Below are 57,671 nucleotides of genomic sequence, written 5' to 3'. Positions count from 1 at the left end.
TGAAGACGATCCTGTAACGATGGAACATATCGGACGGTTCGCAATCAAATCTAACCTATTACCATTTACTATGAACAAAGAGCCAAATCAAGGCGGGTATATCAAAAACGGCCAAATGACTGTAGCGGTACGTGATGAGAGAATGGACATGAGCGTTTATGATTTCACCCAGAAAGGTAAGCACAATCAATACAATACCATGGCAGCAGGAATTGCGGGTTCCGTTCTCGGCATCCGGAAAGAGAAGATCAGGGAGGCTGTTCAGACTTTCGAAAGCCTGGAGCATCGTATGGAGTTTGTGAGCACCGTGCGCGGCGTTGATTTCGTCAACGACAGCAAGGCCACCAACGTGAATAGTACATGGTACGCCCTGGAGAGTATGGAGAAACCAACCATCCTCATTCTTGGCGGGGTAGATAAAGGCAATGATTACAGCAGCATGACAGATCTGGTTAAAGAGAAAGTGAAAGCGATCGTGGCCATGGGCACAGACAATCGCAAGATCCATGAAGCTTTCCAGAATGATGTGCCAGTGATCGTGAATACAGCCAATGCGCGTGAAGCCGTGCATGCAGCATTCCATCTCGCCAATAAAGGTGATGTGGTATTGCTCAGCCCCGCCTGCGCCAGCTTCGATCTTTTCAAGAATTATGAAGATCGCGGCAACCAGTTCAAGGATGCAGTTAGAGAGTTGTAATAATTAATGGTAATGAAAAATAGCGGTGATATCGGATTTGATGAGATAGCCAGCCCCGTGAAAATGGGGAACAGGCTTTGGTCCAGGACCAGGGGCGATAAAGTCATCTGGGCTGCGGTACTGCTATTGGCGCTGGTATCGGTACTGGTAGTGTACAGCTCCACCGGATTGCTGGCCTACAAAATGAACAAAGGGAATACAGAGATCTACCTGTTCAAGCAGATCGTGTTCATCGCAATTGGTTTGGCAGTGATCTATTTCTCGCACCTGGTGAACTACACGGTGTATGCGAGAGTGGCGCGGATCCTCTTCCTGATCTCGATACCATTACTGATCTACACTTTTTTCTTTGGGGTGCGATTGAATGAAGGTAGCCGCTGGATCAGGCTGCCGATCATCAACCTCACTTTCCAGACATCGGATCTTGCAAAACTCGCGCTGTTCATGTACCTCGGGCGGCTGCTGAGCAAGAAGCAGGATGTGATAAAAGATTTCAGAAAAGGTTTCATTCCCGTGATCACTCCGGTAGTGGTCATTTGTGCATTGATAGCACCGGCAAACCTTTCAACAGCCCTGCTGGTGGGCGCTACCAGCATGTTGCTGTTATTTATCGGAAGAGCAAGCGCCAAACATTTGTTGCTGACCATTGGCATTGCGGCAGTTCCGGTGATACTGCTCGTTACCATCGCTCTTTCTTATTACGATTCATCCGAAGGAAGATCGAAAGAATTGCCAGGAGTACTTTCCATTGGCCGTCTGCCAACCTGGATCAAGCGTGTGCAGAATTTCGTGCACAGCAATAAGGAGATCGATAAAGACGAGAACTACCAGGTGAACCAGGCCAAGATCGCCATCAGCAAAGGCGGTATGCTGGGACTGGGACCGGGTAACAGTGAAACGAGAAATTTTTTGCCACACCCTTATTCAGACTTCATCTATGCCATCATCATAGAAGAATATGGAATTGTGGGAGGTGCATTCATCATATTGATCTACCTGATCTTTTTGTTCAGGTGTATCAGGATCTTCAGGAAATGTCCATACGCATTTGGGGCATTCCTCGCATTGGGGCTGAGTTTTACGTTGGTGATACAGGCCCTGATCAATATGGCGGTAACAGTGAATCTCTTCCCGGTAACTGGGGTAACACTTCCGCTGGTGAGTATGGGAGGTAGTTCATTTCTTTTCACCTGTCTTGCCATCGGCATCATATTGAGTGTTGCAAGAAACGTAGAACAGTTGGAAGGAAAGGCGCCGGTACCTGAAGTAAATGCATAGAAATTATAATGAGCACAGGCAATATAAATAGCGGTATTAAGATCATCATTGCAGGTGGAGGCACCGGCGGACATATTTTTCCTGCCATCGCCATCGCCAATGCATTGAAGAAAGCGAATCCATCCATCGAGATCTTGTTCATCGGAGCAAAAGGAAAAATGGAAATGGAGAAAGTGCCGCAGGCTGGCTACAAGATAGAAGGGATTGATATTGCAGGGTTCAACAGAAGTTCTTTGTTAAAGAATATCGGGCTTCCGTTCAAGCTCATCAAGAGTTTTTTCCAGGTGAGAAGGATCGTGAAAGCATTTGCACCATCAGCCGTGGTGGGTGTAGGTGGTTATTCCACTTTTCCTGTTCTGAAATTGGCACAGGCAAAGGGGATCCCAACATTCATCCATGAGTCAAATTCGTTTGCAGGTAAGAGTAATATGATGCTGGGAAGGAATGCAACGAAAATATTTGTGGCGAGTGATGGCATGGAGAAATTCTTTCCGGCAGCAAAATTGCAGATCACCGGCAATCCTGTTCGTGAAGCAATTGTGCAGATGCATACAGACAGGCATACGGCAAGCATGAGCTTCGGTTTTGATCCGGCAAAACAAACTGTACTGGTAACCGGTGGAAGCCTTGGCGCCAAAGGCATCAACGAGGCCATCGATGCAGAACTGGAAGCATTTGCGCAGAACAATGTGCAACTGATCTGGCAGACCGGAAAGCCTTATGCAGCAAAGGCTGCAGCCCGCGTGAAAGGACAATCGAATGTGTGGACCGATGCCTTCATCACGAAAATGGAGAACGCGTATGCGGCTGCCGATATCGTGATCTCCCGTGCAGGGGCCATGGCCATCGCGGAATTATGTGTGGTGAAGAAACCTGTGATCTTTGTGCCATTTCCTTTTGCTGCCGAAGATCATCAGACCGTGAATGCACAGCACCTGGTGGAAAAACATGCAGGGATCATTATCAAAGACAGTGAAGCGAAAGAGAAATTAGTACCGGCAGTGATCGCTCTTTCAAAAAATAAAGAACAGCAGCGCGAGTTGCAGCAGAATATAGGACAACTGGCAGTAACCGACGCGGACACACAGATCGCATCGGCGATTTTAAAAGCAATCAAATAAGCAGCGGACAAACCGCCCAAAGGATATGGTTCAACTGGAAGACATCAAAAAGGTTTACTTCATCGGCATCGGTGGTATCGGAATGAGCGCCATTGCGCGCTATTTCAAATTCCACGGAAGGCAAGTGAGCGGCTACGATAAAACGGAGACCGTACTCACCAAACAGCTCGTGGCCGAGGATATACCTGTTCACTATGATGATAACCTGGAACTGGCGCCGAAAGATGCCGACCTGGTGGTGTATACGCCTGCCATTCCGAAAGATCACAGTGAACTGAATTTTTACCGTGATAATAAGTACGTGCTGATGAAGCGCAGTGAAGTGCTGGGTGTGATCACGGAAGGCTCTTTCAATATCTGCGTGGCCGGCACGCATGGGAAGACCACTATTTCCACTATGATCGCACACCTGCTGCGTCATACCGGTTATGGTTGCAATGCTTTCCTCGGTGGCGTGGCCGTGAACTACAACAGCAATTACTGGAGCGATAAACGTAATGTTTGTGTAGTGGAAGCCGACGAATACGACAGAAGCTTCCTTCGTCTCAGTCCTGATATCGCCGTGATCACCGCCATGGATGCGGACCATCTCGATATCTACGGAACACCTGAGGCCATGGAAGATGCCTATATCGATTTTTCAAGGAGAGTGAAGAAGGGAGGATGGATGATCAGTAAGCATGGACTGAAAAGAAGCGCTGCGCTGGAAAGCACGCACCAGCTGACTTACAGCCTGCTTGACCAGGGAGCAGATATACGCGCAGAGAATATCCGCATGGAGAATGGTTCCTATCATTTTAATGTGGTAACCCGCCTCTGGCATTTGAACGATATCACCCTGAACATGGGTGGACTTCATAATATCGAGAATGTGATCGCGGCCATCATGATCGGACATCATCTCGGCATTGCAGACGATAAGATCAAAGCAGCTGTTGCGGATTTCAAAGGAGTGAAGCGCCGTTTCGAGTACATGATCAAAACACCTTCACAGGTGTTTGTGGACGATTACGCGCATCACCCCGAAGAGCTCAGGGCATTGATCAGCGGGGCAAGAAAATTGTTCCCCGACAAAAAATGCACCGTGATCTTCCAGCCGCACCTGTTCACGCGTACGCGCGACTTTGCGAAGGAATTTGCCGAAAGTCTCGATCTGGCCGATGAAGTGGTGCTGCTGCCGGTTTACCCTGCCAGGGAATTACCGATCGAAGGCGTTACCAGCAACCTGATCCTTGACCAGATCACAATCACCAACAAGCAGGTCCTGGAAAAGGCGCAGGTCCTGGATTTCATCAAACAACAAAAAAAAGATAACTGGTTATTGATCACAGCCGGAGCAGGAGATATAGACACACTGCTGCAGCCCATCAAAACCATATTGGATAATTAAGGAATAACCGTAGCGATGGCTAAAGTGAACAAAAAGAAAATACTGCTTTTCCTGCTCTGGTCTGTGATCGGAACAGTAGTGGTAGTATTATCAGTGAAAGCCATGAGCATACAGAAGGAAAAGACCTGCAGCGGTTATACGATCCGGATAGTGGGTGGCGGAGACCATTTCTTTATAGATAAGAATGATGTACTCGCCATTCTCAATAATAACGGATCGAAGGTGATCAGGGGCCGTTCCCTCAAATCTTTCGATCTGCGCGCTATGGAAAACCAGATGGAGAACAATCCCTGGATCCGCGATGCGCAACTGTTCTTTGATAATAATGGACAATTGAATGTTTTGATCACAGAGGCCGAACCGATTGCCAGGATCTTCACCGTTACCGGCAATAGTTTTTATATAGACACAGCTATGAAGCGTTTGCCGCTCTCTGCAAAACTGTCTGCCAGGCTGCCTGTATTCACCGGCTTCCCTACAGACAAGACCCGCCTGAATACTGCAGACAGCACACTGATGGCGGATATTAGAACGATGAGCAGGTTCATGCAGAAAGAACCACTCTGGATGGCGCAGATTGCGCAGGTGGATATTACGCCCGACAGGAAATTTGAAATGATGCCAACTATCGGACGTCATGTGATCGAGTTCGGAAATGGACAGGACTTTGAAAAAAAATTCCGCAGACTGCTGATCTTCTACAAAGATGTACTCAGCAAAACCGGGATGGACACTTATAGCAGGATCAACGTACAGTTCAACAGACAGGTGATTGGAGTGAGGGGAGGAAGAACCGCAGTTGCACCCATACCCATCGCAAACACCGAAAAACCACCCATAGATTCCCGACCTGCCGCTAACCGGAAGAACCAGTCCGGAGCCAAGAAAAATCCACCTTCGAAAAGCCAGTCCTATGAAACCCCGACGAAACAGTTGAACAACAAGGCAGGTTCAACGGACACCAAACCCAAAGCTGTAATGCCAAAACGCAATTCCCATTAAATCAATAACAACACAACTAATCAAATAACAACAACTAAAAACAGGATAGATTATGAACAATGAGCAACAACCCATCATCGTCGGGCTGGACATCGGCACGACGAAGATTGCAGCGATTGCGGGTCGAAAGAACGAGTACGGGAAACTGGAGATCATTGGGTTTGGTCGCGCCAACTCCAACGGAGTGAAGCACGGTCAGGTTTTGAACATCGATGAAACCATCAAGGCCATCCGCATGGCGCTTGATAACTGCTATGCTTCCAATCCCAACCTGGAGATCAATGAAGTGTACGTAGGTATTGCCGGGCATCATATCAAGAGCCTGCAAACCCGCGGCGACATTGTACGCCAGCACACGGAAGAAGAGATCACTCACCGTGAGATCGACCAGCTCATCGCTGACCAGTACAAAACTTATATCCCTGCAGGTGATCAGATCATCGATGTGATCCCGCAGGAATTCACCGTTGACAACTTTCAGAACATCCCCAACCCGATCGGATATGGTGGTGTGAAGATCGGAGCCAACTTTCATATCATTACAGGTGATAAGAATGCCATCCGCAATATCAACCGCGCTGTTGAAAAAAGCGGACTGCATACAAAAGACCTGGTACTGCAACCGCTGGCCTCTGCTGCGGCCGTGATGGGACATGAAGACCTGGAAGCAGGTGTTGCCATTGTGGACATTGGTGGTGGTACTACTGACCTCGCCGTGTTCTATGAAGGTATCCTGAAACATACAGCGGTTATTCCTTTCGGTGGTGAGAATATCACCAATGATATCAAGACCGGCCTCGGCGTTTTAAAAACCCAGGCTGAACAAATGAAAGTGCAGTTTGGCTCGGCTCTTGCTAATGAAGCAAAAGCAAATGCCTTCATCACGATCCCTGGTCTGCGCGGCATGCCTGCCAAAGAGATCAGCGTGAAGAACCTGGCCAATATCATCCAGGCGCGCATGAATGAGATCATGGACTTTGTTACTTATCACCTGAAGCAGGTAGGGCTTGATAACCGTACACTGAATGGCGGTATCGTGCTCACCGGTGGTGGTGCGCAACTGCGTCACCTGATCCAGCTGACCGAATATGTAACAGGACTGAACTGCCGCATCGGTTTTCCAACGGAGCACCTGGCAGCAGGTCATATTGAAGAGTTGGCCAGACCAACTTATTCAACCTGTATCGGTCTTATCCTGAAAGGATACAGCGATTACGAGAACAACCGTAAACAGTTCGAGCATCAGTTCAGGAAGGTTGAGATTCCTGAAACACTGAAGAAGCCAGCTGTGATCGAAGATACAATTGAAGAAATTGCAGAACCGGAGCAATCCGAAAAAGTAAAGAATCGTAAGGGGATCAAAGATTTCTGGGGCAAATTCAAAGACGGCATCATTGATCTGTTCAAAGAAGAAGAGGACCACGCTCTCTAACCCTGAACCCATCGATCATTTACTAACCCATTATTAGAAACTGTCTCCGGATGGGCTTTCAGGTGAAGCGAGGCCTGGTGAGACAAAAAACGAAAGCTATGATTCATTTTGATTTACCGAAAGAGAAATCATCCATCATCAAAGTGATTGGTGTGGGTGGTGGCGGCAGCAATGCCGTTAATCATATGTTCGAGCAGCAGATTGAAGGAGTGAATTTCATCATCTGCAATACGGACGCACAGGCCATTGCGCAAAGCAAAGTGCCCAATAAAGTACAGCTCGGTCCCCACCTTACACAAGGTTTGGGCGCCGGCGCCAATCCGGATATTGGCCGTCAGGCCACCGAAGAGAGCCTGGAAGAGATCAAACGTATACTGGAAGTGAATACCAAGATGGCATTCATCACAGCCGGTATGGGCGGTGGCACCGGAACAGGCGGCGCTCCCATCATTTCAAAGATCTGTAAAGACCTTGGTATCCTCACTGTGGGGATCGTTACCACTCCTTTCACTTATGAAGGAAAGAAACGTCAGATCCAGTCTGAGGAAGGTATCAAGAGCCTGAAACAATATGTAGACACCCTGCTGGTGATCAGCAACGATAAGCTGCGTCATCAGTTCGGTAACCTGAAGATGAAAGAAGCATTTGCGAAAGCAGACAATGTACTGGCTACTGCTGCAAAATGTATCACCGATGTGATCAACAGCACCGGCCAGATCAACGTTGACTTTGCAGACGTTTGTACGGTTATGCGTAATGGTGGTGTTGCCATTCTCGGCAACGCGTCCTGCTCCGGTGAAGACCGTGCACAACGCGCCATCGAAGAAGCGCTCAACTCGCCACTGCTGAACGACAACGATATCAGCGGCGCCAAATGGATCCTCATCAATATCAACTCCGCCGAGAATGAGCATGAGTTCACGATGGATGAGGTTGACACTATCCAGAACCACCTGCTGAGCCAGGCCGGTGAAGGAACCGATGTGATCCTCGGTTTGGGTTATGATAATTCACTGGGAGACCAGATTGGTATCACGCTCATCGCAACCGGCTTTGAGTACAGTGATCCTTTTACCAGGAAAGCTGCGCAGCCAAAGAAAGAAGAGAAGATCCTCTTCAATCTCAGCCAGCAGCCTGAGCCTCCTGTTACGCCTGTTCCTCCTGTTACCAGTCAACAGCAGCAGCAACAACAGCCGCAAGCTTCCACCACCAGGCCATCGGTGATCATGCCGAAGAAAGAAGAGCCTCCTGTGCAGCCGCAGATGATTGCCGGGGAACCTCCTGCTATCAAAGAGGAGCTGCAACCGAAACTGGTTGACATGGATTCTCCTTCGGCCTCCACTCCGCTTGTGCTTTTTACGAGCGATGAGCCTGGGAAAAATACCGTGGATAAAAATGATGAGCCGGAAAGGATCGAATGGGTACTTTCGCAACCTTCCCAACCTGCTCCCCAATTGAACCAGCAGCAAGCTAGCAACGCTGCTGCGTCTCAGAGTACAGGCGGATTTCTCGCGCGACCATCCAATATTTATGCTGATTCCGCATTTGAAGATTCCAAACAAACTAAGCCTGTGAATGAACCCGTCCAGAACCAAGCCACTGTAAAGCCCGTCAGGGAGGAAGATCCCAATGACATGCAGCTGGTGTTCCGGGATGATATTCCAGCGGCGGATGTGCCTGGGGCCCACCAGACTCCACCAGTTGTTATGGCATCTTCTGTTGAGGAACCAGCGATGCTGGACGAAGCAGAGGAGCAAAAACGTCGCGCAGCCGAAAGGATTCAGAAGTTACGTAACCTGAGTTTCAATATCAACGGCGCTGACCCTAACAATGAGTTTGAAACTGTGCCGGCTTACATCCGCCGCAATCTTGAACTGTACAACACCATCAGCAGTGTTGAGAATTTCTACAGTAATTACGAAGTAAAAAATGATGAGAATAATAAAACCAGTATCTCTACCATCAATACATTCTTAGATGGCGAGAAACCGGATTGATCCATCGTTCATCTCTTTCCTGTATTAAGTCTATTAAAATACAGCGATTGTTGTTTTTAGTTGTTTCCCTCCTGATTCCTCGGGAGGGATTTTTTTTGACTAAATTTGTAAAGGCACATAAATCCCGATTATGCAAACTATTCTCATCACCGGAGGCACAGGCCTTGTAGGATCAGCACTTACAAAATTGCTGGTGAACAAAGGTTACCAGGTGATCATCCTCACCCGCAGGTCAAAGCCCGCCGAAGGCCCTGTGTCCTATGCCGAATGGGACCCTGCTGCCGGTACTATAGATGTCAAAGCTGTGCAGCAGGCTGATATGATCGTTCACCTGGCTGGCGCTAATGTGGGTGAGAAACGCTGGACAAAAAAGAGAAAACAGGAAATCCTGGACAGCCGTGTAAAGAGCGCCAACCTCATCGTTCAAACGCTGCAATCGAATCCCAATAAATGCCGCGCTGTGATCAGCGCATCCGCCATCGGCTGGTATGGCGATGATAAACTGCGTCCTGCCGGCAAAACCATGTTCACTGAAGAAGCGCCTGCAGATACAGAATATCTTGGCGCTACCTGCAGGGAGTGGGAAGAAAGCATCCAGCCAGTAACGGACATGGGTAAGCGCCTGGTGATCCTCCGTTCGGGCATTGTGCTCAGTAATCACAGCGGCGCCTTCCCCAGCTTCAAGAAGCCTGTGAAAATGGGATTCGCCGCCATTCTCGGCAATGGCAGACAGGTGATCAGTTGGGTCCACATAGAAGATGCTGCTAGACTATATCTCTATGCCATCGAGAACGAAAACCTCCAGGGCATCTACAATGCAGTAGCGCCGCAGCCTGCCACCAATGAAAACCTCACTATTACGCTTGCCCAAAAGATCAAAGGAAAATTCTTTATTTCTATCAATGTGCCTTCATTCCTCCTGAAGATCGTGCTCGGCGAAATGAGCGTGGAAGTGCTGAAAAGCGCCACTGTCAGCAGCGCTAAGATCAGCAAGGCCGGGTTTCAGTTTTTGTATCCTACGATCAATGTTGCAATAGATAGCCTCATAGGTATAAAAAATCCGGCTGCAAAACGAACCGGCGCGGGAGAATAAATATTTGACTGTAGTTGGTTGGGTTGGGGTTTGGTAATTCTATTGGACTGTTTCGCTTACGTTTTGAAGGCCGGAGTTTTTTACACCCTTCGGCTGATGGTGTCGCGGGTGCATCAGTGTTGATAGATAGGTAGCAAGGGCGACATTTCTTTTGTTTGGGTGCTTTTTGTTTGTGCAATTATTTCGGTTGTAGATTCTTTGCATTTGTTTCAAATGTTGAGATGATTGGACTGTTGTGTTTTAGATGAAGAACTGTTTCTGTAGTTTGAAAAAAATCAGGGAGTTCAATCGGCAGGTAATGCACACTGCTTTTAATTGGGGGTGATTTGAGTTGATTTTTATTTTTCTCTTTTACACGTCTGGATCGCAATGTGTGGACGGAGTGTTGAGTTACTGATTTCTGTTCTGCGAGTTGAAAACAATATTGCTTTTGTGAAATGCTATTGACGGTTGATGGAGTTTTAGTAATGTATTATATCCTCAACCAAAACTGTTGCAATATTATCGTGCTGGAGGCGAAGTGATATGATAAGCTGGTCCTGGAAACAAAAAGCGAAAAAGCCTGGCTCGGCACCACAGTCACATCCGACCAACCAAAGCCCAATACCACTACAAATGCGCTGGTTTGTTTCCTAACCAGCGTTCATATCCTTCGCCGACCCAAAGCCAAATAAAACTCAACCATGCTTTGAATGATATAAACTACTAAACTCCCCCACAACCGCAACTCCATTCTCATCAAACCCCAGTTTATTCAACTTCAGATCTGCAACATCGGAGAGTAACACCCTCCGCCATTGCGGGTCCAGCGTGCCCCCCTTCGCTCCGGGTGTTGCATTGGGGTCGTACTGGAACTGCGGGTCACAGATTGTGCCACGAGGGAACATGATGCCGGGTGTTCCCTTGCCGCGGATATCGAGGTGAGTAGGGTGTTCCAGTCCAAGCGTATGTCCATACTCGTGAGCAGCAGTGGTGGCGGTTTGCTTCAGGTTGGCGAGTTTGAAATAGCCTGTGTTACTGCCAAGGCCATCAACGAAGGAGATATCGAGATTGCTGAATTCTTCGATGCGGAAGAAGTTGAGACGGGGATTATCGTTGTACCAGACTGATTCCGGTGGGAGATCAGGTTGGTAACTACCTTCGATCTGGAAGCGAAGGAGGAAATCATGGTCCTTTATTTTGACGATGGCTTTCGGTTCGTTCCAGATAAAAGCGATATCATCTGCCATTTGCCGGGCAAGCGTTTGATCGGCGGCATCGCCATAGATGACGATGATGGAGTGGATGGTCAGCGTTGCGTTGAGTTGATCGAGTGTGGCTTCTCCCATATGCTGTGATTGTTGAATAAAGATAATAAAGAAGAAGGAGGAGGGACGCCAGGATGGAGGCTTTAGTGGTGCGCCAGGTGCCGGTTAGTTGCCTGTTTATTGCCTGATAGTTGCCTGTTGATTGCCTGATAGTTGCCTGTTGATTGCTGTGGAGGTGCTGTCGGAGGTATGCGGGAGGTATGGAAGAGGTATTGAGGAGTGCCGGGAAGGAACTGCCGGAAATAGAAAGGGGTTGTTCCGACTCAACAGAACAACCCCGTTTTCTCTCATGTGACCCGACCCCCGTGGGTCTTGAGTCTTTTACCGGGCTAACCCCTAGTTGCGAATGGGTTTGCCGCCCTTTAGTACGCTTTGAATTCTTTCGAGTGATTTCTTCTCGCCGCAAAGGCTGAGGAAGGCTTCCCTTTCGAGATCGAGCAGGTATTGCTCGCTGACCAGGGATTGCTCGCTCAGGTCGCCGCCGCACATTACGTAGGCCAGTTTTTTGGCTACGGTAACATCGTGGTCAGTTGCATAGCCTGCGCGCCACATGCCGTTGATACCGGCGTAGAGGGCGCCAAGCGCTGAGCGGCCTAATACTTTTACGTCGTTGCGGGCTACCGGCATGGTATAACCGCTATCATAGATCTCGATCACGCTTTTCTTTGCTTCTGCGATCCTTCTGCCCTGGTTCATTACAATCTCGTCATGACCTTTGCGCAGGATGCCCAGGCCATAAGCTTCAGCAGCGGATGTAGCCACTTTTGCCGTTGCGATGGTGAGGAACCTGTTCTTGAGGGTGATGCTGTCCGGTTCGTCTTCATGCATTTCATCTGCTGCACGCAGCGCGAATTCCTTGGTGCCGCCGCCGCCGGGAATGAGGCCCACGCCCAACTCCACCAGACCGATATAAGTTTCTGCAGCAGCACAAACTTTATCTGAATGCAGGCTCAGTTCGCAGGCGCCGCCAAGGGTGAGTGCATGTGGCGCCACCACAACAGGGATGGCGGAATAGCGTGCTCTCATCATCGTTTGCTGGAAGAGGCGGATGGCCACGTCCAGTTCGTCGTATTCCTGCTCTATGGCAAGCATGAAAATCATGCCAACATTTGCGCCGGCGCTGAAATTGGGGCCGTCATTCGCGATCACAAGACCTTTGTAGCCTGATTCTGCGAGCGCAATGGATTTCTGAATTCCTTCCAGTACTTCACCGCCAATACTGTTCATCTTGGTACTCCATTCCAGTCCGAGAACATTATCACCTAAATGGTAAGTTCGGCAGGAGCTGTTTTTCCAAACGGTCTGGTTCTCAAAGTTCTTCATCACCAGGAAGGCTTCGCCGCCGGGTAATGCTTTGTATGATTTGGTAGGGATATCGTAGTAGAGCCTGCGTCCGTTCTCCACTTTATAGAAGGAGCTGGCGCCGGAGGCGAGCATTTCATCAACCCAGGGAGCAACGGTATAACCGGCTTCTTTCATTTTCTTCACGCTGTTGGCCACGCCCAGTACGTCCCAGCTTTCGAAGGCTCCGATCTCCCAACCGAAACCAGCCATCATGGCGTCATCCACGCGATAGATATCATCACTGATCTCAGGAATGCGGTGTGAGATATAGGAAAACAGGCCGTAGTGAAAATGGCGGTAGAAATCACCGGCCTTATCCATTCCCGTTACGAGGGCTTTCAGCCTGGTTTTGAGATCGTCGATAGGTTTGGCCGCTTCCACCGTTGCGAACTTCGGTTTCTTGCGTGGCTCGTATTCGAAGGTGTCCAGATTGAGTGTGTAGATCTCTCTTTCACCATTGGGACCTTTCCTTTTGGAGAAGAAACCCTGTCCTGTTTTATCGCCAAGCCAGTTGTTGGCTACCATTTTATCCAGCCAGGCGGGAATGGTGAATGTGGCGCGTTGTTCATCATCCGGACAATTGTCTGCCACACCTTTGGCCACTTTCACCAGCGTATCGATACCCACTACATCAGCAGTTCTGAAGGTAGCGGATTTCGGGCGGCCGATGATGGGGCCGGTGAGGGCATCTATTTCATCGATGCTCAGCTTCATTTTTTCCACCAGTCCGAAGATGGCCATGATGCCATACACGCCGATCCGGTTGGCGATGAAGGCCGGCGTATCCTTGGCCAGTACAGTTGTTTTGCCGAGTTGCAGATCTCCATAATGTAAAAGGAAATCGATAACGGCAGGATCTGTATGGGGAGTGGGAATGATCTCGAGAAGGCGCAGGTAGCGCGGTGGATTGAAGAAGTGTGTGCCGCAGAAATGTTTCTTGAAATCTTCAGTTCTGCCTTCCGCCATCAGGTGAATGGGAATGCCTGAAGTGTTTGAAGTGATGAGGGTACCGGGTTTGCGGTATTTCTCCACTTCAGTAAAGATCTGCTGCTTGATGTCCAGGCGCTCCACCACTACTTCTATCACCCAGTCGTAGCCCCCGATATCCTTCATATTGTCTGTGAAGTTGCCGGTGCTGATGCGTTTGGCTACATCTTTGGTAAAAACGGGGGAAGGATTGCTTTTGAGTGCTGCCTGCAATGCGTCGTTCACCAATTTGTTCCTTTCGCCGGGTTTTGTACTTTCTTCTGCTCCTTTTGCCAACATATCTAACAAGAGTACCTGTAAGCCAGCGCCTGCAAAATGGCAGGCGATCCTCGATCCCATAACACCGCTCCCTAGTACTGCAACCTTTCTGATGATGCGATTGGACATAGCGAAAAAATTAGTTAGTTAAACAACTATTTCCATCGAAGATAGAACAAAAAACGATAAAGGGCTAGTGGCTGCTTGAAAAAAATTATTCAAAATATTGGATGGCAGGCAACTCATTTTTTTTGAGGGCCTTATGGTAACGTTTAAGGAGTTTGCGGTTTTTCTTTACGCCAACGCTGCTGGCCGCACCGCTGAGCGTCATCTTCACCCAGTAATTGAAAATGGACCTGTCTCGGAAACGGCGGAAGTATACGGTGCCTGTTCTTTTTTCATTATGTTTTCGCAGCACCAGGTGATTGGCAGCCCAGGTAATGAAGCGCGTTATGAAAGTCGTCTTTTCCTGAACTCCATTTTTCAGGAACTGTATATTGAGATTCCTGTATTGCATTTGCATTTCTCCAAGTGAAACATAATCGCGTCCTATGGCCCGGAGGATCATCGTATCCAGTTCACCGCTGCGCACTTTGATGCTGGCAAGTGGTTCGAGTATGGGATTGAGCATGGGAAGGTGCGCGGGGCTCATGTGCACGTCAAGGAGGAAGCCTTTGAGACTGTCTGTATAACTTTCGTCCATATTCAGTTTGATACCTATTTTATCCATGAACCTGGCGGTTGCCCGTAAACGCAAACTATCGGTGTGGCTCAGGTCAATATTCCTTACCGGGTAAATGGAAGCATCGATATGCGTGAAAAGCACAACGCCTGTTTGTTCTGTTTTGGCGCTGAGTTCAGAGTATTGTACTGTGAGATCATGTACCTGGATGGTATCGATGGAAAACAGGAATGGGATCTTCTGTACCAGCGCGGTGGGCAATGGTTTATAAATGCCATGCTGAAAGGGAGGGCGTTTATCGCGGAAGACATCGATACGGGGATGTTGAATGGAAATGGTTGAAATGAATAGCGTACTATCGTTGAAATACATCCTGGGTTCGATATTTTTTATTTGAATAGCGCCGGACTTCGCCTGGATATAATCGGTCTGGAATGGATGGGCTGCAATGTATTCTTCCCTGTCCGCAACAGGTGTGTAACTGAAAGAATCAAGCGATAGCTCTTTGTGTTCATTGCTATAGCGCAGGTTCTGCCAGGTGAGATGGTCCGTTTTACTTATTTGATAGCCGGTGAAATGATGTATGGACATGGCCGGACTGTTCCTGAAGAATTGCTCGGGCTCTTTCAGCCAGGCAGAATTGAAATGCAGGTTCTCCATGGAGAGCGAATCTGCATGTATTGAATTCCCTTTGTTCCTGCTTGTGCTCCCGAAATCGTGAATAGCTGCATGCTGTACCAGGGCAGTGGCTTTCATGGCTGAAGCCTGTTGAAGTAAAAGGTCTTTGAAATGAACGCTAAGGGCTCCCGCTGCGATCCGGCTACTGTCTTTCCCTGATTCATCGATATTGAACCGACTGCTTTCCCAATGAGCTGTGGCGGCCGTCAGCTGATTATGCGGTGAATGGTGAATGCGAATATCCGTCAACGTTAGTCTGTCGGCTGACCTGGCGGGCTGCAGCTGCATCAATGTAAAACCGGAATCTTTATTTTCTTTTAAGGTCACAGCCGGTCTCAGCAATTTGAGAGAGCTCATTTCCAGTTCCGGCCAGGGTTGGCTTTTATGGGATGTTTTCTGTGCGTGAGGGTAAACAATCATGTTCAATTCAGGCTCATTGATCACTACGTCGTTGATACGAAGCGGGCCTTTCGATGCTGTTTCGATGAATGGTGTGAATGAAACTGACTTTGCATTCAGAGAAATTGAATCCTTCTGCTGATGATGCTTTACCATTATGCCATCCAGGCTGGAAGCGCGGCCTTCATGGATATCATAGGCAGAAATGCCAATAGTGGTGCCTGGTTCCGAAAAAGCGAGCGGACCGCCTTTGAGGTGTACCTGGTTCAGCTGAACCGGAGCGTCCGCTTCTTTGATGATACTGCCAACAGAAGCCTGTCTGATAAGGGTTTTGAGCAATTGATGGCCCCGCTTGAAATTGATATTGGTATTGTTCAGCTGAATGCCGTTTACGAAAAACTTTAGCGGAAGAGTAGCAGCTGCGCTATCGTTCTTCGATGCCTTCATTTCGATATCTACATCGGCTTTCTTCCAGCTGATATGATCTATGCGGAGGAGGTGGATGCTGTCGTTAATCAACAGGTCCTGCAAAGCAAGGTCATCGGCAGAGAGACGAACCTGTTGTTCTTTGTGATGAAGATTGAATTTCCTGATCACCAGTGACCGGCTGCCTCCTTCAAAATAGGCGCGGTCCATATCGATGAGCAGGTGTTTGGTAGCGATATTGCCTTTGGAGAAAGCGAGGCTTTCAACGGAGCTTTCGATAAAGCCAGAACTGGTGGCGCTCAACAGGCGGTCTGTATTCACTGAACTGTTGACGTTATTCAGTACGATGCGTGTATTGCGGTTGAGTTTGAAATCCAGTTGTCCGTCAACCATGCTGATACGCCGCAGGTTGATGATGGTATCCAGCACGGTGAACAGCTCATAGATAGATCTCCGGTCTGTTGTGTCTTTCCAGGGCAGTTTTTCATATTGCAATACCGGTTGATGGAGTATTGCTTCGCGGGCAGCGATATGACGGTTGAAGAGCAGGGCCTGCCAGCTTAATCCTTTCAATTCAAATAACGGGATCTTGTAGTTTCTGATAGCGGGCACACGGGCGCCTGGTGTGGTGGTGATGGAAAAATTATCCAGGCGTACGGTATTGTTGGTGAAACGGATACTGTCGAATTGCAGGCGGTAGGCGCTGTCTTTTCCATAGCCATCGTAATTGCGGATGGCCATGAGGAACTGCTCGATGCTGATGGGCTTTTCGGCCCTGGTGTCCACTTTTACATTATACAGTTCGAAATTATTTCTGTTGCTTGAAAAAGTATTGGTCTGATGTCCTTTTGAGGTGGTCACATTCACGCTGGAATTCTTCACGCCGATATAGGCCAGCTGCATATCGCTGGCGATTCCACTGAGTACATGCTGGATATTGAGCGGCTTCTTGTTCTTCCTGCGGGGAGCAATACTGTCTTCTTCGATATTCAAACGGATATCGCTGTTCACCAGGTATACGGAGTCTGCACGGATAAGGCCTTGTCGGGATAACGCAAGGAAATCGACATTGGTGAGCATCATCGTATCCACAAACATTTTGAACACGGGTAATGTACAAGGATGCCGGTAAGCGGTAATGGTACAGCTATCCAGTTCCACCAGTCTGTTCCTGATATTGATGTTGAAATTCTTGTAAGCGATATGGTGATTGCCGTCCGGCAGCATGAATGATTGATGATCTGAACTCAGCACCACATTGTCGGAGAACAGGAATTTGTCGCGCTGTTTGTGGACTGAAGTGTCCACTTTGAAATTGTCTACATGGAAATGTAAACGCCCGATGGTGAGTGGTTGCAATTGGGGGGCGGTTTTATCCTGTAACGTGAACTTCGCGTTATCGATCTGGAATCGGCTGATCTCGAGCACCTGCAATGCTTTTTCGATGGACTCATAGATCTTGCCCATTTCTTCGGGAAGCGACATATGTCTTTGTTCACTTTTCTGCAAGCGGGTGATGGTGATATCGGGGGATTGCACCAGGATGGAATCGATGAGCAGTTGTTTGTCGAAGATGAGTGAGCGGACAGACCTTACCGTTAGATGCAGCTGACGGACCTGGAAATTGTATCCCATTTTTTCGCCTGTGGTGTCTGCTGTATAGAAACTGATATTCTGAATGGAGAGTTTCCTGCCATAGTTGTATTTGATCTTTCCGATCTCTACTTTCAACTTGCCATGACTTTGCAGGTAAACTACATCTTCGATGGCCCTTTCCGCATGATGGATGAACCACCAGTAGAAAAGGGCCAGCAAGATGATCAGGGAACCGATAATGATCCCTGTTATTTTGAGGAATTTCTTTCCCAGCTTAATAAAGGTCATGAATAGAATTCCGATTCATCAGTAATTTACTGATTTCTATCGAACTATCAGCTAACGCCTGAGCCGGGATCTACAACATTTTCAGGTTTTACGAAATGTAGTTTTCCTGCTGCGTCCTCAGCCATCAGGATCATGCCATTGCTCTCGATGCCTTTCATCTTGCGTGGAGCAAGATTGGCCACTACTACCACCTGTTTCCCAACAATGTCTTCCGGGTTGTAGTGAAGGGCTATACCGGATACGATTGTACGCTTTTCGAATCCGAGGTCCACTTCCAACTTTAACAGCTTATCTGCTTTTGCCACTTTCTCGGCAGAGAGGATGGTGCCTGTTCTGAGATCGATTTTGGCGAAGTCGTCGAACTGGATGGCAGGTTTTACTGATGCGACTGCAGGCGTAGTAGTTGCTGGAGCGGTAGTAGAAGTTGGTTTCACCATATTGGCGTGCAGTTTCTCAACCTGTGCTTTCACGATATCTTCTTCGATCTTGTTGAAAAGTAATTCAGGAGCGCGAAGCGAGTAACCTACACTCAGCAGTTTAGTTTTTCCTGCATTCTCCCATTCCAGCATTTTGTCTACCACTTTCATTTTGTGGATCATTTTCTGTGCGGTGAATGGCAGGAAGGGATTGATGAGGATGGCGAGATTGGCGGTCAGTTGCAGGCAGATATGCAGGCAGTTGTCTATATCTTTTTGCAGTGCCGGATTTTCGGCCAGTTTCTTTTCTACTTTCCAGGGTTCTTTGTTCTGCAGGTATTTATTGCCCTTGCTGCTCAGTTCGATCACTTCAGCAAGTGCATCCCTGAACCTGAATTGTTCCAGGTGGGCTTCCACTTTGCCTTTGGCGATCTCAAATTCGGCCAGCATGTTCTTGTCTTCTTCTGTAAGAATATCTGTATGTAATTGCGGCACTTTACCTCCGCAGAGTTTGTGCATGAGCACAAATGTGCGGTTCTCGAAGTTTCCGAAAGAAGCCACCAGCTCATTGTTCACCCTGTCGGCAAATTCTCTCCAGGTGAAGTCGTTGTCTTTTGTTTCCGGTGCATTGGCGCAGAGAACATAGCGCAGGAGGTCCTGCTGGTCCGGAAAATCTTTAACGTATTCATCGATCCAAACGGCCCAGTTGCGGGAGGTGGATACTTTTTCACCCTCGATGTTCAGGAATTCATTGGCCGGTACATTATCAGGCACAACAAATCCGCCGTGTGCCTTGAGCATACTGGGGAAGATGATGCAATGGAAAACGATATTGTCTTTACCAATGAAATGGATCAGTCTTGAATCCTCTTTGCACCAATAGTCTTCCCATTTATCGGTCAGTTCTTTGGTGGCGGAGATATAACCGATGGGGGCATCAAACCAAACGTAGAGTACCTTGCCTTCGGTGCCGGGTAGAGGCACTTTCACGCCCCAGTCGGAATCGCGGGTCATGGCGCGGCTTTGAAGGCCGTTCTCGATCCAGCTTTTGCATTGTCCGTATACATTATTCTTCCATTCTTTATGGCCATCCAGGATCCATTCCTTGAGCCATGGCTCATAGTTCTGTAAAGGGAAGTACCAGTGTTTGGTTTTTTTCTTTACAGGGATAGCGTCGCTGAGAGAACTGCGCGGGTTGATGAGTTGTTCGGGGCTGAGGCTGGTGCCGCAGCGTTCGCACTGGTCGCCGTAAGCGTTCTCGTTGCCGCAAACAGGGCAGGTGCCCATGATGTAGCGGTCGGCAAGGAAGAGGCCTGCTTTTTCATCGAAGAACTGTTCTGTTTCTTTCTCTTCGAATAGTTTTTCGTCGTACAGTTTTTTGAAGAATGCCTGTGCAGTCTCGTGGTGTACTTTATTGGAGGTGCGGCTGTAAATATCGAAGGAGATGCCCATCTTCTCAAAGCTTTCTTTGATGAGGGCATTATATTTATCAACTACCTGCTGTGGTGTAACACCTTCTTTCCTGGCGCGGAGGTTGATGGGTACGCCATGCTCATCCGATCCGCAAATGAATTTGATATCGGTTTTGCGGGCACGTTTGTAACGTACATAGATATCTGAAGGAAGGTAGCAGCCTGCAAGGTGACCAATATGCACGGGGCCGTTTGCGTAGGGCAGCGCTGCTGTAACTAAGTATCTTTTAAAATCTGTCATTTGTAGTATTGATCTTTAGGATCTGATTCATCAGACGTTGGCTGCAAAAATACCGGAATTGGGGGCAACGTCAAAATGCACGGATTCGATAACTTTAGGAGATGAACCGTAAACATTTCCTTCGTTCCCTTAGCCTGGCCGGCGCCGGCTTGCCGTTGATCCCGGCCATTCCGGCTCTTGCAGCAGTTGAGCAGACTGCATCATCCGGACTATTGCCTGCCATTCCTCCATATCTGAAACCCGGAGATACCATCGGCATTACCTGCCCGGCGGGATACATCACCCTCGATTCCATCAAACCTGCCATTCAGCAAATGGAAAGCTGGGGCTACAAAGTGCGTCCGGGCAAGACCGTAGGCATGCGGGATTTCACGTTCGGTGGGAGGGACCATGACCGGTCCTCGGATCTCCAGGAAATGATGGACGATCCCTCCATCAAAGCAATCATGTGTGCACGGGGGGGATACGGTATGGTGCGAATCATCGATCAGCTTGATTTTTCCTCATTTGTGCAACAACCCAAATGGATCATCGGGTTTAGCGATATTACCGTAATGCATTGCCATCTGAGCGCCAATTATCCTGTTGCCAGTATCCATTCCAAAATGTGCAACAGTTTTCCGGATGATTGGAGCAAGGCGGATCCGCTTCAGCAGAGCACTATCCTGAGCATTCGTCTTGCACTTTCGGGAGAGCGGATGGAATATAAGACACAGCCATCTGCATTCAATCGGATGGGCGTGGCAGAGGGATTATTGGTTGGCGGCAATCTCAAAACCATCGAGAGCATTGGAGGCAGTGCGTCCGGTATCAATACCAAAGGCAGGATACTGTTTGTGGAAGATACCGGTGAATACCTGTACAGTATCGACCGAATGTTCTGGAACCTGAAGCGGTCCGGTAATTTGTCAGACCTGGCCGCGCTGGTGGTAGGCGGTTTCAAAATAAAACCCGATGATCCGGGAGAGGAATTTGGCAGAACTGTGATCGATATTGTGATGGAGAAAGTGAAAGAATTCAGCTTTCCTGTTTGTTTTGATTTTCCTGTAGGGCATCAGAAGAATAATTTCGCCCTGAAATGTGGTGTGATGCATCAGTTGACAGTAGGAGCCGAAGGAGTGGAGCTGAAGGAGAAAAGATAAGACGATCAACAATAATATTTGAACCCTGCCGGATTCCGGCAGGTTTTTTTTCGAATAGATAGCAGGGTTAGAAAAATAGTTGAGCACCGATTAGTAAAATTTTCCTCGTTTCTTGTTATCAGGGGAAAACGTGTATGGGTTTTGAAAAAAAGCGGAGAAAAAAAAGTACGCGTTTTGAGAACTTTTTTGATAACTTTACAATTCGGTTGAATGAAGAAGGTTCATTTGGTGAAAGAAGAAACCTTGAAAAAATATGTGAAAGAGAGGAACGCATGCGGCCTATGATGAACTGTGTAAAAAGAATCTGCAGTATACTATTCAGGCATTTTAAAATTACTTTTATGGAAATAACGCTTCCTTTTAAAGTTATCAAAGATTACAAGCAGTACATAGAGTATTGCAATATACTGGAGCAATATACAGATATGAAAAATCATTCTGAAGCTCAGGAAGAAATTATTGAGCTGCTTACAGTGCTTATTGAGGCATATGACAGAGAGCAGGATGCTGAAGAAGATCAGGAGCCCATCGATCCTGTTTCATCCCTCAAATTTGTGATGGAACAGAACCGGTTGAAAGCTGCCGATCTGGCAAAAGAATTAGGAGTAAGCAAAAGCCTGGTATCGGATATCCTCCATTACCGTCGTGGTTTTTCCAAATCTTTCATCCGTAAACTGGGAATGCGTTTTAGTTTCAGGCAGGAGTTATGGAACAGGCCTTATAAACTCAACCCTCCGGCGAAGTCAACAAAAACTTCCAAATCAGCAAAGACCACCAAATCCGGTAAAGCATCCAAAACATCTTTTGTAAAATGATCAGAATACCATCGTACCTGCAGCCAGGAGATACTATCGGCATTGTTTGTCCGGCTGGTTTCATGGCAAAAGAAAAAGCGCAAACCTGTATCGAAGCATTACAGGAATGGGGGTACAAAGTGAAAGTTGGCAAAACCCTCGGCAGCGGTTCAGAGAATTATTTTTCAGGCACCGATAAGGAGCGCCTGCAGGACTTACAGCAAATGATGGATGATGATGCTGTTCAGGCTATCCTCTGTGGGAGGGGCGGTTATGGTGTGGGGAGGATCATTGACCAGATCAATTTCAAATCTTTCAGGAAGAAGCCCAAGTGGATCATCGGGTTCAGCGATATTACAGTTTTACATGCGCATATCTATTCAAATTATAAGATCGCCACTTTGCATGCGCCCATGGCGGCGGCCTTTAATGATGAAGGCTTCAGGAATGAGTATGTGCTGAGCCTCAAAAAAGCAATGGAAGGTAAAAAGGCTAAGTATTCCTGTGCACCGCACGAATTCAATCAAAAAGGTGAAGCCGTTGGAGAACTGGTGGGCGGTAACCTGGCCTTACTCGCGAATATCACCGGCACGCCTTCCCAATTGAAAACAAAAGGGCGCATACTTTTTATTGAAGATGTTGGGGAATACCTCTACAGTATCGACAGGATGCTCTATCAGCTCAAACGTAGCGGGCAATTGGAAAAGCTGGCAGGATTGATCCTTGGAGGTTTTACGGATATGAAGGACACGGAAAGGCCATTCGGGAAAACTTTGGACGAGATTATTCATGAATTGGTCAAAGAATATGACTACCCTGTTTGTTTTAATTTTCCGGTGAGCCATGGCAAAGAGAATTATGCGCTGAAAGTAGGTGTGGGGTATAAGTTGAAAGTGGGTACCAATAAAGTGACGCTGGAAGAATAGATTGAGGATATGGATCTACAACACAGGATTTGAAAATTTGGGATTAATGATACAAAAGTTAATAAATTTGGCGATAAATCAGATCGATTGATTTCATACGATCATAGCTAAAATCTATATTTATCGCATGACCTTTGTGCAACTGGAATACATAGTAGCCGTAGATACCTTCCGCCATTTTGCTTTAGCCGCCGAGCATTGTTTTGTTACCCAGCCTACGCTCAGTATGCAGATCCAGAAACTGGAGGAAGAGATGGGCATTAAAATATTCGACAGGAGCAAACAGCCCGTTGTGCCCACAGAGGCAGGAATGGAGATCATCGAGCAGGCGAGGAAAGTACTGGCAGAGCGGAACCTGATCACCGAGATTGTTCAGCACAAGCGCGGCATTCTTACCGGTGAATTGCGGATCGGCATCATCCCTACACTTGCACCCTACCTGCTGCCTTTGTTTGTTCCCGCTTTTAATAAGAAATATCCGCATGTGAAACTGATAGTGCAGGAGATGCGGACAGAATATATCATCAACCGGCTTCGCGAAGGCCGTATCGATACCGGCATCCTGGTAACGCCCCTCCAGGAGAAAGGCATCAAGGAACATGTTCTGTTCTACGAAGAATTCCTGGCCTATGTTTCGCCAAAGAATGCCGCTTTTAAAAAAACATATGTACTTCCGCAGGACATCGATCCCAACAAACTCTGGCTGATGGAAGAGGGCCATTGCTTCCGTTCACAGATCGTGAACCTGTGTGAGCTGCGCAAGGCAACGGAAATGGGTACCCAGTTTGAATATGAAGCCGGCAGTATCGAAACCCTGCGCCGTATGGTGGAGCTCAATGACGGCATTACCATTCTTCCTGAACTCACTACCATGGACATGGACCATAAAAAAATGCAGTTGGTCCGGCATTTCAAAAAGCCCGCTCCCATGCGGGAAGTAAGCGTGGTGGTACACAGGGATTTTGTAAAGAAAAGACTGATAGAAGTATTGAAAGACTCCATTATTTCCGCCATTCCCGACAAAGTCAGAAAGAACAAGAGCCTGAAAGTGGTGCCGGTATAAGATCAGTACTTCAGTAAGGAGTCCATTTTTTGCTGATAGATGGGGAACTCCGGCAGGTCGTTATGGCTGCCATCTTCAATAGTGATGAATTCATCTTTTTGTTTCAGGAAAGGTTTCAGTCTTGATGCATTCCTGTATGGTATCACTCCATCGGATGTGCCATGGAAGATGGAAACCGGGGCTGTTACTTCCTGCAGGTATTGCCAGGTGGGAATCTTGAATTTGATCATTCTTTCCATTGGATAGATGGGGATCCTTGAGCTGAGGATGCTGGGGAAATCATAGTAAGGCGTTTCCAGCACCAGCTTCCTGCAATCCCGTACTGATCCGAGTTGTGCAGCAATGCCAGAGCCCATGCTGCGCCCATACAAAACGATACTGTCGGGCTTGTAACGCGCACGCGCCAGCTTGTATAACAGTAATGCCCATTCGTATAATTTCGCTTCCGAAAAAGTGCCGGTACTTTTGCCGAATCCCGGGTAGTCGAGCATCCACACTTCATATCCGTTGCGTGTGAACACGGGTGCATTCTTCGCATACCATGAGATGTTCCTGCGGTTGCCATGGAAATACAGTACCACGCCTTTGGGAACAGAATCGGTAGTGGTGAACTGGATCACATTGATGTTCACACTGGCAGAATACGGGAGGTTCACTTCACGATAAGGAATCTTGAAATCATATTTATGCGATTTGTCTACTGCTACCGGACGGAACATGATATAGTCCTGCAATCCATAGATCGCGATGCCAATGATGCAATACACCAGCAGCAAAATCTTCATCCACCTGATGATCTTCTTTTTGTTCATACGAATGCCTGCAAGTTAGCAAGGCTGTAGTTAATCCTTGAGAATATCGCGGATAAAATTATGGTACTCGGGAAAATTAGAAAGGTTGTTGTGGCCGCCGCCATGGATGCGGATCAGCGTGATCATATCGGGGTTGATGGCCTGCAGTTTCTCGCTGTGGCGGATGGGAATAAGCCAGTCGCGGGTTCCATGAATGATATATGTATGGCATTTCACTTTCCGGATCCAGAGATCAGTACGCAGGTGATACTGCAGTACAAAGCGTACAGGAAGGATGGGAAGAAAGCGGTCCACTACTTTCTTGAAGCTGTAATAAGGGCTGTCCAGTATCAGGTAGCGGGGATGGTTATCCGAAGCGATCTTCGTGGCAAATCCGCTGCCGATACTACGTCCGTAGAGGATCAGGTGATTTTCGGGACATTGTTTCTTTAGCGTGTCGTACACAAATTGCATGTCGGACAGCATCTCTTTTTCGCTTCTTTTGCCGGTGCTTTTTCCAAATCCACGGTAATCCACCATCACCACATCGTAATCGTAGCGGTAGAAATCGCGGGCATATTTTGCCCAGCCCTTGATGCTGCGGGTATTGCCGTGTAAGTAGAGGATGATGCCTTTGGAGTCTTTCCTGTAAAAATGCAGGCCGTTGATCCGTACGCCCGGCTCGATATCGAAGAAGAGCTCTTTGAAGGGAACATCGTATTTGAACTGGAAATCTGCGGGTAGTCTTTCCGGTTTGAAGATGAGTTTATCCTGTATGAAAAAAGCAATGATGCTGAGTGCGGCAATTCCGAGGATGATATACCAAACGAATGTAGGCAATACAGTCAGTTTACTGTAAGATACAAAAAGCGCGGTTAATTCCGAGTGTGGCAGTCGCTCGCCTCCCGGCGAGTGACTATTGTTTAGTCGCCTCCGGCGACGCGGTGTTCGCCGGAGGCGAACAAATACAGGTCACTCGCCGGGAGGCGAGCGACTGGTAACGCCGTGAGTTAAAATCCGTCATCGTTATTGATGCGTTTCAGGTTGAGGTTGGTCACCGGTGCAACGATCAGCGGGAATTTCTCCACTGTTACATTGCTCACATCGAGCCCAAAACCTCTTTCTTCCGAAAGGCTGTATTCCTTGATCCAGAAGTAGAGCTTCATGATCATACGTTCGGTAATGGGCAGTTCGATATCCTGGCTGAGGAATTTTTCCATTACGATGAACTGGAAATCGCCTACTACATTGTTCCTTTCGAGGCTCTCGTAGCGGCTGGTGATATTCACTTCCTTGTTGGCCACCAGGTCTGCCACCACTTTACGGAACATGAGGTTGATCTTCGGTTCGATCCTGAATCCAAGTCTGAATTCTATGCGGATGATATCATTGGGGATGATATGGTCTACCGAATACTCGCAGGTATATGGGTCATCCAGTGTATCTACGTGAACGAACCAGTAAATATCCGCTCGTTTCGGTTTTTTATTGAGGATTGAGTAAATGATCTTGTGCTCGATCTCTTTCGGGTTATTGGCGCTGGTGAGGTACACCAGGTGGGTAGCGTATTTCGGAACAGTCTTATCATTACTCAATTCCTGTATCTGCGGGATATAATGCTCCAGCCTGACGAACTCCACGTACCGGTTCTTGATCTTACGGGCGCGATACCAGATGTACATCACGGCAAAGAGGCCGCCGCCTACTACCAGGGTCACATAACCGCCGTGCGGGAATTTATCCAGGTTAGCAGACAGGAAGCTTAGCTCGATACTCAGGTAAACGGTAAGGAAGAGATAGATAAAAATGGGTTTCGTTCTCCTGCTGACCAGGTAATTGGCAAACAGGATGGTGGTGGCGATCATACACATGGTGATAGCCAGCCCGTATGCAGCTTCCATCCTGGATGATTTCTGGAAGTAGAGTACGATGCCGCAGCATCCGAGGAAGAGCATGGTGTTGATGCCGGGAATGTATAACTGCCCTCTTTCTTCAGTGGGGTAGTTGATGCGCATTTTGGGCCATTGGTTGAGCCGCATGGCCTCACTGATAAGTGTGAACGAACCGCTGATCAGCGCCTGGCTGGCGATGATCGCCGCAGCCGTGGCAATGATGATACCTGGCAGTACGAACCACTGGGGCATGATGGCGTAGAAAGGATTGAAGCCTTCCGCCAGCATTTGTGCAGTCATTTTATCGCCTTCGAAATTGGCGAGGAGATAAGCGCCCTGACCGAGATAATTCAGGATCAGGCAGCTTTTCACGAAGATCCAGGAACGGCGGATATTGGAACGTCCGCAGTGACCGAGATCGGAGTACAGTGCTTCCGCACCCGTGGTACAGAGGAAAACGGCGCCGAGTATCCAGAATCCTTTCGGATAGGTAGTAAGTAAGTCGATGGCATACCAGGGGCTGAAAGCTTTGAAGATATGCAGATCGTCCTGGAGGTGTACAGTGCCCAGGGTGGCCAGCATGATGAACCAGCAGAGCATGATGGGGCCGAACATCTTTCCGATACTATGAGTACCGAACTGTTGCAGGAAGAAAAGAACGGTAAGTACTCCCAGTACGATATAAACGATGGTGGAATCCGGAATAGGACCCAGCTCTTCGATATTGCGCAAACCTTCAATGGAGGAGGTGATAGAGATGGGAGGAGTGATCATTCCATCTGCAAGGAGAGCAGCTCCGCCGAGCATCGCAGGAAGTATAAGCCATTTTTTTTGCCGCCTCACGAGCGCATACAACGAAAATATGCCGCCTTCACCCCGGTTATCAGCCCGGAGGGTCAGGATCACATACTTTACAGTAGTTTGTAATGTGAGGGTCCAGATGATACAGGAGAGCGATCCCAGGATCAGCTTTTCCGTGATCACCTTATCACTGATAATTGCATTCAGTACGTAAAGAGGAGAGGTCCCGATATCGCCGTAGATGATCCCTAAAGCAATGAGTAGAGTGCCCGCCGTAACTTTGTTAATATTTTTGCCCACAGTGAGTTAGCTTTCCCGTTATCAAAGGGTTTTTTCAAAAAAATAATAGCACCTGGGAGATTCCGGGCGCTGACACAAAGGTATAGGCAAAAAATTGAAACCGGGGACGGTTTTTTACTCCTTCTTTAAATGAACATAAATACTTAAAATTATCCGTAAATTTTGGGCATGGTACTCACAATGCGTAATTTGGCTATTATGAAAAACGGAATGAAAACCCTGTGCAGTCTGCTTGCTGTGCTCTTGCTCACAGGACTGTTGCCCTTCACTTCCCAGGCGCAAAAGATAGCCTATGCCGAGCCCGAAAGGGAAGATAACCGCCGCACCAACTTCGAGATCATCGGGAAGGTGGGCAATAATATCCTCGTTTTCAAAAACAATCGTACAGACAATGCCATTAGTGTGTACGACAACGATATGAAACTGATCAACCGGGTGAAACTGGATTATATGGACGACCGTTGGATCAATGTCGATTTCATCCCTTATGCCAATCACACCTGGATGATCTACCAGTTCCAGCGCAAGAACGTGGTGTATTGCATGGGCGTGAAGCTGAATGAAGAAGCCAAACGCCTTACAGATCCTGTGGAGCTGGACACTACCCGTATCGGCTGGTCAGCCAACAACAAGATCTACACTACCATTTACAGTGATGATAAACAGCAGGTGATGGTGTTCAAGATCAATAGCAAGAACCCAAAGAACTTTCTTTTTACCACATTATTGTTTGATGCGGAATTGCAGTTGAAAGAAAAACAGCAATTGTCGCTCCCAATGGAAGAACGACACGATTACCTCACAGACTTCCTGTTGGACAATGAAGGCGAACTGGTATTCGGGAAGTTCAGGAGAAAGAACAGCAACGATTATATCACCGATCTAACCATGATCCAGAAGAAGCTTAACAGGACTGAGTTCTCCACGCATGTGCTGAATTCAGACGACAAGCTGTTACTGGATGAAGTGAAGATAAAAGTTGACAATACCAACAGGCGATACCTCTTCTCTGCGCTTTATTACAAACAAAAAAGAGGAAATATCGAAGGATTGTATTCCATGGTATGGGACAAGGCCACAGACACATCCGCTCGTGTGAGCACACTTATGTTCAGCGACGATCTTCGCAAGCAGGCAAAAGGCTCGGATGCCAATCTTCGGTTAGCCTTCAACGATTATTTCATCAAGAATATCATCATAAAAAAAGATGGTGGTTACCTGTTGACCGCAGAGTCTATGTACACCACTTCCCGTGGAGGTCCCTTTAACAGATGGGATTATATGGGCTGGGGTAACCCCTGGGCATACCCGATGGATTATTATTCCTGGGGTTCGCCCTATTATTCTCCCTGGGGATGGAGCCGGTATGGCTACAACAGGTGGGGCGGTAACCAGTCCACCCGCTATTATGCGGAGAATATCATGATCCTTTCTTTCGATAAGGATGGGAATATGGAATGGAACAATGTGATCCCCAAGAGCCAGTTTGATGATGATAACGACGATCTTATCTCCAATAATATCCTGAATACCGGCGGCCAGTTACACTTCCTCTTCAACGTGTACGAGCGCCGTACGCTCATCCTGAACGATCAGAGCATCGATGCCAATGGTAAGATTACGAGACACCCCACGTTGAAAAACCTCGACAAGGGCGTAGATTTCATGCCCAGATTGGGCAAACAAATAAGTTCACGTAGTATGGTTATGCCCGCCCTGTACAGAAACTATATTACTTTCGCAAAAATTGATTTCTAAACCATTTTTGCGTGACAGGAACCTTTAAACAAAAAAACTCCGCCAATACCCTGGTATTGCTGGTGTATGGTTTAATACTCAAATTCAGCATCTTCCTTCGCCCACAGGGGCCATTGGTTCAACCGGACGACGATCACTTCCTGTACAATTGGTTGATCGGATTCCTGGAGCCACTGCATCTATGGCCGGGTGTATATTCCCTGATCGCATTTTTGTTGCTGTACAGCCAGGCATTGTTGCTGAACCGCGTCTGCAATGCCCAGAAAATGATGGCCCGCCCCAATTACCTGGTGGCGATGAGCTATATGCTGATCACTTCCCTGTTTCCGGATTGGAACTATTTCTCTGCCCCTCTGCTGATCAATTCGCTGCTGATCTGGTTGTTTTACAGGATGAATACGCTGTACAATGCTTCCAAACCGGGTTCGGTTGTGTTCAATGCAGGTTTGATCATGGGTTTCATTACGCTGTTGTACCAGCCAGCCATCGTGTTCGTTTTCTTTTTGATGCTGGCAGTTTTCATCGTAAGGCCTTTCCGGATCAAGGAATGGCTGATCGGGCTGCTGGGCGTAACGGCTCCTTATTATTTTATCGGGCTGGTGCTTTATCTCACCGATCAGTGGGACTGGAAAAAGTTGCAGCCCGACATTTCTTTTAGCTTACCGCCGATGCCTGATTCGATATTTGTGACCATCAGTCTTGCATTGCTGGTATTGCTATTTATTATCGGAGGTTTCTATGTTCAGAATAATTTAAGTAAGATGTTCATCCAGGTGAGAAAAAGCTGGAGCCTGTTGCTGGTGTGCCTGGTAACAAGTACCCTCATCATCGTGATCAACGGGGGCGTCAATTACGTGAACTGGAGCCTTTGTGCAGTACCGCTGGCCGTATTCCATGGCGCGGCTTATTTTTATCCGCAGGGAAAATTATTCCCTTCCATTATGCATTGGCTCATATTCGGGTACGCCATGTACCTGAATTACTGGCTGCCCGCTTAATCCACTTGTTCCGCGATGAAATGGTTCAGGTTTCGTATCTTTGCCATCCTCAATGTATACCCATTATGAAATTTGGCGTTGTAGTTTTTCCAGGATCAAATTGTGACAGAGATATGCAGGATGCCCTGCAGAACGATCTTAACCAGGAAGTGATCATGTTGTGGCATAAAGACAAGGACCTCAGCATGTTCACCACCGATGATTGCATCGTGCTTCCCGGAGGTTTTTCTTATGGCGATTACCTGCGCTGCGGCGCCATCGCCCGTTTCAGCCCAATGATGCAGAGTGTGATCGAATTTGCCGGCAAAGGTGGCAAGGTGCTGGGCGTTTGTAACGGCTTCCAGGTGCTTTGCGAAGCAGGCCTTCTCCCCGGTGTACTCTTACGTAATGCTAACCAGCAGTTTATCAGCAAAAACATTTATATCAAGGGACTGGGTTCCGATAAGGCGCTCAAGATCCCTATTGCTCACGGCGAAGGACGCTACTATGCAGACGAGAAAACACTCGATGCGCTGGAAGCCAACGGACAGGTGATCTACAGGTATTGCGATGAGAACGGAAACATCAATGTGAATGCCAATCCCAATGGCGCTACACGCAATATTGCAGGCATCAGGAATGCCAATGGAAACGTATTCGGAATGATGCCTCACCCTGAGCGCGCAACCTCCGAAGCATTAGGCAATATCGACGGTAAAATCATTTTGAACGCCTTGTTGATAAACCCCGATAGCACGTTGGTAAAGACTTCCGCTGAATTGGTCAACTTTTAGAGATTTGTTAGCTTTTTTTAATTGAAATTTACAAGCATGATCAGCAGGTGAAAAGGATTCCTGCTAAAGGAATGAACCTGATCGTGATTTGTAAACTCTTAATTTTTGTCTGATGAAAAAGTTAGCATTACTCGGTATAGTTTGCCTGATCGGCTCTGTAGCCCTGGCTCAGTCTTCTAAAGCTGTTAAATGGACATTCACCTCCAAGAAAGTTGCTGCCGGTACTTATGAAGTGCACATGACAGCAGCCGTTAGCGGAGACTACCATATCTACGCTCAGAACGCTGGCGTTGAAGGACCTCTTCCTACCGTATTCACTTATACCAAGAATCCCCTGGTTACCGCTGAAGGTAAAGCCAAAGAAGTAGGTAAGCTCATCAAAAAGAACGAGCCTGTTTGGGGTGGTGATGTGAACTACTACGAAAAAACTGTCACTTTCGTTCAGACAGTGAAAGTAAAAGGCAAAAGCAAAACAAACCTGGCTGGTAAAGTAGAGTTCATGGTTTGTAATGAAGAACAATGCCTTCCTCCCTCCGAAGTAGAATTTTCTGTTAATATCGGCGGATAGTCGTTATGCGACTAAACTGATTCACATATAAACGGGTTCTTTATCTTATTGAAGACCCGTTTTTATTTTTTGCACCCGTATAATCCATCGTAATGAAGCAATTTATTACCCGGTCGCTTGCGTTCCTGCTATTAACATTTGTGTCTCTTGGCGTCCGGGCTCAGGACTCCTCCCTGGTTAAGCTCTCATATTCTTCTGAAAGGTTGAACGACAAAGAAGTTCTTCTCACCATCAAAGCCGTAGTGGTGGGTGAAGGGAAGAAATTGTATTCTATCAATAAACCTTCTGAAGAGTCTGTGAACTCTACCGTAGAATTTGATACCACTGCTAAAAAATTCCTGAAGGATTCCCTGGTTGAAAAGGGAAATGTGAAAGCTGAAAAAGATGCTGATCTGGAAGTGGATGTGAAGTATGCATCTGATTCACTGGTTTGGCAACAGAAGGTTTCCCTTTCCGATGCTGAAGCAAAAACATTCGCGGGTAAGGTCAGTTTCCTCGTAAAAACGAATGGAGAATACAAGTCCGGCGAAGAAGAATTTGCTATCGAAGTGCCTGCCGGTGGTGCAACGGAAGCCGGGACCGATTCTGCTGCCGGTGGTAGCACTGATCAATCAAAGAACTCTCTCTGGTCTTTCTTCCTGGGAGGTTTGCTGGCTGGTTTCGGGGCCTTCATCATGCCCTGTATCTATGCGATGGTGCCAGTAACGGTGAGCTTCTTCACCAAACGCAGCACCAGCCGTAAAGCGGGTATCAAAAACGCTCTCATTTATTCATTATCGATCATCACCATATTCACGGCCGCCGGTTTCCTGATCACTTTGATCTTTGGACCTGGCGCGTTGAATGCCATGGCCAGCAGTGCTGTTTTCAACGTGTTCGTGTTTGCAATGTTCATCATATTCGGTATCTCTTTCCTCGGTGCTTTCGAGATCACCTTACCAGCTTCATGGAGTAACAGGGCGGATACTAAAGCGAACTTCGGTTCCTTCTCCGGTATCTTCTTCATGGCGCTCACGCTGGTGATTGTATCTTTCTCCTGTACAGTGCCTTTCATCGGTCTGCTGACTGTATGGACTGCCAAAGGAGGAATGATCGCACCGCTGATAGGTTTCCTCGGATTCTCCCTGGCGCTCTCACTGCCTTTTGCGCTTTTCGCTTTCTTCCCCGCATTGCTGAACAAGATGGCGAAGTCAGGCGGATGGCTCAATACAGTGAAAGTGGCCCTTGGCTTTATCGAGCTGGCGCTGGCGCTGAAATTCCTGTCGAGCGCTGACCTTGCGTATCACTGGGGTATCCTTGATCGTGAGGTGTACCTCGCGCTCTGGATCGTAATTTTTGGTTTGCTGGGCTTCTATCTCCTGGGTAAGCTCCGCTTCCATCATGATGATGATCTTCCCCTCAACGATTATGGCAAACCTTACCTGACCGTTACACGTCTGTTCTTTGCTATCGCTGCGCTTTCTTTCACTATCTATCTCATTCCAGGTCTCTGGGGCGCTCCTTTGAAAGGGATCAGCGCCTGGTTGCCTGAAATGAAAACACAGGATTTTAACCTGAACAAAATACAGGCGGCTGCTCCTGCTTCTTCTGATGGAGAAATGGAAGTGAAGCCAGTTAAGTATACAGAATTCCTGGAGTCAGAGATCCCCGGCGTACATGCTTTCTTCGATTACGAAGAAGGAATGGAAGCGGCTAAAAAGCTCAACAGGCCTGTGCTGATCGACTTCACTGGTCATAGCTGCGCCAACTGTCGCAAGATGGAGCAGGAAGTACTTACAGATGCAGAGGTAACCAAACGCCTGCAGAAAGACTTTGTAGTGATCTCACTTTATGTAGATGACAAACACAGGTTGCCCGAAGCAGAACAGTACACTTCAAAAGATGGACAAAAGATCAAGACCATGGGTGATAAGAACCTTGATTTTGAAGTGAACCTCACTGGCAACAGCGCTCAGCCTCTGTATGTATTCGTTGGTCACGATGGAAAGATCATCAAGGATGCAGGTGGCTACAATTCAAACATACCTCGCTTTGTGAAGATCCTCGATGAGGTGACCAAAACGTTCAAAGAAAAGAAATAATCAGTTCCTCTGATAAAAAGAAAACGCATCCCTCACCGGATGCGTTTTTTCGTATATGGATAAATGTCAAAATATAAAACCCCGCTTTACTCAAGCGGGGCTTCACAATTAGGCGTCATTCTGTTCCAGCCTTCTGACCAGCAAGCAAATCAGTGAAAAAGTCTGATGGAGGACCAGAATGACAATATTTTCCAGTTAATTTCTTTCAAATTTAAAGTGTGTATCCGTTCCCTTTTTACGGTTACCGTTAATCTTTTGCAAAGAAATGGTACTGGTTGAGTCAAATTCTATTCATCGTTCTGCTCTGAAAAACAGGCTTCGTACTGTCTGTTTTTCTCAATTCTTTTTGTTGAACAAGAGGTTCAGTGAAAAGTTCAATGGCTTTGAAAAAATGCGTGCTTATAAAGCGATCTTTTTTTGCGTCATCATTTTGCGCAGGTTGATCAGGCCGTAACGCATTCTTCCCAAAGCGGTGTTGATACTGCAATTGGTGAGGGATGCGATCTCTTTGAAGCTCATGTCTGCATAATGACGCAGAATGATCACTTCACGCTGATCGTCTGGCAAAAGGTCCAGCATCTGACGAACCCTGTCGTAGCTTTGACGTTTCATCATTTTCTGATCTGCACCATCTTCCGTAAAATTGATCACTTCAAAAATATCCCGGTCATCACTTGTTTTGATAGCCGGTGTTCTTTTTACTTTTCTGAAATGGTCTACACACAGGTTGTGTGCAATGCGCATTGCCCAGGGCAGGAACTTTCCTTCCTCAGTGTAACGGCCGCTACGGATTGTGTCGATGATCTTGATAAGCACATCCTGGAAGATATCCTCTGCGAGGTACTTGTCTTTTACGAGGAACAGGATGGAAGTGTACATTTTGTCTTTGTGACGGAGAACCAACGTTTCAAGGGCATAAAGATCCCCATCCTGGAAGTCCTGGATGAGTTCATGGTCGGTCTTTTTGCGTAGTAAATTCATAAACTTCTACGGGTTTTGAAGGTTAGGATATATAAATGGATTTTATTGTTTAGGTCGGCTTTTCAGTGTAGAAGTAACTAGGTCAATAGGCTGTATAGTTTAATGTTAGTTTTTATTGTCGGTTTAGTGAATTAAAGATAGAGACTTTTTTGAAATAAGCAAACTTTAACCATATTTTTAAAACTTTTACATACTATTGAATATGACTTATTTAACATAGGTCAAATTGATTGATTTAAGTCAAATTTTGGGGCATTTCCGTTAAACTTTCTGCCTTTCCGGATGTAGTATACAATATTCTCCCGATTGCAATAATTTTGTGCTCCATTATAATATGACAGTTACAACAAAAAAGAGTAAAGCCGCTTCCAAAAAGGCCGGATCTCCCAATATACAAGACAGCATCTACGTTAAAGGCGCTCGCGTTCACAACCTGAAAAATGTTTCAGTGAGTTTTCCGCGCAATAAGTTCATTGTGGTAACAGGTGTTTCCGGATCAGGAAAATCGTCGCTCACTATCGATACACTTTTTGCGGAAGGACAACGCCGTTATGCAGAAAGTCTCAGCGCATACGCACGCCAGTTCATGGCAAGAATGGTGAAGCCCGATGTTGACTTCATTAAAGGACTTTGTCCTGCTATCGCCATCGAACAAAAAGTGATCACCCGCACTCCGCGGTCCACAGTTGGCAGTATGACGGAGATCTATGATTATCTCCGCCTGTTGTTCGCACGAACAGGAAAAACCATCTCACCTGTTTCCGGTCAGGAAGTGAAAAAAGATGATGTGGCCGATGTGATCGAAGCCATCAAAAAACAAAAGCCGGGCGACAAAGTGCTCATGCTGATCCCTTTCAAGCAACACAAGAACCGCAAACCGCAGGAAGAACTGAATATCCTCCTGCAAAAGGGGTTCACCCGTATCTACGATGGCGAAGTGCAAAGCATCGAAGACCTGCTGGAAGCAAAAAGCTGGAAGCCTGCCAAAGAAACCTATGTGCTGGTAGACCGTATGATCGTTAAGGATTTTGATGAAGATGATATTCATCGCATGGGCGATTCCATCGGTACCGCTTTCTATGAAGGCGAAGGCAGCATGTTAATTGAAGTGAATGGTTCCACAAAAAGGACCTTCTCCAATAAATTTGAACTGGACGGCATCATATTCGAAGAGCCGGTCCCCAATCTCTTTTCATTCAACAATCCCTTCGGCGCCTGCCCAACCTGCGAAGGTTTCAGCCAGGTACTGGGGATCGATGAAGACCTGGTGATACCCGACAAACGTTTAAGTGTATACGAAATGGCCGTTGCTCCCTGGAAAGGGGAGAAGCTCGGCTGGTGGAGAGACCAGTTCATCAAAGGTGCGCGCAAGTTCGATTTCCCCATTCATAAGCCTGTCATCGATCTTACAAAAGAACAGTATGCCACACTTTGGAAGGGCAATGAATTTGTACAGGGCATCAATGATTTCTTCCGAGAGGTGGAAGCCAATTTATATAAAGTGCAATACAGGGTATTGCTGAGCCGCTACCGCGGAAGAACGCAATGTCCTGATTGTAATGGCTACCGTCTTCGCAAGGAAGCGCTTTATGTAAAAGTTGGCGGCCTGCATATCGGTGAGCTTTGTGAAATGCCGGTTCGTGATCTGCAGCAATGGTTTGCTGTTCTGAAACTGAGCGAGTATGATCAGCAGGTGGCCAGGCGCATTCTCATCGAGATCAATCACCGGTTGAAGACATTGATGGATGTTGGTCTTGGTTATCTCACGCTGAACCGTCTCGCCAATTCATTGAGCGGGGGGGAAAGCCAGCGTATCCAACTGACCCGTTCACTGGGCAGCAATCTCACCAACTCTTTGTATATCCTGGATGAGCCGAGTATCGGCCTCCACTCGAGAGATACTGAAAGATTGATCCGCGTATTGAAAGAGCTGCGTGATCTCGGCAACACCGTTGTTGTTGTTGAGCACGATGAACTGATGATGCGTGAAGCCGATCATATCATCGATATGGGCCCGCTGGCTTCACATCTTGGAGGAGAAGTAGTGGCAGCAGGCAATTACGATGAGATCATCAATAATGAGAACAGTCTAACCGGTAAATACCTGAAAGGTGAAATGACCATCGATGCACCGAAGACGGTCCGCAAATGGACGCGCTCCATCAAAGTAGAAGGCGCCCGTCAGAACAACCTGCAGAATGTAACAGCCGAGTTTCCGCTGAATACTTTCACGGTGGTGAGCGGTGTGAGCGGAAGTGGCAAAACCACCCTGGTGAAACAGATCCTGTATCCCGGTCTGCAAAAGATCAAAGGAGAGTTTACCGATAAAGTGGGCTTACACAAAAGCATTACAGGAGATATCGACCTGATAGCGCAGATCGAGATGGTGGATCAGAACCCCATCGGAAAATCATCCCGTTCCAATCCTGTAACTTATATCAAAGCATACGATGAGATCCGCGATCTCTATGCCAAACAACCGCTCAGCAAAACACGCGGCTTCCAGCCCAAACATTTTTCCTTCAACGTAGACGGCGGAAGGTGTGATGCCTGCAAAGGTGAAGGCGAACAAATTGTGGAAATGCAGTTCCTCGCGGATGTGCATCTCACCTGTGAAGTATGTGGTGGAAAGAAATTCAAAGAAGAAGTACTGGAAGTGCAATACAAAGGCAAGAGCATTTATGATATCCTTGAGCTAAGTGTTGACGAGGCCCTGGAATTCTTTGCAGCAGAAAAAGATATTGTGAACCGTGTACGTCCTCTCAGTGATGTGGGACTTGGCTATGTAAAACTCGGACAATCATCCGATACACTCTCCGGCGGTGAGGCGCAACGTGTTAAGCTGGCATCCTTCCTCGGCAAGGGGAAGGGGCAGGGACAAATCCTCTTCATCTTTGACGAGCCCACTACAGGTTTGCATTTCCACGATATCCGCAAACTGCTGGCCAGCTTCAATGCACTGATCGAGCAGGGGCATAGCATTCTTGTGATCGAGCACAATACAGATGTGATCAAGAGTGCAGACTGGGTGATAGATCTCGGTCCTGAAGCCGGCGATGGCGGCGGCACCATCGTGTATGCCGGCGTTCCATCCGGACTGAAAAAAGTAAAAGAAAGCTATACAGGCAAATTCCTGTAAATAAGCCTCAAATATCAGATCAGGCCGGAGATGATCAGTCTCCGGCCTGTTTTATTTACTTGCGCAGCGGCCAGTCGCTCGCCTCCCGGCGAGTGACCTGTATTTGTTCGCCTCCGGCGAACTGTCGCCAGTGACGACAAAACAAAAGTCACTCGCCTGGAGGCGAGCAACTGGCCACACCCTTGTCCTGCACTTTAACTTTTTTACCTCTTCGGCTTATCTTTTCTTTGCTTCACAATTTCAGCGCTGGTATGTTCCGAATTCTACTTTTCTTCTTTTTCATTTTTACTGTTCATTTTTCCAATGCGCAGCAGATCTCTGTTGCCGAGTTGAGGAAGTTCATGGACTATGATCATTTCCGCATCGATACCACACTCAAAAAGAGAGGTTATCTCCTGATGCAGAAAGATATCGATTCCACCAGTTCCCTCTACCAGTACTCGCATATAGATCACAGGGAAGAAGATAAAGATGGCAGGCCTACCGTTATCCGCTCCGTACAATACATGGATGTGAACACTGAAAAATACAGCAGCCGTCTTTTCACTTACCGGACCTACGACAAAGAAGAATACAAAGACATATCCTCGTACCTGCTCTCACACAATTTCAGGTGTACCGAAAAATACAAATTCCAGGGCGCAGAGAACCTCATATATAACAGTGGGGGCCAAACGATCCGCATCAAGATCTTCACCACCCCAATGGGAGATGGCCGTAAATTCACAGCTTACGAAGTAGAGCTCGGTAAATAATTTTCACTTAACATATTTCTATATAAAACAGGTGGCCAAACGGTCGCTTGTTTTTATATAGAACCACTTTACGAAGAACAAGCAATAAAATTATTCTTTACTCAAGTCTGCTGCACCTTTACCACCATAAAGCCGCCCCGCAGGGAGATTCGCAAATGGCGTGGGTAGGTTGTTGGAGGCCTTCGAAACAAAAGTTCCAAAGCTCAACAATGAACAGTAGCTCATCCTCCGCACCAAAGTAAAAAGGTTATCCAACTGCGCTGGTTTGTTTCACAGCCTCCAACAACCTACCCACGCCATTTGCAGCAATAAAAAAGGCTGACCCAATTGGACCAGCCACAATGATATTTAAATGATTTCTATCTCAGTCTATCCAAACTCTTCACCAGTTTCTGGTCCCTGTAAATACCACGCAGCGCGAGGAACAGCATGATAGGCACAACCAGTGCAACCAGAGCTGAGATCCCATAATTGCCTTCGCCCGGAACGAATTTTTTCGTTTGCAGGTAGAAGAGCAAGAGGTTGAGCAGTGAAAGCACCAGGGCAATGCCCACCAGTTTGATCTGCAATTTCCTGTCTTTGAAAATAAAGATAGATATCAGCGCCAGCAGACCGGTTGCCACTGTAGTGATCAGGAGCAACGTACTGGTTTGTGCAGTGAGGGCGGCGAATTGTTTGATGGCCATTCCCTCCTGGACCATATTGCCGGTATAGAAAAACAGTTTCAATGTCAGGAAGGCTGCAATGGCAGCCAGCAGCAACCATATCGTTTGTATACGTTGGATCATAATGGTTAGTTTGACAGTCCCAAAAATAATCAATTGTCCGTTACTTCCGCATCAAAAGAAAAGCCTGCCGTGTTTGGCAGGCTTTCCTGTTTATGAAATGAATTGATTATCCAAGTTCGGGATAAAGCGGGAACTGCTTCATGAAAGCGTTCACATCATTCTTAACACCGGTGATGGTTGCTTCATCATCGATATTGGTGAGTACTTTGTCTATAAAGCCGGCAACAGTTTCCATATGCGCTTCATTCATGCCTCTTGAAGTGATGGCGGGAACTCCGATACGGATACCGCTGGTAACAAACGGGCTCTTATCGTCGAAAGGCACTGCATTCTTGTTGAGGGTGATATGTGCTTTATCCAGTGTTTCCTGCGCTTTTTTACCGGTGAGGTTCTTGTTGCGGAGGTCGATCAGCATCAGGTGGTTATCTGTACCGTTGCTGATGAGGTTGTAGCCGCGGTTCACCATTGCTTTGGCCATTGCCTGCGCATTGTTGATCACGTTCTTTCCATAAACGGTGAACTCATCAGTGAGGATCTCGCCGAAAGCGATGGCTTTGGCTGCGATCACGTGCTCCAGTGGTCCACCCTGTGCGCCTGGGAATACGGCGAGGTCAAGCAGCTGGCTCATGGTGCGTGTATTGCCTTTTGGATCTTTCAGGCCCCATGGGTTCTCGAAATCATGGCGCAGCATGATGATGCCACCACGTGGTCCGCGTAATGTTTTGTGTGTAGTGGAAGTTACAATATGGCAATGATCGAAAGGATCATTGAGAAGCCCCTTGGCGATGAGGCCTGCAGGGTGTGCAATATCTGCCATTACGAGAGCGCCGATCTTGTCTGCAACTGCACGGATGCGTGCATAGTCCCAGTCGCGACTGTAAGCAGAAGCTCCGCAGATGATCATCTTTGGTTTTTCTGCGAGGGCAACCTGTTCCAGTTGATCGTAGTCAACGAGGCCGGTATCTTTTTTCACACCGTAATGCAGCGCCTGGTAGTATTTGCCGGAAATATTAGCGGGGCTGCCATGTGTGAGGTGCCCGCCCATACTGAGGTCCAGACCGAGGATCTTATCACCTGGTTTGAGACAGGCGAGGAACACGGCTGAATTGGCTTGTGCACCGGAGTGGGGTTGCACGTTGGCCCAGGAGGCGTTGAATATTTTTTTGAGGCGTTCGATGGCCAGGGTCTCGATCTCATCAATGACTTCACAGCCGCCGTAATAACGTTTGCCAGGATAGCCCTCTGCATACTTGTTAGTAGCAACAGAGCCCATAGCCTGTATTACCTGCAGCGATGTGAAATTTTCAGATGCGATCAGTTCAATGCCGTGGCGTTGGCGGTCCAGTTCCTTACGGAGGAGGTCAAAAACGAGCGTGTCTTTTTGCATGGCGCAAAAATAGTGAGAACGCCCCATAATTTTCACTATTTTCACGGTTTCGTAAGGAACCAGCTTTGTTGTTTTTCGATAAGCTGAAAAACAGAATTTCGATATGAAGGCAATTATTCCCGTAGCCGGTGCAGGCACCAAACTACGGCCACATACATATACTCAACCCAAGGCTCTCATCCCGCTTGCTGGAAAAACAATCCTCAGCATCATCGTGGACCAACTGAAGAGTGCAGGGATCGATGAATACATTTTTATCATAGGTTATCTCGGACAAAAGATCCAGGACTATGTAAAAGATACTTACCCCGATATCAAAGCGCATTTTGTACACCAGACCGAAAGGCATGGGATTGGCCATGCAATACAACTGACCAAAGACATCGTTGCAGACGATGAGATCTTTGTAGTATTGGGCGATACCATCTGCGAGTATGATGTAAAAGCTGTGCTTGATATGCCGCATTCCGCGCTTGGTCTGAAGAGGGTTGACGATCCACGGGAATTCGGCGTGGCCGAGATCGGGGAGGACGGATTTATCAGCCGTGTGGTGGAAAAGCCGCAGATCCCCAAATCCAATATGGCGCTGGTGGGCATTTACCGGATCAAGGAATCTGCATTCCTTTTTCAATGCCTGGAAAGTAATGTGCGTAACCAGGTGATGACGCGCGGCGAATATTCATTTACAGATGCGCTGGAGTGTATGATCCGCAATGGCGCCAGGGTCCAGGCCTTCAAAGTGCAGAACTGGTTCGATTGCGGAAAGAAAGATACACTGCTGGAATCCAATGCCACCATGCTGAAGAAATTCGGAAGTATGATCTCCCAGGACCATAACTTCGAGAATACCATTATAGTTCCTCCTGTCAGCATTGCCAGGGGCTGCGATATCCGCAATTCCATTGTGGGTCCCAACGTGAGCATTGGTGAAAAGACCGTAGTCAATTATTCTATCGTCAAGAACTCCATAATCGGCTCATTTGCTGATCTGTACGATATTGTTCTCAGCGAATCTCTCATCGGCAGCGACACAGAAGTGAAGGGCGAAAGCCGGAGTCTAAACATTGGTGACAATACGGAGATCGATCTCGGCAAATCATGACAATTTTCCCTTAAAATTTTTGTAAAGCTTCACCCTGTATCAGGGAGATTGAGTAACTTTCATGGCTGAATGCAACATTCAGATTAGCTGTCTTGTCTTTTTACAGAGAAGACAGAGCATGGACAGTGTGAACGGCAGGTAATCAACTTTGCCAACCTTTTAAACTCCTATTATGAGAGTTCGGAAAAAAATGCTCCTTATGACGGCAATCCTGCCGCTGGCCCTTTTAGCCAAAGCTAACAATGGAAACAAAGGGGAGAAGGAGCGCGGAAAAACAGAACCTGTTTTGTATGGCATGGTAGCTGATGCTACCACCAAAAAGCCTGTGCAGGGAGTAACATTATCCATTACTACTGCAGCGAAGGGGCAGGAGAACGCGAAGGATAGAAAAGAATTTGTAACCGATGCGGCAGGCCAGTTCAAAGTGCCACTGATGCCGCCGGGTGAGGTGGTGATCGTGTTAGAGAAGAAAGGCTACAAGACTTACAAGAAAGAGAATGTGATTATCAAAGAAGGAGTTTCCCTTAAAATGAATTTAGATCTGACCGCCGATGAAGATGAAAGTGACGTATTTCATCCTTTAATGAGGATGATGGACGGTGATTAATACACATCGGGGTTTACCCACAGTAAGAAGCCGCTTTGTAATACAAGGCGGCTTCTTGTTTTTAGCAGGATGCTGCAGTCGCTCGCCTCTGGCGAGTGACAACTATTTTGTCGCCTCCGGCGACATAATGTTCGCCAGAGGCGAACAAATACAAGTCACTCGCCAGAGGCGAGCGACTGCAGCTCCCTGTTATAAAAACGGAGCTGAGAACAGCTCCGCGTATAACACAAATGAGAAAACACTAATCGTGTAAAAAATCAAAACTTCCGTCTTTCTTCTTCAGAGTAACGGAATCTTTTTTGAAATACTTTTTGTATTTGTTGGTCACTGTCTCCGGTTGTTCATTGCCGTTAATGCTGAGCTTGCCGTTTTTGTAGCGGATAGAATAATCTTTCTTGGTATCGATCAATCCATCTGCTTCCATGGCATAGATCATCTCCTGGTATCCCTTCAGTTCGATCTCTGCTTTTTTGATCCCTTCTTCTGCGCTGCGGATCGATTTTTCAATATTCAGTTTATCGAACCTGATATTTTCTTTGGCTTCAGCAATCTGCTTCTTAGCGCGTTCGATCTGCTCCTTCACTTGTTTCTCGTGACGTTCCTGGCTCAGCTGGTGTTCCTTTTTTGCTTTTTCCATTTGCAGTTTTACTTTTTCCATCACTTCTTTGCTGATGTGTTCAGTTACTCCCCGGGATTGCTCAACAGCTTCTTCCACCTGGCGTTGAATGGCATCGAAATCAATTTGCTTCAGCGCTTCTTCAGCATGAAGCTGCGCTTTTTCGATTTCGATCTGGTCCAGGGACCTGATCATTTCTTCCTGTGCCTTTTTCCAGTCTTTGGTCATTTGCTTCTGCAGGCTGGTCCTTGCTTTTTCCAGTTGGTCCAGCTCTTTGTCCAGATCCTTCAGGTATTGTTTCTTAGCAGGGTCTTTGGATTTTTCCTGGGCAAATACAGGGGAGGCGATGAACGCTCCGGCGATGGCAACTGCCGCCAGCATGGGGTGGGCAGTAAGTCTGTTAATGATTGACAATTTCATGCGAACATGGTTTTTAGTAATATACGATGATTTTCGTAATTAAGTACGATAGTTTTCGTAAAATGTTGCATGATTAAAAAGAAAAGGGTGCATCTTTCGATACACCCTTTGAAACTTATCTAGATATATTGTCAGTTACTTCTAAAAGCCCATTTCCACATTTCTTTCCAGGTAACTTTTTTACCGTAGAGCAGGATACCTGTGCGGTAGATCTTTCCGGCAAGCCAGGTGGTGCCGAGGAAGCCGATTACTAAAAGCACCATGCTGGTGATCAGTTCCCAAACGGCCACGCCATCGGGGATGCCATGTGCCACGCGGGCCATCATAACAACAGGTGAAGTGAGTGGGAACAGGCTACCGAATACGGCGAGGCTGCTGGTAGGATCATTCACTGCTTTCATGGCGATCACGATTGCGAAGATGATGGGCAATGTGATGGGCAGCATCAGGCTTTGTGCATCCTGCGGGTCTTCATTCACGGCGCTGCCAACAGCAGCGAAGAGAGAGGAATACAAAAGATAGCCGCCCAGGAAATAGAAAAGGAAACAAGGCAGGAGCAGGGGAAGCATTTCTTTCACCTGGTCAAGGAAGCTGGCCGCTCCACCCTGTGGCATTTGTTGGGCCACATCTGCCATCTGGCCGGCGGCTGGAGTGTTAACACCCATTACAAGTGTTACTACCAGGTTCATCGTAACGCCCAGTACGATCCATATGAGGAACTGTACAAGCCCTACTGCGCCGATACCAAAGATCTTGCCCATCATCAATTGTATGGGCTTTACGCTGCTCACGATCACTTCGGCAATGCGGTTCACTTTTTCTTCCATCACACCACGCATTACCATGGTGCCGTAAATGAATAATACAATATAGATCAGGAAGCCGGAGATCATGCCTACTGCATATGCAACACCGGATTTATCCTGTTTCTTATCGCTTTCCAGTTTATTGATATCGAGTATGGCATCACGTTGTACACTGTCCAGTTGTGCTTTTGAAACGTAAGCCAGCATTTTGTGTTCCTTTATCTGGCTGTTGATCCTCTTTTCCACTTTTTCCCTGGTGATCAGTCCCAGCGATTTTGCGGTTCTGATTCGTATAGAATCGGTGGCAGAGTTGAATTGTTCGGGAATGTACATATAGCCGTTATAGCTGCCTGACTGCACACTGTCGCGCAGTTGATTTTCCTTTAATCCATTCTGGAAAACGAAACTGATGTCTCCATCATTTTTCAGATTGCCTTCGAATACGTTTGACTGGTCTGATACCAGCACTTTTACAGCATCTCCGCCTTTAACGGAGAACCAGATGATGGCGGCATAGAACCCTGCAAAGAGCAGGGGTAATAATATCGTTGTCAGCAGGAAGGTCTTTTTACGAACCCTGCTGGTAAATTCTCTCTGTGCTATTATCCAGGTCTTGTTCATGGTCAGTTGTTTTAAGCGTTGATCGATTCAAATTGACGGGCAGTGGGCGTGCCATCCACCAGCCGGATAAAGATCTCGTTGAGCGATGGCAGTATTTCCTGGAAAGCGGTTATACCTGTGGGTTGGTCCAGGAAGAATTGCAGCACATCATTGGGTTTTCGGCCATCGTGGATCTTCACTACCAGATCGTGCTGGTTTTGATCGACCACTTGAAAAACATCTGATATGATTGATTTCGGATTTTCTTCGAAGCTGATGCGGAAGAGATGTTCCTTGAACTGTTGTTTTACCTGTTTTACTGTGCCGTCCAGGATCTTTTGTCCTTTGTTCACAAGGATGATATGATCGCAGATCTCTTCCACCTGTTCCATGCGGTGAGTACTGAAGATGATGCTGGCGCCGTTTTTGGCGAGCCGGTAGATCTCGTCCTTGATAAGGTTGGCGTTTACGGGATCGAGACCTGAGAAGGGCTCGTCCAGGATGATGAGTTTCGGTTCATGGAGAACGGTAGTAACAAATTGCAGTTTCTGGCTCATACCTTTACTAAGGTCTTCCACTTTTTTATTCCACCAGCTCTGCATATCGAAGCGGATGAACCATTCTTTCACTTTCTCTGTGGCGGCAGTCTTGCTCATTCCCTTGAGTTGAGCGAGATAGACGGCCTGTTCCCCGATCTTCATCTTTTTATACAAACCACGTTCTTCCGGCATATAGCCTGTGAGAAGAATATCGGTCTGTGTATTGAAAGGTTTTCCGTTGAACAGGATCTCACCCTCGTCCGGGTAGAAGATTCCGGTGATCATTCTGATGAGGGTGGTTTTGCCGGCTCCGTTGGGGCCCAGCAGTCCGAATATGCTTCCGGGTGCCAGTGAGAAACTGATATCGTCCACTGCTTTCTGGGTAGCATAATACTTCCTGAGGTTCCTGACTTCAAGGATGTTCATGAATAATGCTTTGGTGAAGTTGAAAAAATAGGGGTTACGTCCCCGTAAGGGTAAAGCAACCAATCTTTAGTAGCATAAAAGTTAAAATTATTACAAACGGTCCCAATAAACCTTTCATGATGGCAGCAGAACGGCATGGATGGCGGCGGCTACGCGTTCGCCGTCCATTGCGGCGCTGACGATACCTCCGGCATATCCCGCGCCTTCCGCGCAGGGATAGAGATTGGTGATCTGGGGGTGCTGCAGGGTTTCCGCATCACGTGGGATCCGTACGGGGCTTGAGGTACGGCTTTCGGTAGCCACCACTACGGCCTCATTGGTAAAGTAGCCCCGGGTGCCAAAACGGCCCGGCATCTTTTTACCAAATTCCCTGAATGCCTGTTTGAGGGAATGATGAACAAAACCGGGGAGCACTTCTTTGAGTGCTGCGGAGTGGATGCCGGGCAGGTAGGAACAGTCGGGCAGCGAAGAAGAAACTTTTCCTTCCACAAAATCGACCATCCTTTGTGCCGGCGCTACCAGCTTGCCGCCACCAGCGTTCCATGCTTTTTGTTCCACAGCCTGCTGGAAATGCATGGCTGCAAGCGCACCATATTTATTATAGGAACCGAGGTCAGAGAGTTCCACGGACACTACCATTCCTGAATTGGCATAAGGATTATTCCTTTTGGAGGGCGACCAACCATTTACCACCAGTTCCCCTTCTGCATTGGCAGCCGGAGCGATGATGCCACCCGGACACATACAAAAGGAAAAAACACCACGTTTATCTACCTGTTGCACCAGGCTATAGGAAGCCGGTGGCAGGAATTCTCCGCGTGACGGACAATGATATTGCAATTGATCGATGAGCTGTTGCGGATGTTCTATGCGCACACCGAGTGCGAAGGGTTTTGCTTCGATCAAAATCTTATTATCGTGCAGGAGTTGAAAAATATCGCGGGCGGAATGACCTGTTGCGAGGATCACCGCATCGCCGTGGAACATATCGCCCCTGGCAGTGGTGACGCCTTTGATGATCCCATCTTTGATTTGTAGTCCGGTAACTTTTTGTTCGAAAAGAAATTGGCCTCCGCAATCGATGATGGCTTCGCGGATGGCGGTGATGATCTGGGGAAGTTTGTTGGTGCCTACATGAGGGTGTGCTTCGTACAAGATCTTTTCATCTGCGCCGAACTGAACCAGTAGTTGGAGGATGCGATTTACATCGCCCCGTTTATTACTTCTTGTGTACAGTTTTCCATCACTGTAGGTACCTGCGCCACCTTCTCCGAAGCAGTAATTGCTTTCCGGGTTCACGATCCCTTCTTTGTTCATTTGTGCAAGATCCCTTCTTCTTGCCCTCACATCTTTTCCTCTTTCAAGTATGATGGGTTGAATACCAAGTTCAATAAGTTTCACTGCAGCAAACAATCCTGCCGGTCCGGCTCCAATGATCACCACCTTATTGCGGGAAGCTGATACATTGCCTAATGGGATGGCAGCAGGTGAAGCAGGGTGGAAGGGTTCATTCACGAATACATTAATGGTAAGCTGTATCCATGTTTGCTTTCCACGTGCGTCTATAGAGCGTTTGCGGATCTGGTAACCTGTAATGGAATTCGAATGTATACCGAGATGGCTGGCAGCATATTGCTGCACGATGTTTGCGTTGGCTGCTTCCGAAGGTAGTAGCCTGAGTGTAAATGTTTGTTGCATGGTGTCAGGTAGTTAACCTAAAAGACCTTTAATGGATATGGGTATTATTGTACCCGGAGCTGCAAAAGTAGTGAATGAGGGCGATAATAAACGCAAACACATCATGACGAAAATTATGTCTGTTGTGCAGATTTCGTTACAAATAATATTGAAAAAGTAGAAGTACGATTGTTGTTTTTCTTTCAGGATGGGGAAGCTTTTAAGGTATAACATTTTTCCATTTAGTGCCTGGAAAAAAGGGAAAAAATATTTTCCGGGGCGGGTCAAAAAAAAGAGGGGGAAATTGGAGTTCGTTTCAAATTATTTGTATCTTCAATGACATCAGTCATCAGTTATTTTTTTATGAAGAAATATGCCTACAGATATGAAACGCCTGGTAATTTCTTCATCCAGATTTTCTGCCAAACCACTTGCGAAAAAGATGCCGTTCAGTGGGAGCAAGATATCCGGCCGGAACAATTGTTTGTAAAGAATGTTTCGCGGTGTTTGCTTAACTATCTCTGCTACCTTACAACAACGAGTGAAGATGCTTCGGTTCAAACAGATCGTATCAATCGGCTTTGGGCGATGGGTGCTGGAATCTTTTCCACATCCTTTTTGAATGTCGACAAATTTTTTTCTGTAAAACAGTGATTGAAATTCCGGCTGATCAATTAATGCTGATCGGCAGACTACATCTGTGTTTATACGAAAAGTAAAGATTAATCTACTGTAGATAAACAATGTAGTAATTCCTAAAAAAACAAGTGAATAAAAAATTTTTTTATCCACAGGAAATCTAGATATTCGCACCCCTGCTCAAGTTTTTTTGAATGAATCGATTCAGACAAAAAATCTGAAATCCTGTGAAGAATTTTTGCGGTTGGCATGATTAAGGCATATTCCTAACTCAACATAAAAACTGCTTGTTGAATAATGGCAAAATCTTTTGACAAAGTTTGGAGCAATTGTTTGGAAATTATCAAGGACATAGTTGAGTGGCAACATTTCAAAACATGGTTTGAACCTATCAAGCCGGTTGAGTTAAAAGAAAACATTTTGGTAATCCAGGTACCCAGTCAGTTCTTTTATGAATACCTGGAGGAGCATTATGTGAATTTGTTGGCAAAGACTTTGCGTAGAGTGCTGGGTAAAGAAGCCAGGCTGGAATATCGTATCATGGTGGATAGTGGTAACCATTCCAACAAACCATTGACGATGGATGTTCCTACACATGGTTACAAAACATTTTCCAGTAATGAAATGGACTTTCCACTCATCATACACAATCCGGTAAAGAATCCGTTCGTCATTCCGGGGTTGAAGAAAATGCAGATCGATTCGCAGCTCAATCCCATATATACGTTCGAAAACTTTATTGAAGGCGATTGCAACCGGGTAGCCCGTCGTGCGGGTAAAACGGTAGCAGAGAAACCAGGAGCCAGCTCCTTCAATCCGCTGGTGATCTATGGTGGTGTAGGATTGGGTAAAACTCACCTGGCCCAGGCCATCGGTAACGAAACAAAAAGATTGCAACCTAACAAGGTAGTATTATATGTAAGCTCGGAGAAGTTCATCAACCAGTTCCAGGACCATAGCCGGAACAATGCGATCAACGACTTCATCCATTTCTACCAGCTGATAGATGTACTCATCATCGATGATGTACAGTTCTTCAACCGCGCAGAGAAAAGCCAGGATGCTTTCTTCGCCATCTTCAATCACCTCCACCAGAGCGGCAAACAACTGATCCTGACATCAGACAAACCGCCGAAAGACCTGGAAGGTGTACAGGAACGATTGCTTAGCCGCTTCCGCTGGGGTCTCAGTGCAGACCTGCAGGTGCCGGACTACGAGACCCGCATCGAGATCCTGGAGCGCAAGATGAAGAACGACGGTCTTGAAATGCCGCGCGAAGTAGTAAAGTACCTGGCCTATAATGTGAACAACAATGTCCGCGAGCTCGAAGGCGCGCTGATCTCATTATTGGCACAATCTTCGCTGAATAAGCGGGAAATTGACCTCGATTTGGCAAAAAGAGTACTCCGTAATTTCGTGAAAACCAGCAGCAAAGAAATTACCATCGAGACGATCCAAAAGATGGTATGTGAGTATTTTGATGTGCCGTATGACAAGCTGTTGCAGAAAACCCGGAAACGGGAGATTGTTCAGGCCCGTCAGATCACAATGTACCTGGCGAAGGCATTTACCAAGAATTCATTGAAAACCATCGGTGAACATTTTGGTGGAAGGGACCACACTACGGTTATCCATTCCTGCCAGACTGTAAAAGACCTGATGGACACAGATAGTACCTTCCGCGAAAGCGTGATGGAGTTGCAACAGAAAGTGCAACTGGCAGCCATGTAAATCTGATAAGATATTATTTATGACAAATCCCGCTCTGATCAGCGGGATTTGTTTTTTATAATGTTGAGAATAAAAAGATTAATTGAGTTTGGAAATTGGAATTTTCCACTTATTTTTGCCGTCCATTAAGCGGAATGCTTATTACGGTGAGGTGCCTGAGTGGCCGAAAGGGCCGGTTTGCTAAACCGTTGTACGAGCTTAAACTTGTACCGAGGGTTCGAATCCCTCCCTCACCGCTGGATAGATTTCAAAATGATTTAAAAGGTTCATAAGACGTTGGTTTTATGAGCCTTTTTTAATTTCCGGCATCGATTTGAATCAAATGAAATCAAGTGATTCGGTGTCAAATTCGGTGCAAGTAACTTTTTCCTACATTTACTTGCACCGAATTCCCACACAACTCCCTACTGATAAGCATTTGAACCTACCTGCAGGCTTTTGAATAACGATTATTAAAAAATCAAAAAAAGCAAAGGAGGTTCTAAAATGGAACACAGGATCAGTACACTGTTTTATGTAAGAAAATCCCAAAAGACAAGAAATGGATTAGCGCCGGTACATTTCCGGATTACAGTCAATGGTGAACGAATAGACCAAAGTTTACAAAAGTATGTTGAGGTTGCGCGGTGGGGTGCGGCTGCGGGGAAAATGAAAGGAAACACCCCGGAGGCGCGGCAACTCAATACTTACTTAGACGCGCTAAAAGCGAAGGTTTTGAAAACTGAACGCGAAATGGTGCAGGATGGTCAGATCATAACATTTGAAGCTTTTCGTGAAAAGTGGTTTGGAACCGCTGAAAGGCCGAGAATGTTGCTGGAGATCTTCCAGGAACACAACGACCAGGTATTGGCGTTAATCGGTAAAGAATTCGCTCAGGCAACACTAACCCGCTTCAATACTTCAAAAGACCATGTTGCTGCATTTTTGCAATGGAAGTATGAAATCCGCGATATCGACATTTCCCGCCTGAATTTTGAATTTGTCAGCGATTATGAGTTTTGGTTGAAAACTCAAAAGAACTGCGGTCATAACACAACTCTTAAATATATCGCTGATCTCCGAAAAGTGATTAACAATTGTATTCGCAAAGGTTGGTTGGTTCGTGATCCTTTCCTCGGCTTCAAAATGACAAGACATGAGGTTGATAAAGATTTTCTCATCGAAGATGAACTACAAACAATTTTCTCCAAAGACTTCGAAACGGATCGGTTGAACCAGGTTCGTGATGTTTTTATCTTTTCCTGCTTTACTGGTCTTGCTTATGCTGATGTGCAGAAATTGAAACGAACAGAGGTAGCTCGAGGTATTGAAGGGGATTACTGGGTTTTCACAAAACGACAAAAAACGGAGACAGCTTCAAGAATTCCACTTTTGCCTGTTCCTCTGCAAATAATAGAAAAATACAAGGATCATCCTGCTTGTATCAATTCCGGCAAAATCTTACCAATTCCCAGTAATCAGAAGATGAATGCGTATTTGAAAGAAATCGCCAATATCTGCAATATTCATAAGAATCTCACTTTTCATATCGCCCGCCACACATTTGCAACAACCGTCACATTGAGTAACGGCGTCCCGATGGAATCCGTCAGCAAAATGCTCGGCCATAAAAATCTCAAAACAACCCAACACTACGCCAAGATCCTCGACAGAAAAGTGAGCGATGATATGAAACTGCTGCGGGAAAAGTTCACCGCTAAAGAAAACCTGAATAAACAGTCAAAATCTATCGGTTAAATACAACCGGCTTCGCCGGTTTTTCATGAAACCGTGCCTGTGTTTTGCACGGAGCAAGATGTATAGTTGTCAGCAACAATCAAAATCTAAAACATTATGGGAAGGAAAAAAAGAAAGGATTCTGAAGCCTTAAAACATAAAATCTTCACCAGGGTTAATGATGCCACCTTTCAGAAACTTACCGGCCTGTTAAGCCAACATCCAACTAATGATATGAGTTGCCTGCTAAGAACGATATTAACTAATCGGCCTGTAAAAGTATTCGTACATGACCAATCAATGGATTTACTCATGGAGGAGCTTGCTTCCATCAGGAAAGAGATCAACGTAATAGGGATGAATGTAAACCAAATAGCGAAGTTGTTCAATACTTACACTGCGCCGCAACAGAAAGCATTTTTTGCCAGAATTGGGTATAAAGAGTATTTGAGATTAGAAAGTAAAATTGATCGAACAATTGAGTTAATTGGAATTCTTGGTAAAAAGTGGCTTTCTGGAGAAAGTTAGTATTGGCGTGAATATTGGCGGTTGACTCATATTCGGTTTAGTCAGTCGAACATGAGATGAATTTTAGTCAAAAAATTAGCGAACGATCGGCAAACAAGAATAAGAGATTTCATAATAAAGTTTGTTGTCCTAAATACTGACGTATTCGTCATTATTTGTGAAATTCTTTATTCTCACCTTTGATAAAGGATGAAACCATATTTCACTAAATCTTTCCTTATGTCAAAAAATACGAAAACAAATCTTGCTTTGCCCGACTTTAATCTTTCGCCTGAAGTGCAAGCGCAACCTATTATTGGTATTCAACATTTCTTCAATGGGGAATCGGTGCAAAAAATAAGATTGGATTTAGATAAGCTGAAAGAAACCACGATAACGGAAAGTTATGGAGAGCTTGATAAAGATGACAAATGGTTGCTTGTGGATTTTCTTCGCAGGATCGGCAACCTAATTGAAGTTGCTCATTTGCTTAATTACAATCACACAACGCCTAAAGCCTGATTCCCTTCTATTTTTTTCCCTATGAAACAAAAAGCGAAGTTCGTCAAGGCAGGCCCTACTGTAATTAGTATTGTGTATCCTTTGGCCTTCAGAAAATTGTGTAAAGAACTCGATGTAGAGCCAGAAACTGCAATCAATTGTTTGATAAAAGAATTGACCTTTTACTCTGTAATTTTCCCTAAAAAGACTAAAGCACAAACTTTTGCTTCACTATTGTTTAACACGATGCCAGGTACAATAAGTGGTCTACCTGCCGAACCTTCGCGAAAAAAGAAAAAGATCGGATCTGATCTACTACTCTCTCTAATGAAGGCAAATAGTAAAATAGGTGATCCTGGTAAGCTTGCAAAAGAAAGAAAGCGGATCATTAGAGCCGTGTATTTGGAATATCAAAAAGGTTGTGTATGCGTCGAGAACTCTTAATAAAGATACCGGAAGACTTTGCTGTGCTTTGCACATTTTGGAATACGACACCTCAGCAGGTCGTTCAACACTACCTGGATCATGTTTCCGTTTCTGCTTCCGCTAAACGGCTGAAGATAGATCCGAGAAAGAAAACGGGATTTACAGAGAAGGAGCTGGATGTTTTAAAGAGCAAGTTGGTATGCGATCCGTTCGGGTTGGCGACTTACTTTACAATAGGTTTTGTTAATGGAAAAAGTAAGCAATAGGCTTGTACTTTATGCAATTGGACGGGTCTTAGCGAGAGAAAGATGCAATTGGCAAAGGCAGACTTTTTTCGTACATTTATAGTATGGGAGCCAAAAAATCAACAGGAAAAAACAACAAGCCCAATCTTCATAAGAGGTTATTTTGGGATTGGAAGTACGAGGCTATTGATTGGCAAGTCATTTACCCTAGTGTGATTGCCAGAGTTGTTGAGCGAGGTACTGATGAAGAAATAGAGGAGTTGATTCGTTTCTATGGAAAGCCCAAGGTGATTAATGCTTTAATGAAAGAAATATTATACTTACCCGACTATGCCGTAGATAAAGTAACTCATTATTTCAGCATTCAAAAAGAAGAATTGGCATGTTACGAAAGGAAACGGTTGAGGAAGGGACACTGGATTTGATCAAAAAATTGATGGTCGATGATGTATTTAGGGACTTTAATTTAGTTGGAGGAACTGCACTTTCCTTAATGATAGGCCATAGAAAGTCAATTGATATTGACCTCTTCACAAATAAGGATTTCAGCTCTCACGAAATCGCAGAATATTTAGCCAACCGATACAATGCAGAGAATATTCAGTCTATTAAGAATGGAGTCTTTTGCTTCATAAATAATATCAAAGTAGATATTATTGCTCACCAATATCCTTTAGTTGAAAAATTAGAAATCATAGAAAATATTCGAATGGTCTCACTTTTGGATATTGGAGCTATGAAGTTAAATGCTATCTATGATAACGGAACCAGATTAAAAGACTTTGTTGATATTTTCGCTTTGCTTCAATATTTTTCACTTGACCAATTGCTGAGTGCTTTAGGCAAGAAATATCCTGAAATCGATGTTTCAATGGTAGGAAAATCCTTGCTTTACCATGAGGATATTCAAATGAAAGAGCCTATTTATTATATTGGGCCTGAAATTAAGTGGCCGCAAATAGCGGAACGTCTTCGTAGTGCATTGCATACTCCCTCCTTAATTTTTAGTAATCATTCTGATCTTACTTTAAAACTCTTAGGAAAGTCGGCCAAACACAAAATTTCCAAACGGAAGAGGTTTTAGTTCTATTTCAGATGCTTAGAAGAAAATCAGTTTTAAAATAATCCTGAGACGCATTGATTATAGACTTAAAAACAGAAAAAAATCCAGTAAGGTAGTGAGCAGCCCAATTTTAAAAAATTTGGATGCCCGAAAATGGTCAAATCATACTTAAAGTTAATAACAACCGAAACTTTTATTATGTTGCGAACATAACTCCTAGACAAATATGCAGATCGCTGATATAAATGAATTAGTTGCGGTACTGAAAATTCAAAAAAGTAACAATTTGGGGGCAATGATTTTTCTAGGGGCTGGTGCTTCAGTTACTGGTAACGTTCCGCTTGCTGATCAATTGGCACAAGCTCTTTTGGAGAACGATTTGTATAAACCTCTTTTGAGTAATACGCCCAATAAGGAATACGGCACATTAATGGGGTGCTTGACACCTGCAATGAGAAAGGCATTTCTTAAGCCTTACATGGAAAATGCTCAAATTAATGAGACCCATCTATATGCCTCATTTTTAGTAGAATCTGGCTACATTGATACTGTTTTGACTGTAAATTTTGATCCGCTGACTTACTTACCATTTCAGTACACTAAGACGCGTCCAAACATATATGATGTTACCGGGCATTCAGGAATTGTTTTAGGCGGAATTGAATATCCTGCGATAGTCTTCTTGCACGGACAACATCACGGTTTCTGGCAGATGAATACAAATCAAGAAATGCACGCTACTTTAAGGAATACTAAGGAGGTATTAACATCTCTGTTAAGTACAAGAACTCTTATTATTATCGGATATAGTGGGAGAGACCCAATATTTCAAGTTTTACAAGAAATACCAAAATTTGAGCATAACCTGTACTGGATTGGATATAATGAATTCCCTCCACCTATTCATATTAAAGATAACTTGCTAAACGAAGAGCACAGAAGTGTGAAATTCTTGCCTGGCTTTGACAGCGATTCCTTTTTTCGAACTTTATGTAAAGAATTGGGAGTGCAGTTACCTTCAATCTTTTCCAATCCACAAAAATTTTTGCTTGAAAAAGCCAAGTTGTTAGCCGATCATAAAAATGTAGAATCCGGTCAGAGTTTGAAGGAAGAGCTTTTGAAAAGTATTAATAAGTTACAAGGGGATTACTATCAGTTTAAATTTCAAGTAATTGCTTCTCCAAATTTTGTTACTCCAGAAATACAAAAATTAATACAATCCTTAGAACAGATTATTAAGCAAGAAGAGTTTTCTAAGGCTGAGGAGCTCGCTTCTGAGGTTCTGAAAAGTAAGAATTCTATGGTCTTTGGGTTGATGTCTGAAGCTCTTACCGGGTTTGGTGATAATTTAATACAATTAGGAAAAGCATCAAACAATAAGGATCTTGTTCAGGTAGGAATTGACAAGCTCCATCTCGCAATAACATATTATCCAATTTCAGAGTTGATTTGGTGCAAGATTGGAGATGGACTAATTCTTTTAAGTAGTCTTGTTAATTGGGATTTGACGAAAGTAGATAAAGCGATTCAGAAATTTGATAATGCATTAAAGATTAATACAAAATCAGCATATCCGCGTTTTAGAAAGGGAGTTTGCTACGTAATTAAAGCAAAGATCACAGGCAACAATATTGAGCTTTGGGAGAAAGCGTTACAACAATTTAAGATTTATAATAGAAGCTCAGATAAGATGTCTGATCATCTTACTCAAATCGCAGATTTATATGCAGAATATGCAAAGCTTTCAAATTCCGGAGAAAATTATGAGAAAGCATTTGGGTATTACAAACAATCTTTCTCGATGGAGGAAGGCAATTTAGATAATTTGCTAAATTGGGCAAATGCACTTATTCAATATAGTAAATTTAAAGTGAATTCGTCAACGGAATTGTATATGGCGATTGACAAGCTGAGCGTTATTCAGAAGACAAACTCAGATTTATATAGACTACACATTCTTTTCGGATTGGCCTATTCCTTATTGGCAAAAAATTCTGGCAGTAAGACAAAAGAAAATTATGGTAAATCATATGAACATTATCAACGCGCTATAAAGATAGAGCCCGGTAACTATATTTCTTATTTTAATTGGGGTGTTTCGCTTTATGAAAAAGCGCTACAAGAGAATAGTAACTTAAAGCTATTACATGAAGCCAAAAGTAGGTTTGAAAAAGCTAATGAAATTCATGAGTATGATGAGGGCTATTTTTATTTGGGACTAATATATTGGAACATATATAATAAAACCAAAAAGAGTGCTGACCAAAAAAAAATATATTAACTATTATGAGCGAGTATTGGATCTAAATCCGAAACATTACAAAGCATTGAATAATTTAGCAGCTGCACATATTTCACTAATAAGTGAGAATGTTGATGTAGAATATAACATTTGTAAAGGTGAATTTTTGCTAGGCGAAATGTCAAAGATTAACCCCAATGATAAATCTGTTTTGCTAAACAGCGGCTCTCTGTTATTATCAAAAGGAGATTTATTAAACGAAGGACGGATTTTTAAGAAAGCATTAGATTCATATTTTAGAGCATTTACTCAAAACGGCATCGAAAGCACTTATTATTATTATGTTGCCGAAGGATTGATAAATTGGCTTAAGAGTGAAAATGGAAATGTAAGTGATGATTGGAAGAATTACGTCGATAAATATGAACAATTTATCAAAAGGCATAAAAGTTTTAGTGAATTGATGAGAGTTTGGGTTACACATTTGACACAATATATATTGGTTAATAAGGTACCAAATCAATGGTTGTTCAATAGACAAATCAAGCAGTATGAGAAGTTAATTCGACTAGATCCTGAAAATGAAGTTTTTTATTGTAACATTGGGTCAGTATATGCAATGAAGTCTGATTATGATGCGAATCAAGAAGAGGCTATTCGATCAGCGATTAAATATTATAAAATCGGACATGTTAAAGCCCCTGGCTTTGATCTCATTACTCAAGGACTTGCCACAAGTTATCAACTGCTTTATAAGACAACGAATA

At 45.8% G+C, this 57,671-nt stretch carries 46 protein-coding genes and 1 tRNA gene (2 of these 47 only partly in view); 33 read left to right on the top strand and 14 right to left on the bottom strand.

The features are described from left to right. The 8 genes from murD to D9Y29_RS18035 all read left to right on the top strand — a co-directional run. A protein-coding gene (murD, locus tag D9Y29_RS18070; RefSeq protein WP_127130799.1) for a UDP-N-acetylmuramoyl-L-alanine--D-glutamate ligase crosses the window boundary here: on the top strand, window positions 1-697 show its 3' portion. The gene continues 644 nt to the left of window position 1, outside the view; only the last 697 of its 1,341 coding nucleotides appear in the window; its start codon lies off the left edge, out of view; its stop codon occupies window positions 695-697. 12 nt (window positions 698-709) lie between these two features. Continuing rightward, the gene (locus D9Y29_RS18065; RefSeq protein ID WP_127130797.1) at window positions 710-1,975 is read left to right on the top strand and encodes an FtsW/RodA/SpoVE family cell cycle protein; all 1,266 of its coding nucleotides are present in this window, start codon (window positions 710-712) and stop codon (window positions 1,973-1,975) included. An 8-nt stretch (window positions 1,976-1,983) separates the two neighbouring features. Continuing rightward, complete coding sequence (gene murG, locus D9Y29_RS18060; RefSeq protein WP_127130795.1) at window positions 1,984-3,096, top strand: undecaprenyldiphospho-muramoylpentapeptide beta-N-acetylglucosaminyltransferase; 1,113 nt, start codon at window positions 1,984-1,986, stop codon at window positions 3,094-3,096. Window positions 3,097-3,121: 25 nt separating this feature from the next. After that, window positions 3,122-4,486, top strand: a complete 1,365-nt coding sequence (gene murC, locus D9Y29_RS18055) for a UDP-N-acetylmuramate--L-alanine ligase (RefSeq protein WP_127130793.1) — start codon at window positions 3,122-3,124, stop codon at window positions 4,484-4,486. Window positions 4,487-4,501: 15 nt separating this feature from the next. Next, window positions 4,502-5,488 (top strand): cell division protein FtsQ/DivIB, encoded by a 987-nt coding sequence (locus D9Y29_RS18050; RefSeq protein ID WP_127130791.1) that lies wholly within the window; start codon window positions 4,502-4,504, stop codon window positions 5,486-5,488. Between the two features lie 52 nt (window positions 5,489-5,540). Continuing rightward, window positions 5,541-6,920 carry a cell division protein FtsA gene (gene ftsA, locus D9Y29_RS18045; protein ID WP_127130789.1) on the top strand — a complete coding sequence of 460 codons (1,380 nt, stop codon included), beginning with the start codon at window positions 5,541-5,543 and terminating at the stop codon, window positions 6,918-6,920. 98 nt (window positions 6,921-7,018) lie between these two features. Next, the gene (ftsZ, locus tag D9Y29_RS18040; RefSeq protein ID WP_127130787.1) at window positions 7,019-8,917 is read left to right on the top strand and encodes a cell division protein FtsZ; all 1,899 of its coding nucleotides are present in this window, start codon (window positions 7,019-7,021) and stop codon (window positions 8,915-8,917) included. A gap of 130 nt (window positions 8,918-9,047) precedes the next feature. Further along, a complete protein-coding gene (locus D9Y29_RS18035; protein WP_127130785.1) occupies window positions 9,048-10,010 on the top strand; it encodes a TIGR01777 family oxidoreductase in 963 nt (320 codons plus the stop codon). 677 nt (window positions 10,011-10,687) lie between these two features. On the opposite strand, the gene D9Y29_RS18030 is transcribed toward D9Y29_RS18035, so the two are convergent. The 4 genes from D9Y29_RS18030 to metG form a co-directional block, all read right to left on the bottom strand. Then, window positions 10,688-11,338, bottom strand: a complete 651-nt coding sequence (locus D9Y29_RS18030) for a zinc metalloprotease (RefSeq protein WP_127130783.1) — start codon at window positions 11,336-11,338, stop codon at window positions 10,688-10,690. Window positions 11,339-11,653: 315 nt separating this feature from the next. Continuing rightward, the gene (locus D9Y29_RS18025; RefSeq protein WP_127130781.1) at window positions 11,654-14,035 is read right to left on the bottom strand and encodes a 3-hydroxyacyl-CoA dehydrogenase NAD-binding domain-containing protein; all 2,382 of its coding nucleotides are present in this window, start codon (window positions 14,033-14,035) and stop codon (window positions 11,654-11,656) included. A gap of 85 nt (window positions 14,036-14,120) precedes the next feature. After that, window positions 14,121-17,975, bottom strand: a complete 3,855-nt coding sequence (locus tag D9Y29_RS18020; protein WP_127130779.1) for a hypothetical protein — start codon at window positions 17,973-17,975, stop codon at window positions 14,121-14,123. A 47-nt stretch (window positions 17,976-18,022) separates the two neighbouring features. After that, a complete protein-coding gene (gene metG, locus D9Y29_RS18015; protein ID WP_127130777.1) occupies window positions 18,023-20,104 on the bottom strand; it encodes a methionine--tRNA ligase in 2,082 nt (693 codons plus the stop codon). Between the two features lie 101 nt (window positions 20,105-20,205). Here metG and D9Y29_RS18010 point away from each other — a divergent pair, with 101 nt between their 5' ends. The 4 genes from D9Y29_RS18010 (at window position 20,206) to D9Y29_RS17995 (ending at window position 24,029) form a co-directional block, all read left to right on the top strand. Next, a complete protein-coding gene (locus D9Y29_RS18010) occupies window positions 20,206-21,246 on the top strand; it encodes a S66 peptidase family protein (protein ID WP_127130775.1) in 1,041 nt (346 codons plus the stop codon). 425 nt (window positions 21,247-21,671) lie between these two features. After that, window positions 21,672-22,061, top strand: coding sequence for a helix-turn-helix domain-containing protein (locus tag D9Y29_RS18005; RefSeq protein WP_206513823.1), 390 nt, complete (start codon window positions 21,672-21,674; stop codon window positions 22,059-22,061). Next, the gene (locus D9Y29_RS18000; RefSeq protein WP_127130773.1) at window positions 22,058-22,966 is read left to right on the top strand and encodes a S66 peptidase family protein; all 909 of its coding nucleotides are present in this window, start codon (window positions 22,058-22,060) and stop codon (window positions 22,964-22,966) included. The genes D9Y29_RS18005 and D9Y29_RS18000 overlap by 4 nt, the downstream gene beginning before the upstream one ends. A gap of 127 nt (window positions 22,967-23,093) precedes the next feature. Next, window positions 23,094-24,029, top strand: a complete 936-nt coding sequence (locus D9Y29_RS17995) for a hydrogen peroxide-inducible genes activator (protein WP_127130771.1) — start codon at window positions 23,094-23,096, stop codon at window positions 24,027-24,029. 2 nt (window positions 24,030-24,031) lie between these two features. Here the strand turns inward: D9Y29_RS17995 and D9Y29_RS17990 are convergent, their stop codons facing one another. The 3 genes from D9Y29_RS17990 to D9Y29_RS17980 all read right to left on the bottom strand — a co-directional run bounded on the left by D9Y29_RS17990 (window position 24,032) and on the right by D9Y29_RS17980 (window position 27,813). Next, complete coding sequence (locus D9Y29_RS17990; RefSeq protein ID WP_127130769.1) at window positions 24,032-24,841, bottom strand: alpha/beta hydrolase; 810 nt, start codon at window positions 24,839-24,841, stop codon at window positions 24,032-24,034. Between the two features lie 30 nt (window positions 24,842-24,871). Continuing rightward, a complete protein-coding gene (locus tag D9Y29_RS17985) occupies window positions 24,872-25,660 on the bottom strand; it encodes an alpha/beta hydrolase (protein WP_127130767.1) in 789 nt (262 codons plus the stop codon). Window positions 25,661-25,830: 170 nt separating this feature from the next. Then, on the bottom strand, window positions 25,831-27,813 hold the full coding sequence (locus tag D9Y29_RS17980) for a KUP/HAK/KT family potassium transporter (protein ID WP_127130765.1): 1,983 nt from the start codon (window positions 27,811-27,813) through the stop codon (window positions 25,831-25,833). A 198-nt stretch (window positions 27,814-28,011) separates the two neighbouring features. On the opposite strand from D9Y29_RS17980, the gene D9Y29_RS17975 reads away from it, so the two are divergent. The 5 genes from D9Y29_RS17975 (at window position 28,012) to D9Y29_RS17955 (ending at window position 33,991) form a co-directional block, all read left to right on the top strand. Beyond that, a complete protein-coding gene (locus D9Y29_RS17975) occupies window positions 28,012-29,571 on the top strand; it encodes a hypothetical protein (protein WP_127130763.1) in 1,560 nt (519 codons plus the stop codon). 11 nt (window positions 29,572-29,582) lie between these two features. Then, window positions 29,583-30,569: a DUF6427 family protein gene (locus D9Y29_RS17970; protein WP_127130761.1), complete on the top strand. Its 987-nt coding sequence runs from the start codon at window positions 29,583-29,585 to the stop codon at window positions 30,567-30,569. Window positions 30,570-30,589: 20 nt separating this feature from the next. Then, window positions 30,590-31,342 carry a phosphoribosylformylglycinamidine synthase subunit PurQ gene (gene purQ / locus D9Y29_RS17965; protein ID WP_277601131.1) on the top strand — a complete coding sequence of 251 codons (753 nt, stop codon included), beginning with the start codon at window positions 30,590-30,592 and terminating at the stop codon, window positions 31,340-31,342. A gap of 112 nt (window positions 31,343-31,454) precedes the next feature. After that, entirely contained in the window at window positions 31,455-31,910 is a 456-nt protein-coding gene (locus D9Y29_RS17960) for a protein-disulfide reductase DsbD domain-containing protein (RefSeq protein ID WP_127130757.1), read from the top strand. A gap of 92 nt (window positions 31,911-32,002) precedes the next feature. Beyond that, window positions 32,003-33,991 carry a protein-disulfide reductase DsbD family protein gene (locus D9Y29_RS17955; RefSeq protein ID WP_127130755.1) on the top strand — a complete coding sequence of 663 codons (1,989 nt, stop codon included), beginning with the start codon at window positions 32,003-32,005 and terminating at the stop codon, window positions 33,989-33,991. 399 nt (window positions 33,992-34,390) lie between these two features. On the opposite strand, the gene D9Y29_RS17950 is transcribed toward D9Y29_RS17955, so the two are convergent. Further along, on the bottom strand, window positions 34,391-34,972 hold the full coding sequence (locus D9Y29_RS17950; RefSeq protein WP_127130753.1) for an RNA polymerase sigma factor: 582 nt from the start codon (window positions 34,970-34,972) through the stop codon (window positions 34,391-34,393). Window positions 34,973-35,306: 334 nt separating this feature from the next. Between D9Y29_RS17950 and uvrA the strand changes: the two genes are divergently transcribed. Beyond that, the gene (gene uvrA, locus D9Y29_RS17945; protein ID WP_127130751.1) at window positions 35,307-38,111 is read left to right on the top strand and encodes an excinuclease ABC subunit UvrA; all 2,805 of its coding nucleotides are present in this window, start codon (window positions 35,307-35,309) and stop codon (window positions 38,109-38,111) included. A 251-nt stretch (window positions 38,112-38,362) separates the two neighbouring features. Beyond that, window positions 38,363-38,866 (top strand): hypothetical protein, encoded by a 504-nt coding sequence (locus D9Y29_RS17940; protein WP_127130749.1) that lies wholly within the window; start codon window positions 38,363-38,365, stop codon window positions 38,864-38,866. A gap of 359 nt (window positions 38,867-39,225) precedes the next feature. Here the strand turns inward: D9Y29_RS17940 and D9Y29_RS17935 are convergent, their stop codons facing one another. Together D9Y29_RS17935 and D9Y29_RS17930 are read right to left on the bottom strand one after the other, a co-directional pair. Next, window positions 39,226-39,654: a DUF4293 family protein gene (locus tag D9Y29_RS17935; RefSeq protein WP_127130747.1), complete on the bottom strand. Its 429-nt coding sequence runs from the start codon at window positions 39,652-39,654 to the stop codon at window positions 39,226-39,228. A gap of 106 nt (window positions 39,655-39,760) precedes the next feature. Continuing rightward, on the bottom strand, window positions 39,761-41,041 hold the full coding sequence (locus D9Y29_RS17930; protein WP_127130745.1) for a serine hydroxymethyltransferase: 1,281 nt from the start codon (window positions 41,039-41,041) through the stop codon (window positions 39,761-39,763). 103 nt (window positions 41,042-41,144) lie between these two features. Here D9Y29_RS17930 and D9Y29_RS17925 point away from each other — a divergent pair, with 103 nt between their 5' ends. Together D9Y29_RS17925 and D9Y29_RS17920 are read left to right on the top strand one after the other, a co-directional pair. Further along, a complete protein-coding gene (locus D9Y29_RS17925; RefSeq protein WP_127130743.1) occupies window positions 41,145-42,143 on the top strand; it encodes a sugar phosphate nucleotidyltransferase in 999 nt (332 codons plus the stop codon). Window positions 42,144-42,342: 199 nt separating this feature from the next. Then, window positions 42,343-42,750 carry a carboxypeptidase-like regulatory domain-containing protein gene (locus tag D9Y29_RS17920; RefSeq protein ID WP_164735462.1) on the top strand — a complete coding sequence of 136 codons (408 nt, stop codon included), beginning with the start codon at window positions 42,343-42,345 and terminating at the stop codon, window positions 42,748-42,750. 241 nt (window positions 42,751-42,991) lie between these two features. Here the strand turns inward: D9Y29_RS17920 and D9Y29_RS17915 are convergent, their stop codons facing one another. The 4 genes from D9Y29_RS17915 to D9Y29_RS17900 all read right to left on the bottom strand — a co-directional run bounded on the left by D9Y29_RS17915 (window position 42,992) and on the right by D9Y29_RS17900 (window position 47,855). Further along, window positions 42,992-43,786 carry a hypothetical protein gene (locus D9Y29_RS17915; RefSeq protein WP_127130739.1) on the bottom strand — a complete coding sequence of 265 codons (795 nt, stop codon included), beginning with the start codon at window positions 43,784-43,786 and terminating at the stop codon, window positions 42,992-42,994. 131 nt (window positions 43,787-43,917) lie between these two features. Further along, window positions 43,918-45,213: an ABC transporter permease gene (locus D9Y29_RS17910; RefSeq protein WP_127130737.1), complete on the bottom strand. Its 1,296-nt coding sequence runs from the start codon at window positions 45,211-45,213 to the stop codon at window positions 43,918-43,920. An 11-nt stretch (window positions 45,214-45,224) separates the two neighbouring features. Further along, on the bottom strand, window positions 45,225-46,157 hold the full coding sequence (locus tag D9Y29_RS17905; protein ID WP_127130735.1) for an ABC transporter ATP-binding protein: 933 nt from the start codon (window positions 46,155-46,157) through the stop codon (window positions 45,225-45,227). 114 nt (window positions 46,158-46,271) lie between these two features. After that, window positions 46,272-47,855 (bottom strand): NAD(P)/FAD-dependent oxidoreductase, encoded by a 1,584-nt coding sequence (locus tag D9Y29_RS17900; RefSeq protein WP_127130731.1) that lies wholly within the window; start codon window positions 47,853-47,855, stop codon window positions 46,272-46,274. A gap of 315 nt (window positions 47,856-48,170) precedes the next feature. Here D9Y29_RS17900 and D9Y29_RS17895 point away from each other — a divergent pair, with 315 nt between their 5' ends. The 12 genes from D9Y29_RS17895 to D9Y29_RS17840 all read left to right on the top strand — a co-directional run. Beyond that, a complete protein-coding gene (locus D9Y29_RS17895) occupies window positions 48,171-48,488 on the top strand; it encodes a hypothetical protein (RefSeq protein ID WP_127130729.1) in 318 nt (105 codons plus the stop codon). A gap of 282 nt (window positions 48,489-48,770) precedes the next feature. Next, window positions 48,771-50,204: a chromosomal replication initiator protein DnaA gene (dnaA, locus tag D9Y29_RS17890; RefSeq protein ID WP_127130727.1), complete on the top strand. Its 1,434-nt coding sequence runs from the start codon at window positions 48,771-48,773 to the stop codon at window positions 50,202-50,204. A gap of 145 nt (window positions 50,205-50,349) precedes the next feature. Continuing rightward, a tRNA-Ser gene (locus D9Y29_RS17885) sits at window positions 50,350-50,440 on the top strand. 250 nt (window positions 50,441-50,690) lie between these two features. Continuing rightward, a complete protein-coding gene (locus D9Y29_RS17880; protein WP_127130725.1) occupies window positions 50,691-51,941 on the top strand; it encodes a site-specific integrase in 1,251 nt (416 codons plus the stop codon). A gap of 96 nt (window positions 51,942-52,037) precedes the next feature. Further along, entirely contained in the window at window positions 52,038-52,448 is a 411-nt protein-coding gene (locus D9Y29_RS17875) for a plasmid mobilization protein (RefSeq protein WP_127130723.1), read from the top strand. Between the two features lie 219 nt (window positions 52,449-52,667). Then, on the top strand, window positions 52,668-52,949 hold the full coding sequence (locus D9Y29_RS17870) for a hypothetical protein (protein ID WP_127130721.1): 282 nt from the start codon (window positions 52,668-52,670) through the stop codon (window positions 52,947-52,949). Window positions 52,950-52,970: 21 nt separating this feature from the next. Continuing rightward, window positions 52,971-53,372 carry a hypothetical protein gene (locus D9Y29_RS17865; RefSeq protein ID WP_127130719.1) on the top strand — a complete coding sequence of 134 codons (402 nt, stop codon included), beginning with the start codon at window positions 52,971-52,973 and terminating at the stop codon, window positions 53,370-53,372. Next, the gene (locus D9Y29_RS17860; RefSeq protein WP_127130716.1) at window positions 53,354-53,620 is read left to right on the top strand and encodes a hypothetical protein; all 267 of its coding nucleotides are present in this window, start codon (window positions 53,354-53,356) and stop codon (window positions 53,618-53,620) included. The genes D9Y29_RS17865 and D9Y29_RS17860 overlap by 19 nt, the downstream gene beginning before the upstream one ends. A gap of 83 nt (window positions 53,621-53,703) precedes the next feature. Continuing rightward, window positions 53,704-54,024: a DUF6922 domain-containing protein gene (locus D9Y29_RS17855; RefSeq protein WP_127130714.1), complete on the top strand. Its 321-nt coding sequence runs from the start codon at window positions 53,704-53,706 to the stop codon at window positions 54,022-54,024. Then, entirely contained in the window at window positions 53,982-54,683 is a 702-nt protein-coding gene (locus D9Y29_RS17850) for a nucleotidyl transferase AbiEii/AbiGii toxin family protein (RefSeq protein ID WP_127130712.1), read from the top strand. The genes D9Y29_RS17855 and D9Y29_RS17850 overlap by 43 nt, the downstream gene beginning before the upstream one ends. A 205-nt stretch (window positions 54,684-54,888) precedes the next feature. Then, window positions 54,889-56,943 carry a hypothetical protein gene (locus D9Y29_RS17845; RefSeq protein WP_127130710.1) on the top strand — a complete coding sequence of 685 codons (2,055 nt, stop codon included), beginning with the start codon at window positions 54,889-54,891 and terminating at the stop codon, window positions 56,941-56,943. Next, window positions 56,918-57,671: the 5' portion of a tetratricopeptide repeat protein gene (locus D9Y29_RS17840; RefSeq protein WP_127130708.1), read on the top strand. It continues 242 nt past the right edge of the window; only the first 754 of its 996 coding nucleotides appear in the window; the start codon lies at window positions 56,918-56,920; the stop codon falls past the right edge of the window. The genes D9Y29_RS17845 and D9Y29_RS17840 overlap by 26 nt, the downstream gene beginning before the upstream one ends.

The sequence above is a fragment of the Pseudoflavitalea rhizosphaerae genome, from assembly GCF_003991355.1.
Classification (GTDB): Bacteria; Bacteroidota; Bacteroidia; order Chitinophagales; family Chitinophagaceae; genus Pseudobacter; species Pseudobacter rhizosphaerae.
Note: the sequence above shows the minus strand (reverse complement) of the source record. Positions and strands in the feature narration are given on the sequence as shown.

Excerpts from the sequence above, each read along its gene's own strand:
- D9Y29_RS18065 (WP_127130797.1), top strand. The coding sequence starts at position 710 with ATGAAAAATAGCGGTGATATCGGATTTGATGAGATAGCCAGCCCCGTG.
- murG (WP_127130795.1), top strand. The coding sequence starts at position 1,984 with ATGAGCACAGGCAATATAAATAGCGGTATTAAGATCATCATTGCAGGT.
- murC (WP_127130793.1), top strand. The coding sequence starts at position 3,122 with ATGGTTCAACTGGAAGACATCAAAAAGGTTTACTTCATCGGCATCGGT.
- D9Y29_RS18050 (WP_127130791.1), top strand. The coding sequence starts at position 4,502 with ATGGCTAAAGTGAACAAAAAGAAAATACTGCTTTTCCTGCTCTGGTCT.
- ftsA (WP_127130789.1), top strand. The coding sequence starts at position 5,541 with ATGAACAATGAGCAACAACCCATCATCGTCGGGCTGGACATCGGCACG.
- ftsZ (WP_127130787.1), top strand. The coding sequence starts at position 7,019 with ATGATTCATTTTGATTTACCGAAAGAGAAATCATCCATCATCAAAGTG.
- D9Y29_RS18035 (WP_127130785.1), top strand. The coding sequence starts at position 9,048 with ATGCAAACTATTCTCATCACCGGAGGCACAGGCCTTGTAGGATCAGCA.
- D9Y29_RS18030 (WP_127130783.1), bottom strand. The coding sequence starts at position 11,338 with ATGGGAGAAGCCACACTCGATCAACTCAACGCAACGCTGACCATCCAC.
- D9Y29_RS18025 (WP_127130781.1), bottom strand. The coding sequence starts at position 14,035 with ATGTCCAATCGCATCATCAGAAAGGTTGCAGTACTAGGGAGCGGTGTT.
- D9Y29_RS18020 (WP_127130779.1), bottom strand. The coding sequence starts at position 17,975 with ATGACCTTTATTAAGCTGGGAAAGAAATTCCTCAAAATAACAGGGATC.
- metG (WP_127130777.1), bottom strand. The coding sequence starts at position 20,104 with ATGACAGATTTTAAAAGATACTTAGTTACAGCAGCGCTGCCCTACGCA.
- D9Y29_RS18010 (WP_127130775.1), top strand. The coding sequence starts at position 20,206 with ATGAACCGTAAACATTTCCTTCGTTCCCTTAGCCTGGCCGGCGCCGGC.
- D9Y29_RS18005 (WP_206513823.1), top strand. The coding sequence starts at position 21,672 with ATGAAAAATCATTCTGAAGCTCAGGAAGAAATTATTGAGCTGCTTACA.
- D9Y29_RS18000 (WP_127130773.1), top strand. The coding sequence starts at position 22,058 with ATGATCAGAATACCATCGTACCTGCAGCCAGGAGATACTATCGGCATT.
- D9Y29_RS17995 (WP_127130771.1), top strand. The coding sequence starts at position 23,094 with ATGACCTTTGTGCAACTGGAATACATAGTAGCCGTAGATACCTTCCGC.
- D9Y29_RS17990 (WP_127130769.1), bottom strand. The coding sequence starts at position 24,841 with ATGAACAAAAAGAAGATCATCAGGTGGATGAAGATTTTGCTGCTGGTG.
- D9Y29_RS17975 (WP_127130763.1), top strand. The coding sequence starts at position 28,012 with ATGAAAAACGGAATGAAAACCCTGTGCAGTCTGCTTGCTGTGCTCTTG.
- purQ (WP_277601131.1), top strand. The coding sequence starts at position 30,590 with ATGGTTCAGGTTTCGTATCTTTGCCATCCTCAATGTATACCCATTATG.
- D9Y29_RS17960 (WP_127130757.1), top strand. The coding sequence starts at position 31,455 with ATGAAAAAGTTAGCATTACTCGGTATAGTTTGCCTGATCGGCTCTGTA.
- D9Y29_RS17955 (WP_127130755.1), top strand. The coding sequence starts at position 32,003 with ATGAAGCAATTTATTACCCGGTCGCTTGCGTTCCTGCTATTAACATTT.
- D9Y29_RS17950 (WP_127130753.1), bottom strand. The coding sequence starts at position 34,972 with ATGAATTTACTACGCAAAAAGACCGACCATGAACTCATCCAGGACTTC.
- uvrA (WP_127130751.1), top strand. The coding sequence starts at position 35,307 with ATGACAGTTACAACAAAAAAGAGTAAAGCCGCTTCCAAAAAGGCCGGA.
- D9Y29_RS17940 (WP_127130749.1), top strand. The coding sequence starts at position 38,363 with ATGTTCCGAATTCTACTTTTCTTCTTTTTCATTTTTACTGTTCATTTT.
- D9Y29_RS17935 (WP_127130747.1), bottom strand. The coding sequence starts at position 39,654 with ATGATCCAACGTATACAAACGATATGGTTGCTGCTGGCTGCCATTGCA.
- D9Y29_RS17930 (WP_127130745.1), bottom strand. The coding sequence starts at position 41,041 with ATGCAAAAAGACACGCTCGTTTTTGACCTCCTCCGTAAGGAACTGGAC.
- D9Y29_RS17925 (WP_127130743.1), top strand. The coding sequence starts at position 41,145 with ATGAAGGCAATTATTCCCGTAGCCGGTGCAGGCACCAAACTACGGCCA.
- D9Y29_RS17920 (WP_164735462.1), top strand. The coding sequence starts at position 42,343 with ATGACGGCAATCCTGCCGCTGGCCCTTTTAGCCAAAGCTAACAATGGA.
- D9Y29_RS17915 (WP_127130739.1), bottom strand. The coding sequence starts at position 43,786 with ATGAAATTGTCAATCATTAACAGACTTACTGCCCACCCCATGCTGGCG.
- D9Y29_RS17910 (WP_127130737.1), bottom strand. The coding sequence starts at position 45,213 with ATGAACAAGACCTGGATAATAGCACAGAGAGAATTTACCAGCAGGGTT.
- D9Y29_RS17905 (WP_127130735.1), bottom strand. The coding sequence starts at position 46,157 with ATGAACATCCTTGAAGTCAGGAACCTCAGGAAGTATTATGCTACCCAG.
- D9Y29_RS17900 (WP_127130731.1), bottom strand. The coding sequence starts at position 47,855 with ATGCAACAAACATTTACACTCAGGCTACTACCTTCGGAAGCAGCCAAC.
- D9Y29_RS17895 (WP_127130729.1), top strand. The coding sequence starts at position 48,171 with ATGACATCAGTCATCAGTTATTTTTTTATGAAGAAATATGCCTACAGA.
- dnaA (WP_127130727.1), top strand. The coding sequence starts at position 48,771 with ATGGCAAAATCTTTTGACAAAGTTTGGAGCAATTGTTTGGAAATTATC.
- D9Y29_RS17880 (WP_127130725.1), top strand. The coding sequence starts at position 50,691 with ATGGAACACAGGATCAGTACACTGTTTTATGTAAGAAAATCCCAAAAG.
- D9Y29_RS17875 (WP_127130723.1), top strand. The coding sequence starts at position 52,038 with ATGGGAAGGAAAAAAAGAAAGGATTCTGAAGCCTTAAAACATAAAATC.
- D9Y29_RS17870 (WP_127130721.1), top strand. The coding sequence starts at position 52,668 with ATGTCAAAAAATACGAAAACAAATCTTGCTTTGCCCGACTTTAATCTT.
- D9Y29_RS17865 (WP_127130719.1), top strand. The coding sequence starts at position 52,971 with ATGAAACAAAAAGCGAAGTTCGTCAAGGCAGGCCCTACTGTAATTAGT.
- D9Y29_RS17860 (WP_127130716.1), top strand. The coding sequence starts at position 53,354 with ATGCGTCGAGAACTCTTAATAAAGATACCGGAAGACTTTGCTGTGCTT.
- D9Y29_RS17855 (WP_127130714.1), top strand. The coding sequence starts at position 53,704 with ATGGGAGCCAAAAAATCAACAGGAAAAAACAACAAGCCCAATCTTCAT.
- D9Y29_RS17850 (WP_127130712.1), top strand. The coding sequence starts at position 53,982 with ATGTTACGAAAGGAAACGGTTGAGGAAGGGACACTGGATTTGATCAAA.
- D9Y29_RS17845 (WP_127130710.1), top strand. The coding sequence starts at position 54,889 with ATGCAGATCGCTGATATAAATGAATTAGTTGCGGTACTGAAAATTCAA.